We start from the raw sequence: 57,671 nt of genomic DNA on the forward strand, positions 1-57,671 counted from the left end.
CCGATGGGCGGCATGGGGATGTGCCGGCAGATCAAGGACGAGATCTTCAAGGCCCCGCCCGTGCTGCTCCTCATGGGCCGCCCGCAGGACGCCTGGCTGGCCACCTGGAGCCGCGCCGAGGCCGCGGTGACCCTGCCGGTCGAACCCGTGGAGTTCGCCTCCGCACTGGCCGCGCTGCTGCGTTCGCGCCTGTCCGTCGAGGCCTGACCGCCGCCCGATCTCCCTTGGCACAGAACGCACTTGAGCCCGTACGGACCTCCGTACGGGCTCACGTCATGTCACGCGTTAGGGTCACGTCCGACCCGGCCCCGCGTCACACGGACGGGCGCAGCCTGGCCTCGTCGTGGTGGGTCTGGCCCTCGCGCAGACCGGCGTTGACGACGCTGCCCTTCAGCCAGTCCTTCCACTCCATGTTCCAGTCACCGAGGCCGTTGCCGTACGCCGGCAGGTACTCGCCGTAGCTGTTGATGGTGCGCACGATGTCGCCGGGCTGCACGATCCCGTAGAACCAGGCGGCGTTGCCTGTGCTCATTCCCACACATCCGTGGCTGACGTTGGCGTAGCCGTGCGAGCCGGCCGACCAGGGCGCGGCGTGCACGTACTCGCCGGTGTCCGTGAGGCGGGTCGCGTAGTACACCTGCTTGTCGTAGAACTCGGCGGCGCCGATGGCGCGGCTGGTCATCCGCACCACGTACTCCTTGCCGAGCACGACCTTGGTGCCGTTGCGCGTCTCCCAGCCGGGCTTCCCGGTGGTGACCGGCACGGAGTTGATCTCCTCGCCGTTGCGGTAGACCGTCATGTAGTGCGCGCCGGCGTCCACGACGGCCTCGATCTTGCTGCCCGTGGTGAGCTTCAGGGGCTTGCCTTCGCCGCCCCACAGCTTGTCGTCGATCTTCACGCCCTCCAGGTGCGAGGAGACGGAGATCTTGGCGTTGGCGGGCCAGTAGTCCTTCGGGCGGTAGTGGAGCTTGTCGTCCTCGAACCAGTGCCAGGTGCCCTCCGTGGCGGGCTCCGAGCGGACCTCCAGGGAACGCTCGACGATCGCCCGGGCCTTCTTGTCCGTGACGGGCTTGCTCAGCTTGGCGGTGACGGGCATCCCGACGCCGTACTGGCCCGCCTCGGGGCCGAACTCGACGTCCAGGCGCCCCTTCCTGGCCGCGTCGCGGGTCTCGAACGTGAGGACCTTGCGGCCGGGCGAGCCCTCTTCGTCCTCGGTGCTCACCTTGACCGTGTAGGCGGCGCCGGCGGCGAGCGGCGACGTGGAGTGCCAGCGGCTGCCGTCGGCGGCGAGCTCACCGGCTACGTAACGGCCCAGCGAATCCGTGGCGGTGACGTCGGTGATCCGTCCGTCCTTGCCCTGTGCGGTGACTTCGAGGGGCTTGTCCGGGTCGGCCTTCTGGGAGCCCGCGGGCCCGTTGAAGGCGATCTGGCCGGCCGCGTCATAGGGCTTCGCCGAGAGCGGGTGGCCGTCGGAACCGCAGCCCGTGGCGCCCGCGGCAAGCGCGGCCACAAGAAGGGTGCAGCTCAATACCGTGCGCATTCGCGGTGAGTGGCTCATGCAGCACACGCTATGAAGGTTTGTCAGCGACGGCGCGCGGAGTGCTCCGTACGAGAAGCCCAAACTGCTGCAAAAGAGGGGCCCGGACGACTCCTGACGGAGTGTCCGGGCCCCTCTTTTCGATCAGCGTGCTAACGCGTCACTGGTTCTGGTTCTCACCGCGGTAGTACTCGAAGACCCAGCCCCACAGGCCGATCAGGATGATCGGGGCCGAGAAGTAGAGCAGCCACCAGCCGAAGACGACGCCCATGAAGGCGAGCGCGCCACCGACACCGAGCGCGAGCGGCTGCCAGCTGTGCGGGGAGAAGAACCCCACCTCGCCGGCCTCGTCCGCGACATCGGCCTCCTTGTTGTCCTGCGCCATGGCGTCCACGCGCCGGGCCGTGAAGGCCAGGTAGTAGCCGACCATGATGCACAGGCCGAAGGCCAGGAACAGAGCCGTGGTGCCGGCCGGCTCCTTGGACCACACGCCGTAGACGATCGCCATGCCGAGCACGAAGACGCTCAGCCAGATGAACATCTTGCCTTGGACCTTCACTTGCCTGCCTCCTTGCCGCCCGCGAGGGCCTTGTCACCGTGGCCGGAGGCGGCCAGCTGCTCCTGCTCCATCGCGACGATCTCCGGGTGGTGCAGATCGAACGCCGGGGATTCGGAGCGAATACGCGGCAGCGTGAGGAAGTTGTGCCGCGGCGGCGGGCAGGACGTGGCCCACTCGAGCGAGCGGCCGTAGCCCCACGGGTCGTCGACCTCGACCTTCTTGCCGTACTTCGCCGTCTTCCAGACGTTGTACATGAACGGCAGGATCGACATACCGAGCAGGAAGGACGCGATCGTCGAGATCGTGTTCAGGGCGGTGAAGCCGTCGGCCGCGAGGTAGTCCGCGTAACGACGCGGCATGCCCTCGGCACCGAGCCAGTGCTGCACCAGGAACGTGCCGTGGAAGCCCACGAACAGCGTCCAGAAGGTGATCTTGCCGAGGCGCTCGTCGAGCATCTTGCCGGTGAACTTCGGCCACCAGAAGTGGAAGCCGGCGAACATCGCGAAGACGACGGTGCCGAACACCACGTAGTGGAAGTGCGCCACCACGAAGTACGAGTCCGAGACGTGGAAGTCCATCGGGGGCGAGGCCAGGATGACACCGGTCAGACCACCGAAGGTGAAGGTGATCAGGAAGCCGATGGTCCAGAGCATCGGGGTCTCGAAACTCAAGGACCCCTTCCACATCGTTCCGATCCAGTTGAAGAACTTCACGCCTGTTGGCACGGCGATCAAGAACGTCATGAAGGAGAAGAACGGCAGCAGCACACCGCCGGTGACGTACATGTGGTGCGCCCACACCGTCACGGACAGACCCGCGATCGCGATCGTCGCGCCGATCAGACCGATGTAACCGAACATCGGCTTGCGCGAGAAGACCGGGATGATCTCGGAAATGATGCCGAAGAACGGCAGGGCGATGATGTACACCTCTGGGTGTCCGAAGAACCAGAAGAGGTGTTGCCATAGCAGCGCGCCGCCGTTGGCCGCGTCGAAGATATGGGCACCGAACTTGCGGTCCGCCTCCAGGGCGAACAGCGCGGCCGCGAGCACCGGGAAGGCGAGCAGGACCAGAACACCGGTCAGCAGCACGTTCCAGGTGAAGATCGGCATACGGAACATCGTCATGCCGGGCGCGCGCATGCAGATGATGGTGGTGATGAAGTTGACCGAACCGAGGATCGTGCCGAAGCCGGAGAAGGCCAGACCCATGATCCACATGTCGGCGCCGATGCCCGGCGAGCGGACGGCGTCCGACAGCGGGCTGTAGGCGAACCAGCCGAAGTCGGCCGCACCCTGCGGGGTGAGGAAGCCGCCGACGGCGATCAGCGAGCCGAACAGGTAGAGCCAGTAGGCGAACATGTTCAGCCGCGGGAACGCCACATCGGGAGCACCGATCTGCAGCGGCATGATCCAGTTCGCGAAGCCCGCGAACAGCGGCGTCGCGAACATCAGCAGCATGATCGTGCCGTGCATCGTGAACGCCTGGTTGAACTGCTCGTTCGACATGATCTGCGTGCCGGGACGGGCCAGTTCGGCGCGCATGAAGAGCGCCATCAGACCGCCGATGCAGAAGAACGCGAACGACGTGACCAGGTACAGCGTGCCGATCGTCTTGTGGTCGGTGGTGGTCAGCCACTTCACCACGACGTTGCCGGGCTGCCTGCGCCGGACCGGGATCTCGTTCTCATACGAGTCGTCGGATTCGGCGGCACCCTTTGGTTGCTCGTTGAGGATGCTCACAGTTGGGTCTTCTCCGAGTTCCTGGCATTGTCCGTCTGCTCAATGCCGGCCGGGACGTACCCGGTCTGGCCCTTCTTCGCGAGCTCTTCCAGGTGCTCCTGGTACCGCTCGGGAGAAACGACCTTCACGTTGAACAGCATTCGGGAATGGTCGACGCCGCAGAGCTCGGCGCACTTGCCCATGAAGGTGCCCTCCTTGTTGGGGGTCACCTCGAAGACGTTGGTGTGGCCCGGGATGACGTCCTGCTTCATCAGGAACGGCACGACCCAGAAGGAGTGGATGACATCGCGCGAGGTCAGCACGAAGCGGACCTTCTCGCCCTTCGGCAGCCACAGGGTCGGACCCGGGTTGTTGTTCTGCGGGTTCCGGGTGCCCGGGGTACCGATGTCGTAGACACCGCCGGCGTTCGCGGGGAACGCCTCGCGGTACTTGTCCGGGATGTCCTTGAGGTTCTTGTCCGTCTTGGCGTCACCGGTGACACCGGGCACGTCCTCGACGTAGTTGAAGCCCCAGCTCCACTGGAAGCCGACCACATTGATCGTGTGAGCAGGCTTCTCGGACTGAGCGAGAAGCTTCGTCTCGTCGCGTGCCGTGAAGTAGAAGAGCACCGAGACGATGATGAGCGGAACCACCGTGTACAGCGCCTCGATGGGCATGTTGTACCGGGTCTGCGCAGGAACCTCGACCTTGGTGCGGCTGCGCCTGTGGAAGATGACACTCCACAGGATCAGGCCCCAGACGAGCACGCCGGTGGCGAGCGCGGCCGCCCATGAGCCCTGCCAGAGGGAGAGGATCCGAGGAGCCTCCTCCGTCACAGGGGTGGGCATTCCAAGGCGGGGGAAATCCTCGTAGGTGCAACCGGTAGCGGTTGCAAGAATGAGGCCCGCAGTCAGCACCTGCGGCAGCTTCCGCCGCATCGGGCGCCGCGACGAGCGGTCGGAGCCGTTGGGACTCACGTAGCGCCTTCCCGAGAGTCTCGCCCGCTCGACCGGGCTCGTCCGTGATGCTTGGTCGGGCACCGGCCCGTGTACGGGCAGGGGTTTGGATGTTTATGCGGACCAAACCCTACTGGACGCTATTTGGGGTCGCGCGGGGAGGGTGCCCAACGCGCCGAGGCACGACCCGAAGGGATGGAAAACCGCCCTTGAACAGGCAACTGACGGTCCCTCGACTGATACCGACAGTAAGTCGGCGGACCCCTGGTCAGGCGCGGGGCTTGTGCAGCTGCAACCCCTCGTACGGACGTGCGGCGCAGGTAGCGTGAGGACGTGCCGTACTTCGATGCCGCTACCTCCGCTCCCCTGCACCCCGTCGCCAAGCAGGCCCTGCTCGCCGCGCTCGACGAGGGCTGGGCCGACCCCGCCCGGCTCTACCGCGAGGGCCGCAGGGCCCGGCTGCTGCTCGACGCGGCACGGGAGGCGGCGGCCGATGCGGTGGGCTGCCGGCCGGACGAGCTGGTGTTCACGGCCTCCGGTACGCAGGCGCTGCACACCGGGATGGCGGGGGTCCTTGCCGGACGGCGGCGCGCCGGGCGTCACTTGATCGTGTCCGCGGTGGAGCATTCCGCGGTGCTCCATTCGGCCGCCGTCCATGAGGGGCAGGGCGGTTCGGTGACGGAGATTCCCGTGGACCGCGGCGGTCGGGTCGACGCCTCCTTGTTCGTACGGGCGTTGCGCGAGGACACCGCCCTAGCGTGTCTGCAGTCCGCCAATCACGAGGTGGGGACGGTGCAGCCGGTCGCCGAGATCGCCGAGGTCTGCCGGGCCACGGGGGTGCCGCTGCTCGTGGACGCCGCCCAGTCCCTCGCCTGGGGTCCGGTGGAGGGCGACTGGTCGGTCCTGGCCGGCAGTGCGCACAAATGGGGCGGTCCCGCGGGTGTCGGTCTCCTGGCCGTACGCAAGGGAGTGCGCTTCTCCGTACAAGGTCCGGTGGACGAGCGGGAGTCGGGGCGCGCGCCCGGGTTCGAGAACCTGCCGGCGATCGTGGCGGCGGCGGCCTCGCTGCGGGCGGTGCGTACGGAGGCCGCTCAAGAGGCGGTGCGGCTACGGGAGTTGACGGCGCTGATCCGGGCGCGGGTGCCGGAGCTGGTGGCGGATGTGGAGGTCGTGGGCGATCCCGAGCGGCGGCTGCCCCATATCGTCACGTTCTCCTGCCTCTATGTCGACGGCGAGTCGCTCCTTCACGAGCTGGACCGTGCCGGGTTCTCGGTGTCGTCCGGCTCGTCGTGCACGAGCTCCACGCTGACGCCGAGCCATGTGCTCAAGGCGATGGGGGTGCTGAGCGAGGGCAATGTGCGCATCTCGCTGCCGCCGGGGACTTCGGGCGAGGACGTGGAGCGGTTTCTCGCGGTGCTGCCCGGCGCGGTCGCTTCCGTACGGGAGAAGCTCGGGGCGCCCGTCGGGCCGGCGGCGTCACCGGGGCTGAAGGAGCTGGTGCTCGACACGCTCGGGAAGCGGTGTCCGCTGCCGGTGATCGAGCTGGCAAAGGCGATCGGGCAGGTGGCGGTCGGCGGCACCGTGACCGTGCTCTCGGACGACGAGGTGGCCGAGCTGGACATCCGCGCGTGGTGCCATCTGCGCGGCCAGGAGTACGTGGGCGAGGAGCCGGCGGAACGAGGCTGGGCCTACGTGGTCCGCCGGCTCGTCTGAAACCCGTCCTTACGCGAGGTGCTCCTTGACCTCGGCGGCCGCGTCGAAGCCGTACGCCTTGGTGAAGCGGTCCATGAAGTGGGCGCGGCGCAGCGTGTACTCCTGGGTGCCGAGCGTCTCGATCACCAGGGTCGCGAGCATGCAGCCGATCTGGGCGGCGCGCTCGTGCGAGACGCCCCAGGACAGACCGGACAGGAAGCCGGCGCGGAACGCGTCGCCGACGCCGGTCGGGTCGACCTTGGCGTCCTCCTCCGGGCAGCCGACCTCGATGGGCTGGTCGCCGACGCGCTCGATGCGCACGCCGCGCGAGCCGAGCGTGGTGACGCGGTGGCCGACGCGGCCGAGGATCTCCTCGTCGCTCCAGCCGGTCTTGGACTCGATCAGACCCTTCTCGTACTCGTTGGAGAAGAGGTACGTGGCGCCGTCGAGCAGGGTGCGGATCTCGTCGCCGTTCATCCGCGCGATCTGCTGCGAGAAGTCGGCGGCGAAGGGGATCTCGCGGGAACGGCACTCCTCGGTGTGGCGGAGCATCGCCTCCGGGTCGTCCGCGCCGATCAGGACCAGGTCGAGGCCGCCGACGCGGTCGGCGACGGTCTTCAGCTCGATCAGCCGGGCCTCGCTCATCGCGCCCGTGTAGAAGGAGCCGATCTGGTTGTGGTCCTTGTCCGTGGTGCACACGAAACGGGCCGTGTGCAGGGTCTCGGAGATACGGACCGATGCGGTGTCGACGCCGTTCCGGTCGAGCCACGCGCGGTACTCGTCGAAGTCGGAGCCCGCGGCGCCGACGAGGATCGGGGCGGTGCCGAGCTGTCCCATGCCGAAGCAGATGTTCGCTCCGACGCCTCCCCGGCGGACGTCGAGGTTGTCGACGAGGAACGAGAGGGAGACCGTGTGCAGCTGGTCCGCGACCAACTGGTCGGCGAAACGGCCGGGGAAGGTCATCAGGTGGTCGGTGGCGATGGAGCCGGTGACTGCGATACGCACGACGTTGAGTCTCCTGCGCGTGGGCTGGGGTTGACACCTCACGCTACCGGGAAGTCCCCGTATCTCTGAACCGATCGACCGGAGAAGCTCCTGCCTGCGAAGACTTGCCGAAATTACCGGAAAGTAGGGGTTTTTCTGGTGGGCCCGCCGTGCGTACGGTGCGGATATGTCGAAGCACACGGCGCCCGCGCCGCTCCTCCCCGCCTCCCAGGACTTCACGCTGCAGCAGCTGCAGGGGGACTGCGCCCGGATGGTGCCGCACTGGGCAGCGCCCCAGGCCTCCCTCGCCTCTCCCGTGCCGCCCTCGCGGATCCATGGGATCGTCGTGCCACCGGCGTCCGCGCGGATGCTGGACGCGATGTCCGATTACGGGGACTGAGCGCCCGGTCCGGTTGTCCGCCAGGGAACCGAACACTCCCTCGGGCCGTCCCACTGTCGATCCCCCCTTGTGGGGAGTCGGCATACGGTTCGGGATGCCCGGCCCTGGTGAAGGAGTTACGTCGTGAGCACCGATGGCATAAGTGAGGAATCCGGCAGGCGGACGTCGCGCCTGGTGGTGGCCTCGGTCGCGGCGGCCGTGCTGCTCGCGGGCGGTGGCGGTGCGTATCTGGCGGCCAGTTCGTCCGAGGGCTCGCGTGGTGATGCCGGTGCGCCCGGCGGTGACGGCACTCCTCCCCCGCTGACCCTCGACGGCTATACGCCGGGCATCGCCCCGGGTGAGCCGGCGCCGGGCGGTGTGCGGTTCACCGCCGAGGGCGAGCTGCCGAAGGCGCCGGAGTCCGTGCCCGTGTACCGGGCTTCGGGCGAGGTGTCGAAGGAACAGGTGGCGGCGCTGGCCGACGCGTTGAAGGTGCCCGGCGAGGTGACCTCGCAGGGTGCCGAGTGGCGGGTCGGCACGGGCAAGAACGCTCCGCTGCTCACGGTGATCAAGCAGGCGCCGGGCACCTGGACGTATGCGCCGCTGGTGAACGACCCCGAGACCTGCCCCCGCGAGGGCGGCTGCGACAAGCCCATCGGGTCGTCCGGGCTCAGCGGGCTGCCGTCGGTCGACGAGAAGACGGCGAAGGCAGCGGCCGCTCCCGTGCTCAAGGCGATCGGGCAGGACGACGCGAAGCTGGACGCGCGGCAGACGATGGGTCCGGTACGGGTGGTCAACGCCGATCCGGTCGTGGGCGGGCTGCCCACGTACGGGATCTCGACCGGCATCCAGGTCGGGCCCGACGGTGAAGTAGCCGGTGCGAGCGGGCAGTTGGCGAAGCCGGTCAAGGGTGACGCGTATCCCGTGATCAGTGCCGAGGCCGCGCTGAAACAGCTCAACGCGGCACCGGCGGGTGTGGCACCCGGGAACATCGGAGGCTGCGCCAGCGCCGTACCGCATGAGGACGATCTCACCGTCGGCGAGCCGCAGCAGCCGTGCGATCCGGGCGCGCAGCCGAAGCCGCCCAAGCCGCAGCAGGTGACGGTGGGGTCCGCGGTGCTCGGGCTTGCCGCGTATCACGAGAAGGGGCGGCAGGTGCTCGTCCCGTCCTGGCTGTTCTCCGTGGCGCAGGCGGGTGCGGAGCCGGTGACCGTGACGCATCCGGCGGTCGAGAAGCGGTTCCTGCACTCCCCCGCGCCGGTGTCACCCGAGGAGCCGACGGGCACGGAGGCGCCGGCGACTCCGGAGCCGGAGCCTGAGCCGGACAAGCCCTCGGACGGGGCCACGCAGCCGCGGAGCGTGCGGGTCGAGTCGTACAGCGCATCGGACCGGACGCTGACGGTGCACTTCTGGGGCGGCGTCTGCAGTGACTACTCCGCCTCGGCGAAGGAGAGCGGCGGCAAGGTCGAGGTGACCGTGACCGAGACGCCGCAGGAGCCGGGCAAGTACTGCATCATGATCGCCAAGGAGCTCAAGGAGACCGTGCAGCTGGAGAAGCCGCTCGGCGGGCGCGAGGTGGTCGGGACCGACGGCGCGCGGATTCCGGCGAAGTAGTTCCCGGGCCTGGTCTTCGGATACGCGAAGGGCGGCATCCCGTACGTACGGGATGCCGCCCTTCGCGTTGCTGCTGGGGGTTCAGGATTAGCTGAACGAGTCGCCGCAGGCGCAGGAGCCCGTGGCGTTGGGGTTGTCGATCGTGAAGCCCTGCTTCTCGATGGTGTCGACGAAGTCGATCGAGGCGCCGCCCAGGTACGGGGCGCTCATGCGGTCGGTGACGACCTTCACGCCGTCGAAGTCCTTGACGACATCGCCGTCGAGGGAACGCTCGTCGAAGAACAGCTGGTAGCGCAGACCGGAGCAGCCACCGGGCTGGACCGCGACACGCAGCGCCAGGTCATCACGGCCTTCCTGGTCGAGCAGAGCCTTGACCTTGGAGGCGGCGGCGTCGGACAGGAGAATGCCGTCGCTCACGGTGGTCTTCTCGTCCTGAACGGACATCTACATCTCTCCCGGGTAGTACGGAGACTGCTTCCGCTTCGGCCAACCCCGGTGGGCGCCGAATCATTCCCCGCCCGAGGGGCGGATTTCCGGCGTGCGGCCGCGCGTGTCTCTTCATGCTCGCACACCGGGCGGGTGCGGGGCACGGGTCGGTCCGGAGGCCGGTCCCCGGGACATGAGGGGAATGCGTCACATCGACGACATCAGGCATCGTCAATCTGACGTGAAGCGGTTATGATAGATAGCGTCAATTCGACGAAAAGCAGGCCCGGACGGTGGGCTCTGCCCGCCGGAAGAAGAAAGGGTGCGTGACGTGACCACGGCCCAGGACCTTGCCCACAGCTTTGAGCCGCAGCCGACTCCGCTCGCCCTGCTGCTGCTCGGCCGCGAAGCCGACCCCAAGAGCGAGCGCGGTGTGGACTGCCCCGGCGACCTGCCCTCCCCGTCCGACCCGGACCTGGTCGAGCGTGCGCGCGTCGCCAAGGAGAAGCTCGGCGACAAGGTGTTCGTGCTCGGGCACCACTACCAGCGCGACGAGGTCATCCAGTTCGCCGATGTCACCGGTGACTCCTTCAAGCTCGCGCGTGACGCCGCGGCCAAGCCGGAGGCCGAGTACATCGTGTTCTGCGGTGTGCACTTCATGGCCGAGTCCGCCGACATCCTGACCGGCGACGACCAGAAGGTCGTGCTTCCCGACCTCGCCGCGGGCTGCTCGATGGCCGACATGGCCACCGCCGAGCAGGTCGCCGAGTGCTGGGACGTGCTGACCGAGGCCGGTATAGCCGAGCAGGTCGTGCCGGTCAGCTACATGAACTCCTCCGCCGACATCAAGGCCTTCACCGGCAAGCACGGCGGCACCATCTGCACCTCGTCCAACGCGAAGAAGGCCCTCGACTGGGCCTTCGAGCAGGGCGAGAAGGTGCTCTTCCTGCCGGACCAGCACCTCGGCCGCAACACTGCCGTACGCGACATGGGGATGTCCCTCGACGACTGTGTCGTCTACAACCCGCACAAGCCGAACGGCGGCCTGACCGCCGAAGAGCTGCGCGAGGCCAAGATGATCCTGTGGCGCGGGCACTGCTCGGTGCACGGCCGCTTCAGCCTCGACAGCGTGAACGACGTGCGCGAGCGCATCCCGGGCGTCAACGTCCTGGTGCACCCCGAGTGCAAGCACGAGGTCGTGGCCGCCGCGGACTTCGTGGGTTCGACGGAGTACATCATCAAGACCCTGGAGGCGGCGCCCGCCGGCTCCAAGTGGGCCATCGGCACCGAGCTCAACCTGGTGCGCCGCCTCGCCAACCGCTTCGCGGCCGAGGACAAGGAAGTGGTCTTCCTCGACAAGACGGTCTGCTTCTGCTCGACCATGAACCGGATCGACCTGCCGCACCTCGTCTGGGCGCTCGAGTCCCTCGCGGACGGCAAGCTCGTCAACCGGATCCAGGTCGACAAGGAGACGGAGAGCTTCGCGAAGCTCGCGCTCGAGCGGATGCTCGCGCTGCCGTAGCCGTTTCCGTCCCGCACGCGCGAAGGGCGCCCCGCAGATCTGCGGGGCGCCCTTGCTATGTCGTACGGATCAGATGTCCAGCGTGTCCAGGACGGCCGCGTCGGTGTCCGTGGGCTGCTGCGGGATGTCCTTGTCCCGCTGCGCGTCCTTGTCCTTCTTGGCGCGCTTGGCCGCCTTCTTCCCGGCCCGCCGTTCCTTGCGCAGCTCGAGCATCGCGTACAGCGTCGGCACGAGCAGCAGGGTCAGGAGCGTCGAGCTGAGCAGACCGCCGATCACCACGATGGCGAGCGGCTGGCCGATGAAGCCGCCCTCGCCGGTGACGCCCGCCGCCATCGGCAGCAGGGCGAAGATCGTGGCGAGCGCCGTCATCAGGATCGGGCGCAGCCGGTGCCGGCCGCCCTCGATGACCGACTCGACCACGCCCAGGCCCTGGGCCCGGTACTGGTTGATCAGGTCGATGAGGACGATCGCGTTGGTCACCACGATGCCGATGAGCATCAGCATGCCGATCAGGGCCGGGACACCCATCGGGGTGTCCGTGGCAATCAGCAGGCCGATCGCGCCGGTGGCCGCGAACGGGATGGAGACAAGCAGGATCAGCGGCTGGGCAAGGGACTTGAAGGTCGCCACCAGGAGCATGAAGACGATCGCGATCGCCGCGAGCATCGCCAGGCCGAGCGAGGCGAAGGCCTCGTCCTGGTCCTCGGAGACACCGCCGATGGCGACCGTGGCGCCGTCGGGGAGCTCCTTCTCCAGCTGGTTCAGCTTCGTCTGGAGCGAGGCGCTGACCGCACCCGTGTTGTCGCCGGTCGGCTTGGCCGTGATGGTGGCCGCGCGCGAGCCGTCGATACGGGTCATCGAGACGGGCCCGTCGACGACCTTCACCTCGGCGATGTCACCGAGCTTCACACGGCCGAGGTTCAGCTGCTTCAGCTCGTCCACGGTGGTCACGGGCTTGGCCGACTTCACCAGGACGTCGCGCTCGGTGTCGTCCAGGATCGCCTTGGTGCTCGGGGTGCCGCGGACGGACTGGGCGACGATCTGGCCGAGGGTGGCGTCGTCGAAACCGGCCGCCGCGGCCTTGTCGCCCGCCCGGACCGAGATCCGCGGGACGGACTGGGCCAGGTCGCTCTGGACGTCGGTGACGTCGTCGAGCTTCGCGACCTCGGCCCGCACCTGCTCGGCAGCCTGGTCGAGGACCTCCGCGTCGGCGGCCTTCACGACCACGCTCAGGTCCTGGTTCGCGAAGCCGTCGCCGGCCGCGATCCGGGTGTCGCCGATGCCGTCGAGGTCCGCGAGCCGCGCGTCGATCTTGTCGCGCGTCTCCTCGTACGAGGCGTCGTCGGTCAAAGTGACCTGGTACGAGGCCTGGTTGGTGTCCGTGCCGCCGCCGAAGGCCGCGAGCCAGCCGGAGGAACCGACCGTGACCTGGTGGTCCTTGACCTCGTCCACGCTGTCGAGGACCTGCTCGATCTTCTTCGTGGCCTCGTCGGTCGCGGCGAGGCTGGTGCCGGGCTCCAGCTCCTGCTTGATGGAGAGGACCTTCTGCTCGCCCTGGTCGAAGAAGTTGGTCTTCAGCATCGGGGCCAGGCCGAAGGTGCCGACCAGGACCACGATCGCGAGGAACACGCTGGTGAGCCGGCGGCGGGTCGCGAAGCGCAGGACCGGGACGTAGATCCGCTGCAGAACGCTCTTGGCCTCCTTCTCCTCGGCGGCGCGGCGGGCCTCCTCCGGGTCCGTGGACGTGCCCTTGGGCGCGCGCAGGAACCAGAACGACAGGACCGGCACGACCGTCAGGGAAACGACCAGGGACGCGAGCAGGGCCGCCGTGACCGTCAGCGAGAAGGAGCCGAACAGTTCGCCCACCATGCCGCCGACCAGGCCGATCGGCAGGAAGACCGCGACCGTGGTGAGCGTGGAGGAGGTGACGGCGCCCGAGACCTCGCGCACCGCGTTGAGGATGGCGTCCTTGCGCTCCTCGCCGTAGGTGAGATGGCGCTTGATGTTCTCCAGGACCACGATCGAGTCGTCCACGACGCGGCCGATGGCGATGGTGAGCGCGCCGAGCGTGAGCATGTTGAGCGAGAGGTCGCGCGTCCACAGGACGATCAGCGCGAGCACCACGGACAGCGGGATCGAGACCGCGGTGACCAGGGTGGAGCGCAGGGACGCGAGGAAGACCAGGATCACGACGACCGCGAAGGCGAGTCCGAGCGCGCCCTCGGTGGTGAGGCTGGAGATGGACTTCTCGACCGCCGGGCCCTGGTCGGAGACGACCGTCAGGTCCGCGCCCACGCCCAAGTCCTTGCGCAGGGACGGCAGTTCGTCCTCGACAGCCTTGGAGATCGCGACCGCGGAGCCGTCCTGGTCCATGGTGAGCACGATCGCGAGGCTCGGCTCACCGTTCGTACGGGTCAGGGAGTCGGCCTTGGCCTCGGTCTCCTCGACCTCGGCGACCTCCGCGAGACGTACGGGCTTCGGGGCCTTCTTGCCCGGCGCGGCCTGGGCCGGGTCGCCGGTGACCATCAGGTTCTCGATCTGCTCCAGGGAGGAGAAGCCGCCGCCGACCTGGACGGTGCGGTTCTTGCCGCCCTCGTCGAAGGAGCCGGCCGGCATCGTGGCGCCGCCCGCCTGCAGGGCCTTCACGAGCGAGGCCGAGGTCAGACCCGCCTTGGCCAGCTTCGCGTCGTCGGGTGTGACGGAGACCTCGAGGTCGCGGACGCCGTCGACGGCCACCTGGGCCACGCCGTCGATGCCTTCGAGGACCGGCACGACCGAGCGGTCGAGGTCGTCGGCGAGCGCCTGCTGGTCCTTGCCCTCGGCGGACGCGGCGAGCACCACGGTCGGGATGTCGTCGGTGGAACCGGCGACGACCTGCGGGTCGACATCGTCGGGCAGCTGGGCGCGGGCGCGGTTGACGGCCTGCTGGACATCGGCGACGAGCTGCTTGGAGCCGTCGCCGTAGTCGAAGGAGGCCATCAGGAGGGCGTTGCCCTCGCTGGCGGTGGACGTGACGGACTTGATGCCGTCGACGGCTTCGAGGGAGTCCTCGAGCGGCTCGACGACCTGCTTCTCGACCACATCGGGAGAGGCGCCCTGGTACGGGGCGATCACCGAGACCATCGGCAGTTCGATGGAGGGCAGGAGCTGCTGCTTCAACTGGGGAATGGCGATGGCGCCGAAGGCCAGCGCGACGATCGACACCAGGCCGATCAGGGCCCGTTGGGCAAGGCTGAATCTGGACAGCCAGGTCATGGGATGGGGACTTCCTTTGCTGGCGTATGCGGCAGGCGGGCGGGCACTCGGGGGTGCTGCCCGGGCGAGCACGCGTGGCCCTGTCGCCGGTTGCCGACCGGACGCAGGTGCTGCCCGCCTACACGATCAGCCATCGCGGGAGCCGATTCCTCGCCCCGCGGACCCGTTTCCTTATACGGCGCATACTGCGGGCGCAGTAGGGGCGCTCCGACCTCGGAGGTACGGGATCCGGATCGTCCCGGTTCGCCTGACCGTTCAGTCGACCTTCGGCCGGACAAGTCCGGATTCGTAGGCGATGACGACGAGTTGGGCGCGGTCGCGGGCGCCGAGCTTGGCCATCGCGCGGTTCACGTGGGTCTTCACGGTGAGCGGGCTGACGCTGAGCCGCTCGGCGATCTCGTCGTTGGACAGGCCGCCCGCGACCTGCACGAGCACTTCCCGCTCCCGGCTGGTGAGCTGTGCGAGACGCTCGGCGTGCGCACCGCCCTCGCTGCCGTCGTCGTCGGAACTGCCGCCCTGGGCAAGGAATTTGGCGATCAGGCCCTTGGTCGCGACCGGCGAGAGCAGCGCATCGCCGCCCGCGGCGACCCGGATCGCGTTGAGCAGCTCCTCGGGCTCGGAGCCCTTGCCGAGGAAGCCGGACGCGCCGGCCCGCAGGGACTGCACCACGTACTCGTCGACCTCGAAGGTGGTGAGCATCACCACGTGGACGTGGGTGAGTTCGGGGTCCTCGCTGATCGTCCGGGTCGCCGCGAGACCGTCCGTACCGGGCATCCGGATGTCCATCAGGACCACGTCGGCCCGCTCGGAGCGCGCGAGCGCCACGGCCTCGGCGCCGTCGGAGGCCTCGCCCACGACCTCCATATCGGGCTCGGAGTCGACAAGGACCTTGAACGCGCTGCGCAGCAGGGCCTGGTCGTCGGCGAGCAGGACACGGATGGTCATGAGGTCTCCCCCGTACGGGATCTTGCGTGGCACACCGCGGCGCTCACCCGCACGTGCGGGAACGCGCCTGGGTCTGGGCCCCGGTGCTCAGAGGCAGGATCGCATGGACGCGGAAACCGCCTCCGTAGCGGGGGCCGGTGGTGCAGGTGCCGCCGAGTGCGGAGACCCGCTCGCGCATCCCGATGAGGCCGTGGCCGCCTTCGGGCGTGGGGCTCGGCTTGTCGTCCTCGTCCACCGACGCGCCGGCACCGGTGTCCGCACCCCTCCCCGTACCGCCGTTGTCGAGCACGGTGATCTCCAGGTTGCGGCTCACGCGCAACACGCTGACCTCGGCCTTGGCGCCCATGCCCGCGTGCTTCTGCACATTGGTGAGGGCCTCCTGGATGATCCGGTACGCGGCCAGGTCGACGGCGGCCTGCAGCTGCTCGCCGTTGTCGTTGTGCACCAGTTCCACGGGGAGCCCGGCGGCGCGGAAGGTGTCGAGCAGATCGTCGAGCCGGGCCAGGCCCGGGGCCGGCTCGGTGGGTGCCTCGGGGTCGCCGGACTGCCGCAACAGGCCGACGGTGGCCCGCAGTTCGTTCAGCGCGGAGCGGCTGGCCTCGCGGACGTGGGCGAGGGCCTCCTTGGCCTGGTCGGGCCGCTTGTCCATGACGTGCGAGGCGACGCCGGCCTGCACATTGACCAGGGCGATGTGGTGGGCGACGACGTCATGGAGGTCGCGGGCGATACGGAGCCGCTCCTCGGCCACGCGGCGCAGGGCCTCCTGCTCGCGGGTGCGCTCGGCGCGCTCGGCCCGTTCCCTTATCGCGTCGATGAAGGCGCGCCGGCTGCGCAGCGCGTCACCGGCGGCGGCCGCGAGGCCGGACCAGGCGACGACGCCGAGGTTCTCCTGCGCGTACCAGGGCAGCTTGCTCGTGAGCATCGCCGCCGCCGTCATGACCGCCATGATGGGCAGCGCGAACCGCCAGGTCGTGGGGCGGTCCGTCATGGACGCCACGGTGAACAGGGCGATGACGACCGCCATCATCACGGGTGCGCGCTGATCGCCGGTGGTCAGCTCCACGAGCGTGGCGGCCACGGTGAGGATGAGCACGAGCAGCGGTGCGCGCCGCCGGAACACCAGGGCACCCGCGCTCGCCACCATCAGGACGACGCTGATCGCCTCCGGGGCGCGGCCGAAGTGCGGGCCGTGCACGCCGTAGGGCTCCACGAAGGACGCGGTGACCATGCAGGCGAGGACGGCGACGGCCAGTGCGGCGTCGAAGGCCAGCGGGTGGGCCATCAGCCAGTCTCGGATGCGGGCGAGGGAGGTCACTTCGGGAACGGTACCGGGTGTTCTCCGCCCGCGGATCCGTCACGGGCGACGGACCGCGGAGAGCTCCACCGTCGTATAGGCCATGGTGAACGAGCCGCCGAGCGCGTCGATCGCCGCGCCCACCCGGTCGAGGACGAGGGCCAGGCCTTGGGGCGCAAGACGGGCGGCCGCACCCGAGGTGGGGAACTCGTCGAGGTACTCGTCGCGGGTGCGGTCCCGTGACCAGCTGCAGGTCCACTCCACGGGGGTACCGAAGCCGCCCGCCTCCACAAGACCTTGGGAAACCTTCCCCAGAATTGGCGTATACGCGTCCGCCTGCTGACCCCCCAGGGCGCTCAGGTCGAAGGGCGCGTCCGGCAGCACCTCGCGGCAGGCCGCGACCAGGGCGTCGGCGACGGGGGCCGGCAGCCGGAAGACGTTCCAGAAGAGGGAGAGCCGGCCGCCGGGGCGCAGCACGCGCGCCGCCTTCGCCGCGCCCGCGACGGGGTCGATCCAGTGCCAGGCCTGGCCGGAGACGACCGCGTCGAAGGTACGGTCCGCGCTCTGCCAGTCCTCGAAGCGGGCCACTTCCACGTCGAGCCCGTACCGCTCGTGGGCGTAGGCGGCCATGCGGGCGTCCGGCTCGACACCGAGGACCGTGCAGCCCGCCGCCCGCAGCTGCCGGGCCGCGATCCCCGTGCCGCAGCCGACGTCGAGCAGGTCGGGGCCGGGGCCGAGGTCGACGATGCGGTCGATCAGCGCGTCCGGGTAGTGGGGGCGGGCGCGGTCGTAGCGGGCCGCATCCGTACCGAAGGACTCGGCCATCCGTCGTTGGCGATGGGGCTCACCGGCAGGGATAGTGGGCATGCGCCCACCTTAAGTGGGCGCATGCCCACTCGACAAGAATGCGAGCGGACCCCTACCGGAGAGGACTCACGCCCGTGCCAACCGGCGTCGCCATCAGGGACGTTCGCGAGCAGCTCTTCGCGGCCGCCGAGCGTGTACTGCTCCGGGACGGCCCCAGCGCCCTGACCAGCCGGGCCGTCACCACCGAGGCGGGGTGCGCCAAGGGTGTTCTGCACCGGCACTTCGCCGACTTCGACGAATTCCTCGCCGAGCTCGTACGGAACCGGATCGTGCGGGTGCGGCTGCAGGCGCACGAGCTGTGGGAGTCCGCGGGGACCGGCGGTGTCACGGCGAACCTGGCCGGGGCGCTCACCGAGGTGTTCGGGTCCGTGGCCGTCGCGCTGGTCGGGCTGATCACCTCGCGCGATGTGCTGCGGGCGCGGCTGCGCGCGTCGACGCCGAGCGGAGTGCCGCTCCTGAGCGAGGCGACGGAGATGATCGCCTCGTATCTCACGGCCGAGCAGGAGTACGGCCGGATCGCCGCCGAGGCCGATGTAAGCGTCCTCGCCCCCACCCTCGTCGGCGCCGGACATCTGATCTTCGCGGACCGCCACAGCGGGCAGCCCGCGGAGGGCGACGTGGCCCGGGTGGTGTCGACCGTGATCGGCCCAGTGGTGCGGTGGACCCCCTGAACGCACAGGTGCCCCGCACCCACCGCCGACACGGCGGAAGTACGGGGCACCTGTGACAGCAGTGCCTGGAGTGGCGGTCCGATCCGGGCTCAGCCCGGGATCAGGCCGTCGTCGCTGAGCATCTCGCGGACCTCTTCGAGGCTCGCGTCCGGCGGAGGCAGGATCAGCTCCGAGGGTTCGAGTGCGTCGTCAGGGAGCGGTTCGCCCAGTTCGCGCACCTTGTCGAGGAGGGCGTGCAGAGTACGGCGGAAGCCGGGGCCGTCGCCGTTCTCCATCTCCTCGAGCAGTTCGTCGTCCAGCTTGTTCAGCTCGGTGAAGTGGCTGTCGGCCAGCTTCACCTGCCCCTCCCCCATGATCCGTACGATCATGTCGCTCTCCTTCTGATCCCTGATCCTTCGAAGAGGTCCCGAGGCCTGGTGCTGAGGGCGGGGCTGTCTACTGCTTGTCGAAGCGCGGCGTGTCCTGGGGCTGCTGCGCCTGGGTCTGCGCACCATTGCCGCCCTCGATGGCCTGCTGCTGCGGCGTGCTGCCGCTGGCCAGCTCGGCCTTCATACGGGCGAGCTCCAGCTCCACGTCCGTACCGCCCGAGAGCCGGTCGAGCTCGGACTGGATGTCGTCGCGGGCCAGGCCCGAGGCGTCGTCCAGGGCGCCCGAGGCGAGCAGCTCGTCGATGGCGCCGGCGCGGGCCTGCAGCTGCGCGGTCTTGTCCTCGGCGCGCTGGATGGCGGTGCCGACATCGCTCATCTCCTCGGAGATGCCCGAGAAGGACTCAGCGATACGCGTCTGCGCCTGGGCCGCGGTGTAGGTGGCCTTGATGGTCTCCTTCTTCGTACGGAAGGCGTCCACCTTGGCCTGCAGACGCTGGGCGGCGAGCGTGAGCTTCTCCTCCTCGCCCTGCAGCGTCTGGTGCTGCGTCTCCAGGTCCGTGACCTGCTGCTGCAGCGCGGCACGGCGGGACAGGGCCTCGCGCGCCAGGTCCTCACGGCCGAGCGCGAGCGCCTTGCGTCCCTGGTCCTCCAGCTTGGAGGACTGCGACTGCAGCTGATTGAGCTGCAGTTCGAGGCGCTTGCGGCTGGTCGCCACATCGGCGACGCCGCGGCGCACCTTCTGCAGCAGCTCCAGCTGCTTCTGGTACGAGTAATCGAGGGTCTCGCGCGGGTCCTCGGCCCGGTCCAGGGCCTTGTTCGCCTTCGCGCGGAAGATCATCCCCATACGCTTCATGACACCGCTCATGGGCTTCGCGCGCCCCCTTCTTGACTGATCCAGCCGTTGTCCAGCTCCAGCACTGCGACAGGACCCAGCCTACGGGCCCTGCCTCCATTACCGCACTGTTCGTGTGCGGATGCGCTCCTCCCCAAGGACGAAGTACGGCCCGGCCCGCTCCGGCGTAGGGAGTAGGTGCCTCTCAGGGAAGCGCAAGGGACGCATCCTGGAACCGAACCCGCCACCGACGACGTCCTCCCCGGCCGCCCTGTGCGGTACGACCCTTACGTCCCTGTAGTGACGTCCGGCGTTGTCGGATCGTTCCCCGGCGGGCTGTGGTCCATGCGCGATACCCCGTACCCTTGGGTTTCGTGTTCGGTAGCCGCTCCAAGAATGAGAAGACCCCCGCCGCTCAGGCGCCGGTCGACTCCCAGACGCCCCGCGACCCGCAGGCTCCCAAGGGTCGCCCCACTCCCAAGCGCAGCGTGGCCCAGTCGCAGCGCCGCAGCGTGGCCAATACGCCGATGACCCGCAAGGAGGCGGCGAAGCGCACGCGCGACGCCCGCCGTGCGGACATGGCCAAGCAGCGTGAGGCGCTGGCCAGCGGCGACGAGCGCTACTTGCCGGCCCGCGACAAGGGTCCCGTGCGCAAGTTCGCCCGTGACTTCGTCGACTCGCGCTTCTGCATCGCCGAGTACTTCCTGCCGCTCGCCGTGATCATCCTGGTCCTGAGCATGCTGCGGAACCCGCAGCTGCAGAACATCGCGCTGCTGCTCTGGCTCGGTGTGATCATCCTGATCGTGATCGACTCGATCGGTATCGGCATCCGTCTGAAGAAGCAGCTCCGTGAGCGCTTCCCGGACGAGCCGAAGCGCGGCGCGGTCGCCTACGCCCTGATGCGTACTCTCCAGATGCGTCGCCTGCGCCTGCCGAAGCCGCAGGTCAAGCGCGGAGAGCGGCCCTGAGCGCGGAGTCGTTCACGGGGGGTGCGGAAAAGTGGCTCGAGCTCATGGGCGGACTGCGTGACGCGGTCCGCCAGGAGCTCGTGGCCCGTCAGCTCGACGAGCAGATAGCCCAGCACTTCGCCGTGGGCCGGCGCCTGCGCGTCCTCGACGTCGGCATGGGCCAGGGCACCCAGGCCCTGCGCCTGGCCCGGGCCGGTCACCAGGTGACCGGTCTGGAGTCCGATCCGGCGATGCTGGTCGCCGCCCGTACGGCGCTCGACGCGGAGCCCGCCGGGATCCGCGAGCGGGTCCGGCTGCTCCAGGGCGACGGCCGCGACACCGGGGTGCACTTCCTGCCGGGCGCGTTCGACGTGGTGCTCTGCCACGGCGTCCTGATGTACGTCGAGGAGCCCGACGCCCTGCTCGCCGGTCTCGGCCGCATGCTCGCGCCCGGCGGCCTGCTCTCGCTGCTCGTACGGAACGCGGACGCGCTCGCGATGCGGCCCGGCCTCGCAGGACAGTGGGACACCGCGCTCGCGGCCTTCGACTCCCCCGTGTACGAGAACCGGCTCGGCCTGACCGTACGGGCGGACCGCCTGGCCACCCTGACCTCGTCCCTCGCCGGCATCGGCGCGCCCCTGCACGCCTGGTACGGCGTACGGGTGTTCACGGACCAGGCCGCGGACGGCGCGGAACCTCCGACGGGCGAGGAATTCGAGCGGCTGCTGCTCGCCGAGGAGCGGGCGGGGCGCACGGATCCGTACCGGCAGGTGGCCTCCCTGATGCATTTGTGCGGTGTACGCGGCTGAGTGCGGCGTCCCCGTGCAGGGGAGGTGCTCCGTCGCTCCGCGACGGTGTGGTGTTGCCGGGGGGCTGACGCCCCCGGACCCCCGATGACGCTCCGTCGCTCCGCGACGGGTGAGTCTTCTTGGAGGCTGACGCCCCCAAGTCCCCCCATAGCAGGCAGGTGAACCAGCCCGTGCTGCGTCCTGTCGGGCGTGAGCGACCAAGTGAAGCAGAGCACGGAGAAACTGCCCGCCCGCGAGACCTGGCGCGCCCTCTACCGGCACTTCCGTCCGCACCGCTGGATCGTGGCGCTCGGCGCGCTGCTCACGCTCGTCGGCGCCGTGACCGGGCTCGCCCAGCCGCTGGCCGCCAAGGCGCTCGTGGACCGGCTCGGCGGTGACGAGTCGATCGTCGGGGTCCTGGTCCTGCTCACCGCCCTGGTCGTGGCCGGTACCGCCATCGAGTCCGTGGGCGCGTACGTCCTGGAGCGGACCGCCGAGTCGGTCGTGCTCGCCGCGCGGCGCACGCTCGTCGGCCGGATGCTGCGGCTGCGGATATCCGAGGTGGAGCGGACACAGCCGGGCGATCTGATGTCCCGGGTCACCTCCGACACCACCCTTCTGCGCGCCGTCACCACCCAGTCCGTGGTCTCCGCCGTCTCCGGCGGGCTCACCTCCGTCGCCACGATCGTGCTCATGGGCCTGATGGACCCCGTGCTGCTCGGCGTGACCGTCGGCGTCATCGTCCTGATCGGGGGCGCCGTCACCTTCGTGATGCCGAAGATCTCGCAGGCCACCGCACGGGCCCAGGAGGCGGTCGGCGCGATCTCCACCGCGCTTGAACGGGCCTTCGGCGCCTTCCGCACGGTCAAGGCCTCCGGCGCCGAGGAGCGCGAGTCGAAGGCCGTTGAGGAGGCCGCGCAGGAGGCCTGGCGGCACGGCGTGCGGTCCGCCAAGTGGCAGGCGGTGGCGTGGAGTTCGGTGGGCCTGGCCGTCCAGGTGTCGTTCCTCGCGGTGCTCGGGATCGGCGGCGCGCGGGTCGCGTCCGGGGCGATCTCCGTGTCGACGCTGGTGGCCTTCCTGCTCTTTCTCTTCTACTTGATCGATCCCGTCTCGCGGCTCGTCGAGGCCGCCACGCAGTACCAGGTGGGCGCGGCCGCGATCGCACGGATCGTGCAGGCCGAGCGGATGGAGACCGAGGAGACCGCCGGCTCCCCCGGGCCGCGCGACGCCGCCCCCGCCTCCGTCGCCTTCGAGGACGTGCGCTTCCGCTACCGCGAGGAGCTCCCGTACGTCCATCACGGCGTGAGCTTCGAGGTCCCCGGGCCGGGGATGACCGCCTTCGTCGGACCGTCCGGGGCGGGCAAGACCACCGTGTTCGGGCTGATCGAGCGGTTCCACGAGGCGAGCGGCGGGCGGATCCTCGTGGACGGCAGGGACGTGCGTTCCTGGCCGCTGGCCGATCTGCGCGCGCAGATCGGCTACGTGGAGCAGGACGCCCCGGTCCTCGCGGGCACCCTGCGCGAGAACCTGCTCTTCGGGGCGCCGGACGCGACCGACGGCGAGGTCCACGACGTCCTCGTACGAGCAAAGCTGGACGCCCTCGTGGAGCGGCTCCCCGACGGGCTCGACTCGCTCGTGGGACATCGCGGCTCGCAGCTGTCGGGCGGCGAGCGGCAGCGCGTGGCGATCGCGCGTGCGCTGCTCCGCAGGCCCCGGCTGCTGCTGCTCGACGAGGCCACCTCGCAGCTCGACGCGGTCAACGAGCTGGCGCTGCGCGATGTGGTCACCGAGATCTCCCGCGACGTGACCGTCCTGGTCGTGGCGCACCGCCTGTCGACGGTGACGCTCGCCGACCGGATCGTGGTGATGGACGCGGGCCGGGTGCGGGCGGTGGGGACGCATCAGGAGCTGGTGGCGTCCGATCCGCTGTACGGGGAGCTGGCGGCCACCCAGTTCCTGGCCTCGGCCGCGCCGGGGGCCACCTGATCGGCCCCGCACAGGAGGCCGAACGGGTGGTGCGATGCCGACAATCCGGATATGAACCGTACGCGTGCTTCTCGTGCCCTGCCCCGGATAGCCGTCCCTCTGACCGCGGCCGCCCTCCTCGCGGGCTGCTCCGGCTCGGGCTCCGATTCCGCCGAGACCGAATCGACCACACAGGCCGCCGCGGTGGCCCGTAAGGACGGGGCCGCTCTGCAGGACGACTACATCGAGGTGATCAAGGACGTGCTGCCCTCCGTCGTCCAGATCACCGCGGGCGACAGTCTCGGATCCGGTGTCGTCTACGACGACAAGGGCCATATCGTCACCAACGCGCATGTCGTGGGCGACAGCAGGACGTTCAAGGTCACCGCCGCGACCGGCGGCAAGGAGCTCGCGGCGAAGCTGGTCTCCAGCTATCCCGAGCAGGACCTCGCCGTGATCCAGCTGGAGAACCCGCCGAGCGGCCTCAAGCCCGCCAAGCTCGGGGACTCCTCGAAGGTCGAGGTCGGCCAGATCGTCCTGGCGATGGGCTCGCCGCTCGGGCTGTCCTCCAGCGTCACCCAGGGCATCGTGTCGGCGACCGGCCGTACTGTCAGCGAGCCGCGTTCCGGCGGCAGCCCGGGCGCCACCATCGGCAACATGGTGCAGACGTCCGCGGCGATCAACCCCGGCAACAGCGGCGGCGCCCTGGTGAACCTCGACGGCGAGGTCGTCGGCATCCCGACGCTCGCGGCCACCGACCCGGGGATGGGCGACAGCGCGGCGCCCGGCATCGGGTTCGCGATCCCGGCCTCGATGGTGCAGACCGTCGCCGAACAGATCGTCAAGGACGGCGAGGTCACCGACTCAGGACGGGCCGCCCTGGACATCGCGGGCCGCACGGTGCTCGGCGACGACTACAAGCCTGCGGGTGTCGCGGTGGTCGAGGCCGAGCCGGACGGTGCCGCGGCCGACGCGGGGATCGGAACGGGCGACATCATCACCCGCTTCGACGACGCGGACGTCACCACGATCACCTCGCTGTCGGAGGCGCTCGCGGCGAAGAAGCCGGGCGACAAGGTCTCCGTGACCTACGACCGGGACGGCGAGCGCAAGACGGCCGAGGTCACGCTCGGCGAGATGTAGCGGCGGACGGGTGCGGGGGCCTGGGCCCCCGCACCCGGGCTCACGCCTCCGCCTGCTCCGCGCCGGAGTCGGAGCCCGAGCCGCCGTCGGCTTCGGCACCCGTCTCGGCGTGCAGGCTCATCGGACCGTAGATCTTCGTCGTGTCCTCGAAGAGATGCACTTGGTCCGCACCGCCGGCCAGCAGGTCCTTCCAGTGCTCGCCGATCCAGGACTCCGCGTCGCCCTGTGTGGTGAACTCGTCGGGTGCCACCGCCGGTTCGACCTCGGTGCCGTCGGACTTCTCGAACCGCCACAACCAAGCGCTCATGTCAGCCTCCAAAGAACCGGTTCAGCATCCGACCGCAGGTGGCAGGGTGCCACCCAGCTGATGTGCAGCCTATCCGGGCGCGCACGACCCATACCGACGCGGGAGGATCGCCTTGTGGAACTGACTCTGCTCGGCACCGGCGCACCGGCCGGACTGCCCCGCCCCGACTGCCCCTGCGCGGCCTGCGCGAGCGCGCTCGGCCCGTACGCACGCTCGGCGACCGCGGTGCTCGTGGACGGCGTGCTGCTGCTCGATCTCACCCCGGGCGCCGCGTTCGCCGCGGCCCGCGCCGGGCATTCGCTCGCCGGTGTGCAGCAGGTGCTGCTCTCGCATCCGCACGACGGCCCGGCCGTGGAGCACCCGGCCGGACTGCCGCGTGCGGGCCGGGTGCCGGACGGCCGCGAACTGGCGCTGCTCGACGGGCACCGGGTGCGCGCGGTCGCCCTCGATCACCCCGGTACGGGGTACGAGGTCACCGCTCCCGACGGCGGTTCCCTGCTGTATCTGCCGCCGGGCGCCGCGCCCGCCGGCGAGGTCGAGCGGCCGGAGCCGTACGACATGGTCGTGGCCGATGTGGTGGGCCGCCCGGACGCCCTGGCGAAGCTGCGGGCCGGTGGCGCGGTGGCGGGGACCACGGATGTGCTCGCCGTCCATCTCGACCACGACGCCCCGCCCGGGCCCGAGTTGCACCGCCGGCTCGCCGCGGCGGGCGCCCGCGCGGTGCCGGACGGCACGACGCTGGTGGTCGGCGAGTACCACGCCGTACCCGACCTGCCGCGCCGCACGCTGGTGCTCGGCGGGGCGCGTTCGGGCAAGTCCGTGGAGGCCGAGCGGCGGCTCGAGTCCTTCCCCGAGGTCGTGTACGTGGCGACCGGCGGCGTACGCGACGGCGACTCCGACTGGGCCGACCGGATAAGGCTGCACCGCGAGCGCAGGCCGGGCTCCTGGCGGACCACGGAGACCTGCGATCTGGTCCCGCTCCTCGATGCCGACGGGCCGCCGCTGCTCATCGACTGTCTGTCGCTGTGGCTGACGGACGCGATGGACAAGGTCGAGGCCTGGGACGACGCGAAGTGGGCGGCCGGCGGCGACCGGGCGCTGCGCGAGCAGGTGGCCCAACTGGTCGGTGCGGTAAGGGAGTCGAGACGTACGGTCGTCGCGGTGTCGAACGAGGTGGGCTCGGGGGTTGTGCCCGCGACCGCTTCGGGCCGGCGTTTCCGCGACGAACTCGGCCGTCTGAACGCGGCGTTCGCGAGCGAGTGCGAGCATGTGCTGCTCGTGGTCGCGGGTCAGGCGCTGGTGCTCCGGGGCTGACTCTGGTGCTCCGCGGCTGATCCGGGCGGGTACGCCCGGGTGTCCCGCGTGAGTGTCGGCTTGCCACTCGCGCGCGGGTGGCGTGGCCTGTCGGGCATGACCGAGACCCTTGCACCGGAGACCGCCCGGGTACGTCCCGTACTCGACGGCGTGCCCGAGACCCTCCTGTGGACCCTGTGGAACCGGGCCTGCGAGGCCCGCCGTCCCGACGCCGTGCTGCACGACCCGCTCGCCATCCGCCTCGTCGACACCCTCGACTACCCCTTCGAGGAGAAGCTGGGCCCACCGCATCCGCTGTTCGCCCAGACCCAGGGCCTGCGCTCGCTGTGCTTCGACCGCTCGGTCGCCAACTACACGGCGCGCAGGCCCGACGCGACCGTCGTGGCGCTCGGCGAGGGCCTGGAGACCAGCTTCTGGCGCGTGGACAACGGGCGTCTGAACTGGCTGAGCGTGGAGCTGCCGGACGGCGCGGAGCTGCGGGAGCGGCTGCTGCCCGAGCACCCGCGGCACCGGATCATCGCCAAGTCGGTGACCGACCTGAGTTGGCTCGACGCGATCGAGGACCCCTCGCGCGGGGTGATCGTCACCGCGCAGGGCCTGCTGATGTATCTCAAGCCCGCGGAGGTACGGGAGATCCTCGCGGCGTGCGCGGAGCGGCTGCCGGGCGGGGTGATGATCCTCGACTCGATGCCGCGCTGGGTCACCAAGCTGACCCGCGAGGGGAAGCTCAAGGTCGGGAAGCTGACGATCCCGCCGATGCACTGGTCGATGGCGCCGGACGAGCGCCCCAAGCTGCACTCGGCCCACCCGTCGATCGCCGAGGTGCGCGCGGTGCGGCTGCCACCGGGACGCGGGGCGCTGGGCAGGCTGGTCCAGCACCAGTACCGCATCCCGGTGTACCGCTCGTTCGCACCGGCGGTGACGCTCGTCCGTTTCCGGTGACCTCTTCGGGTCCCGGGGTCAGTCCTTGCGGGCGATGACCCGGTAGGCGTTGGAGAAGCGGCTGCGGCTCGTGAGGGGGGCCAGCGCCTTGTCGAGGAAGTGCAGCACGGGCATCAGGGGCAGGCCGAGCGTGAACACCAGCTTGCACAGCCGGTTGCCCATCCGGCCCGGCGCCTTCGGCAGCCAGGGCTCGTTGCGGAACGGCAGCAGCCGCAGCAGGAAGAGCCCGAACGAGCCCAGGAAGTCGAACGGGATGTGCGGCTGCCTGCGGTCCACGGCCACGACGGTGAAGCCCATCTCGCGCAGGGCCCGGTTGAGATTGCCGAGGGTCACGAAGTGCAGGTGCTGGGGCTGGAACCACGGCACCCAGTACTTCCCGAAGATCCGTCCGAAGTACGACTCGGGGTCCGGCACCTCGATCATCAGATGGCCGCCGGGCCTGAGCACCTTGCGGGCGGACTCGAGTTCGGCGCGCTGGTCGACGGTGTGCTCCAGGACGTGGAACATGCTCACGGCGTCGTACTGCCCGGCGAGCGAGGCCGCGTGGTCGGGCAGGAAGCCCTGGTAGGCGCGCTCGATGCGGCCCTGCTCCTTGGCCTTGACGACGTTCACGCCGACGTCGAGACCGTCGAAGGACGTGTCGGGCAGGACCTTCTTGGCCTGGAAGCAGAACTCGCCGTGCGCGGTGCCGACATCGAGCCAGCGCTTGGGCCGCAGGTGCGTGAGCATCGCGCGGGCCCGGTCCGTGTGGCGCTCGTGGTCGTCGCCGTTGGCGCTGTCGAAGGCGGCGCCGAGCTCCTTCTCGAAGAGACCGTCGTAGAAGTCCCGGTAGTAGAAGTCGAGTCCGGGCTTGCTCAGGCTCGGGTTCTGGAAGATGTGCCGGCAGTCGCCGCACTGCTCGAGGACGAAGGTGCCGGGCTTGCCCTGCAGGAAGTCCTTCGTCTTCAGGCGCACCTTGAGCCGCTTCGACGCGCACCACGGGCAGGTGTCGCGCCGCTCCTCGAAGAGGCGGTCCATGCCCAGGGCCAGCTCGGCCTGGTAGGCGGGGCGCAGCGCCGCGACCCGCGCGTCGCGCCGGGCCCGGTGCTCCTCGATGCTCTCCGCATCCTGAACTGCCTCGGTGCTCTCGGTGGTTGCCATGTGGGTCTCCTAGGTTCCGCGTTCAGTGCCGGTCCACGGCGAACTTCTCCAGCTGGGTGGCCGCGGCCGCCGCTCCGCCTGCCGCGCGGAAGGAGGCCCCGATCCTCGAGGCCGCCTCCCGGTACTCCGCTTCTTCCAGTACGGCGTCGAGTGCGGCCCCGATCTGCCGGCGCCCGCTGCGCCCGAACCGCACCCGCACCCCCGCTCCCGCCGCGGTGACCTGCGCGGCGACCAGGGGCTGGTCGTCGCGGATGGGAGCGACGACCAGCGGGACGCCGTGCCACAGGGACTCGGCGACGGTGTTGTGCCCGGCGTGGCTGATGACCGCCGACGCCCTCTCCAGGAGGGCGAGTTGGGGGATGTGCGGCAGGACGAGCACATCGGTGTCGGACTCCGCGGTCAGGACGCCGCCCGGGTCCGCGATCACCGCCTGGACCCGCCTGCCCCGCTCCCGTACGGCCGCGGCGCACTCGGTGAGGAAGCGCGCGCCGACATCCGTATTGGCGGTGCCGAGCGAGACGAGGACGGTGGCGCGGTCGTCGTCGAGCCACTGCCAGGGGAAGTCCCCGGCGGGCCGGCGGGTGAGCGCGGGTCCGACGAAGCGCACCTCGTCGCCGTAGGCGCCCTCGCCCGCGAGCTCCGGTGTGGTGAAGGCGAGGACGAGGTCCGGCGAGAAGCGCGGGTCGTGGGTGCGGGCGGGATCACCGATACGGTCGCGTAGCTCCGCCACCAGCGAGGCCACCCACTCGCCGATCTTCGGCATGCCGTCGAGGGCGTCGCTGAACTCGGCGGAGGTGGTGGACGAGGTGGCGTACGGGATGCCGAGCCGTTCGGCGACCAGTGCGCCCGCCAGGGTCTGCTGGTCGCTGACGATCACATCGGGGCCGAACTCCCGTACCGCCTGCTCCACTCCGGGTGCCATGGCGTCGGCGAGCGGCACGAAGAACTCCTGCCACAGGAACTGCAGCGCGGCCGCGCCCCGCAGCTCGGTCGGCCGCTCCAGGAGCCCGGGGATCTCGCACGGGAACACCTCGGCCTCCGGGCCCGCCAGCTCCTCGACGAAGCGCGGCAGTCCGGCCCATGCCACCCGGTGGCCGCGCGCGGCGAGTTCGGCGGCGACGCTGACCGTGGGGTTGACGTGGCCGACGAGCGGCGGCACCACGAAGAGGAAGCGGCTCATGGCGTGGGCACCCTTGCTCCGAGCAGTTCCTTGTGGCCCTCGCGCACCCAGTCCAGGAGCAGCGGGCCGACCGTCTCGGGTGTGCCGACCAGGACCGAGTGGCCGTGGCCGTGCACGGTGTGGGTGCGGCAGCGCGGGAGCAGTCCGCGCAGCCAGTCCGCCATCTCGGCGAGGTCGGAGTTCGCCCCGTACACGGCGAGCACCGGCACGTCGAGCGCGCTCCAGGCCGCCTCGTCGGGGATGCGGCTGGCTGCGATGTCCTCGGCGATCGAGGTGCCGTGCAGGAGCCGCATCGACCAGCGCACCAGGCGCGCCTCGTGCCGGCCGTAGGTCTCCTCGATCCACGGCAGGGTGCGTTCGTCGTGCAGCTGGTACGCGGATCCGGCGAGCAGTCCGCTCATCTTCTGCGCCCAGGCGTCGGTGGGCGGTTCGGACTCGACCATGAGGACGCTGGCGACGCGGCCCGGGTGGTGCAGGGCGTAGTCGAGGGCGACGGTGCCGCCGAAGGAGTTGCCCACGAGGTGCACCGGTCCGGTGACGCCCAGCTCGTCGAGCAGCAGGGCGAGGTCGCCGGAGAAGTCCTCGATGCCGTAGCCGTGCGGCGGGCGTGTGGTGCGGCCGTGGCCGCGCTGGTCGTACATCACCACGTCGTAGCCGGCGGCGGCGAACTCGGGGGCGACGGTGAAGTAGTAGCTGGTGAGGTTGTCGGTGGCGATGCCGTGCACCAGCACCACGGTCTCGCGGCCGCCGGTGCCGTCGCCGAGCCGCTCGACGTTGAACCGCAGGCCGCCCGCGTCGAGCCGGGTCATCGCAGGCGCCCCACGATGTAGTCGGCGAGCTGTCCCACGGTCAGGCCGATGATCTCGGAGAGTTCGAGCGAGGCGAACCAGGCGGGGAAGTCGACCCGGTCGCCGTAGCGTTCGCGCAGCTCGGAGGTGAGGGTCACCAGGTCGATCGACTCCAGGTCGAGGTCCTCCACGAAGCGGGTCTCGCGGGTGATCGGCGCGTCCTCGAACTCCAGGTCGTCGAGTACGGCACGCAGTGCGCCGCCGATCTCGGCGAGTACGGCCTCTTCGTCGACGGTGGCGGGACTGGTCATGACGTGGGCTCCTCGGGGACGGGGACTTCGGTGGCTGCGGGCTCGGTCCAGGCGACGACATACGTGCGGGCGGGCAGGCCCGGCGGGTTGGACGCGGTGGTGAGGCGTACGCGGTGGGTGGCGCCCGAGGGGGTACGGACCCGCAGCGCGTCCGGGCCTTCGGCGGTGACCTCGAAGTCGCGGGGGCGGCCCTGGATGCCGGTGCCCTCCGCCTTCGAGGCGGCTTCCTTGGCGGCCCAGATCCGGGTGAGCGCTTCGGGGTGTGCGCCGAGTGCCCGGTACAGGTCGTGCTCGGTGGCGCCGAGCACCGCGTCGACGGTGGCCGGGGGCCGCTCGACGATCTCCTCGATGTCGATCCCGACGGGCCCCTGCGGCCGGACGAGCGCGACGGCCGCCTCCTGGCAGTGCGCCAACGAGACGTCCAGGCGCGGAAGTTGGCGTCCGTGCACCCCGTACGCGTACGGGCGTCCGCTGGGCTCGTTGGCGATGCGCACCTCGCCGGGGAAGACGGGGCCTTCGCCGTCGGACCACAGCAGGCGGCGCACCGCGTCCTTGGCGGCGATCCGGCCGAGCAGCCACTGGCGTTTGCCGCGCGGGGGGTGCTGGGCGAAGGCGGTGCGTTCGTCGCCCGCCAACTGGTTGCGCATCATCAGCTCGCGCGAGGCGGGGTCGGGCCAGCACTCGAAGACCAGCTGCCAGCCGCCGCCCTGCTCGGTGGACAGGGTGCTGCGCTCCGGGAACCGTTTGACCTGGTCGGTCTCGGGCGGCGAGTCGAAGCGGCGGTCCTGCCAGCCGTGGATCTCGGCCCAGACCGCGCCGCCGTGCAGCAGCTGGACGTCGGCTTCGAGGACGGTCTCGGTGAGCGCGGTGATCCGGATGTGGCAGTCGAGGTCGGTGCCCGGCTCGGGGTGGGGGCCGAAGAAGCGGGCCTCCTTGATGCCGACCGGGAAGACCACGGTCCGGTCGGTGTGCGTGGCCATCAGCCAGTAGCCGAGCAGCTGGCCGACGTTGTCGAGCAGGGCGCCGGGGGCGGGCGGTGTGGTCAGGACTCCGCGTACGTGCCGGTCGCCGAGCGCGGCGATGCGGGTGACGCCGCGGAAGAGCGGGCCGTGGAACATCCAGCGCTCGTCGTACATCTCCTGCGCGGAGGTGGTGGGGCTGCGCTCCGCAGCGGGCGCGGGCCAGGCGGCGGGCGGCTGCTGCGGTGTGCCGGTCTCCAGGGTGGCGCGTGCGTGCCGCCCGAAGGCGACGGCGTACCGGCCGGGCGCCTCCTCGACGGTTTCGATCACCACGTCCTGCGCGGGCTCGGCCACGGCCCACTCCAGGAACCGCACCTCGTGTACGGCGGTCAGCGCGGCACCCGTCCTCGGCAGCGCGTCCGCCATGAGGTGGATCAGGGTGGTGGCCGGCACGACGGGCCAACGGTCGGCCAGATCGGGCCAGTTGGCGCGCTGCCGGAAGAAGCAGTGATCGGTGAGGTACGGGAGGGTGGCGAGGGAGATGGTGAAGGGGGTGCGGGTGGTGGGCCTCGTGTCGGACTCGCCGTTCGCGGCGGGTGCGCCGGGCGCGTCGGGCCCTGACTGGTGGGGGCCGGTCGGCTGGGCGGGGGGCCGGGGGGTGTGCGGGGCGGGGGTCCGCGACGCGGGGGCCTCTGGAGTGGGCGCGCCCGTGGTGGAGACGCCTGAGGTGGAGGTGACCGATGCGGAGGCGCCCGACGTGGGCCCGCTCGCCGTGGACGCACCCGGCCCGGGCGCACCTGGCGCTGCGTAGGCGTGGCCGCGTACCGGAGCCGCCACCGCTGCCGCGAGCACCGCCGTCGCCGTCTCGGCGGACTCGTCGAGCAACGCCTGGAGGTCGCCGGCCAGGGCCGACTGGGCGAGGGCGGCGGGGAGATCGGGGCGAGCGGCCGGGGCCTCGGCACGGTCGCCAGGGCGCGGGGCGCCCGCTCCCGCGGCGCCGGCACCGACCGCTGAACCGGCTTCGTGGCCCTCCCTCGAACCGCCTTCCGCCAGGGCGCTCGCACTCGCCGCCTTGCGAAGCATCGCGCGCAGCCGGTCGCGCGTCGCCGTGTCCAGGGATACGAGGCCGGCGTTCAGGTCGAGGGGAACGGTGTGCGTGACTGCGGGCGTGCGGGCGGGCTCGTCGGCCCGGGTGGAGCCGGACGCCGCAAGGGCGTGTCCGGCAGGTACGGGGGTCGAGGCGGCCGTGCTCCCGGCCGGCTCGGCGCCGGACGTCACGGGCACGGCCGCCCCGGCCCCGAAGTTCGGGCCGACCGGAGCCGGAGTCTCCGCGACGCCGACGGACCCACGCGGACGGGCCCCGCCCGTCGAGCCGAGCAGCGCCCCGAAGTCCGGCTCCGCGCCGAACGCCCACATCCCCGCCGCCACCCGGACCAGCTGCGCCATCCCCTCGCTGCGAGGCGAGTTGGCGGATACGGCCAGGTGCGGGCGGCCGGACAAGGTGTCGCCGACGAGGGCGGGCAGCTGGCCCGCGCCGAGCTGGACGAACGCGCGGAACCCTGCCGCGTACAGCTCTTCGGTCAGCATCCGGAAGCGCACGGGTTCGAGCAGATGGCGCACGAAGAGTTCGCGTACCGCCGCTTCGTCCGGCGGGAACGGCGCCGCGGTCGTGCCCGACCACACCGGCACCGACGGACGCCGCAGGGTGAAGCCGCGGGCGGCCTGCTCGATGGGCGCGAGGTACGGCGCGAGCATCGGCGTGTGGAAGCCGGACTCGAACGGGAGGACCTGGCCGAGGACCCCGTCCGCCCGCAGCCGTGCCGCGAGCGCCTCGACCTGGGCGTGCGGACCGCAGGCGACGGACTGGCGCGGGGCGTTGTCGTGCGACAGCGCCACGCCGGGAAAGACGTCGAGCAGGGCCTCGACCTGGGCGGCCGGCGCACCGAACGCGGCGAAGGCGAGCCCCGGCACGCGGAGTGCGGAGGGGTCGAAGTCCCTGAGGAACGCGTCGACTTCGGCGGGGTCGTACATCCCGGCGACCGCCATCGCCGTCCACTCCCCCACGCTGTGCCCGGCGACCGCGTCCGCCGCGAGACCGGCCCGGCCGAGCGCTTCGGCGAGCAGCCGCCCGACGCCGAAGACCGCGGCGCCGTGCTCGGCGACATCGCCCACGCGGGCGTCGGCGAACTCCAGGGCGGGCAGCCCGAAGTGCCGGGCCACGTCGTCGATACGGGGGGTGAACTCGGCCTCGAGGCCGGGGAAGAGGAAGGCCGTACGGCCGCCGGCCGGGCCGAGCAGCGGCGCGGGCGCGCACCACACGTCGCTGCGCCCGCCCCATGCGCGTCCCTCGGCGACGGCCTTGCGGGCGAGCGCCAGCTGCCGGGGCGTGGGGTCGACCACGGCGACCCGCGCGTGCCCGGCCCCGGTCACCTCACCGGTGGCCGCCCGCTGCAGCGAGTCATCGTCGGCGTCCAGGAGCCGGGCAAGCTCGCCCGCGTTCGCGGCGGCCAGCCTCAACAGGCGTACGGGTTGGGTGACTTGCAGACCGGAGGAGGCGGGCAGGTCGGGCTGCTGGACCGCAGCGGTGTGGGACGCGCCGGCCCCCCGGACGGGAGCCGCACCCTGCCCTGCCGACACGGGCGCCTGCTCCAGAACCACATGCGCATTGATTCCGCCGAACCCGAAGGCGTTCACCGCGGCGCGCCGCAGCGGCCCCTCCCAAGGGCCTGCCTGCGCCATCGGCCGGAACCGGGTCTCGAGGAGCGCCGGATGCGGATCGTCGCAGTGCAGCGTCGGCAGCAGAACACCCCGGTGGACCGCGAGCGCCGCCTTGACCAGGCTCGCGACTCCGGCCGCGGGCATGGTGTGCCCGATCATCGACTTGACCGAGCCGATCACCGCGTCCGGTGCGAGGCCGCGCCCGAACACCTCGGCCAGCGTGGCCATTTCGGCCGCGTCGCCGTTCGGTGTGCCCGTGCCGTGCGCTTCGAGGAGGCCGAGCGAGCCGGGCGCGGCCGGGTCGAGTCCGGCGGCCGCCCAGGCGAGCCGTACCGCGCGGGCCTGCCCGCCCGGGTCGGGGTTGACCAGGGACGCGGCGCGTCCGTCGCCCGCGACGCCCACGCCCCGTACGACCGCGTAGACGCGGTCACCGTCGCGCAGCGCGTCGGCGAGCCGCTTGAGGACCACGACGCCCGTGCCCTCGCCGATCAGGACGCCGTCGGCCTCCCGGTGGAAGGGCCGGATGCGGCCGCTCGGGGACAGGGCGCGCAGCTGTGAGAAGACCGACCAGAGCGTGATGTCGTGGCAGTGGTGGACCCCGCCCGCGAGCATCACGTCGCAGCGTCCGGAGGCCAGTTCGGCGATGGCCTGGTCCAGGGCGACGAGCGAGGAGGCGCAGGCGGCGTCGACGGTGTACGAGGGTCCGCGCAGGTCGAGGCGGTTGGCGACGCGGGATGCGGCGAAGTTGGGGATGAGCCCGATCACGGACTCGGGCCCGGCGGGGCCGAGTGCTTCCTGGAAGGCGTCGCGCACCTCGCCGATCCGCTCCTCGCCGAGCTCGGGCATCAACTCCCGGAGCGTGCGGACGAGTTGGGCCGCGGTCCGCAGCCGCTGGTCGAGGCGGGCGAGGCCGGAGGTGAGGTAGCCGCCGCGGCCGAGCACGACACCGACGCGCGCCCGGTCCGCAGGAAGCGCGCTGCCCATGTCCGCGAGCGCGGCGCCCGCGGTGCGCAGGGCGATCAGCTGGTCGGGTTCGGTGCCGGCCACCGAGCCGGGCATGATCCCGAACGCGGTCGGGTCGAAGGCCGTTACCCCGTCCAGTCCGTCCACGAATCCGCCGCGCCGGCAGTACACCGCGTCGGGCCGCCCGCCCGCCGGGTCGAAGTACGCCTCGCTGTCCCAGCGCCCCGCGGGCACCTCGCTCAGGGCCTCCGTACCGTCGACGAGATTGCGCCAGTACGTCTCCAGATCACCGGCGCCCGGCAGGGTCACCGCCATCCCCACGATGGCGACGGGCTCTTGCTGTGTCATCGCGCCGCTCACCAGCCGGACGCGGTGTAGACGACCTCGTCGGTCCCGTTGTCGCCCCACGCGAGCTCGCGCAGCAGGGCGAGGACGCCTTCCTCGGGGTCGATCAGCTCGATGCCGCGCCGCGCGTACTCGCGGCCGAGCTCGGGTCCGACCATCCCGTCGTGCGCCCCGGTCGGCGCCCACGGGCCCCAGTGCACGGTCAGGGCGCGGGTGCCGGTGGCGTCCTGCCAGCGGCGGCCGATCCGGGCGAGCGCGTCGTTGGCGGCGGCGTAGTCGATCTGGCCGCGGTTGCCGAAGACGGCCGAGATGGAGCCGAACAGGACGGTGAAGCGCGGGAGTTGGGGCAGCCGGTGCAGGGCGGCGAGCAGGGTGCGGGCGCCGTCGACCTTGGTTCCGTACACCCGCCGGAAGGAGTCCGGGTCCTTCTCGGCGAGCAGTCTGTCCTCGATGACCCCGGCCGCGTGCACGACGCCGTCGATCCGCCCGTACGTCGCGTACGTCTCCTTGACCGCCTGCTGCACGGCCTCCGCGTCCCGCAGATCGACCGCGCGGTAGCCGGCCTGGCCGCCCGCGTCGTGGATCTCGGCGAGGGTGCTCGCGATCTCGCGCTGGGCGAGGATGCGGCTGACGGTCCGCTCGATCTCGGCGGGCTTGAGGCCGCCGCGGGCGATCAGCTCGGCGCGCAGAGCCGCCTTGTCGCGGGCGTCGCTGAACTCATCGGGCAGCTCCGGCAGTTCGGTCCGGCCGAGCAGTTCGATACGGCACCGGGACGCGGCCGCGAGTGCCACGGCGAACCGTGCCGTAATCCCGCGCCCTCCCCCGGCGAGCACGACCACCGAGTCGGGGCCGAGCCCGAGCACGGTCGCCTCGGCGACGCCCGTGCCGGCCGGTCCCGCGCCGGAGGTGGCGAGCAGTCCGAGGCTCAGCTCGCGCGGGGCGAGCCCGCGGCGGGTGCGGTCGGTGCGCAGCACGACCGGCTCGCGGTCGGGTGCGAGCAGCTCCTCGACGATCATCTCGGCCTGTTCGGCGGCGCCGCGCGTGGAGTCCACCTCGACGCTGCGGGCGACGGTGTCCGGGTACTCGCGGGCGACCGTACGGAAGAACCCGGCGAGCCCACTGGTGTCCTTGGCGTGGTGCGCGGCGATCAGCCACCGCGGGCCTCGCCGCAGGACGGCCTGGAACAGCGGGAAGGCCCCGGGCAGTACGGGTTCGCCGCTGTCGGCGAGCGCGCCGACGTGGATCAGTCCGTCGACGGCGCCCTGGTGCCCTTCGAGGTCGTCCCCGATACGGGAGGCGATGGCGCCGAGCACCGTGAGCCGCGTGACCAGCGCCTGCGCGACGGGCGTCCCGTCCCCGACGAGCACGAACCGCTTCCCGCGCAGATCCTGCGCGGCGACGGCGCCCGGGGCGGGGGCCGGGTCCAGGGGAGTGGGGGTGAGGAGATAGCGCTTGGGGGCGGCGATGGTGAGCACGGGCTCGGGCTCGGGTGCCGCAGGTGCGGGTTCCGGCGTCGGCTGGGGTTCGGCTGCCTGTACGGGGGCCGGCTCGGAATCCCGTACGGGGGTGGGGTCTTGCGGCCGTACGGGCGTGGCGTCCTGCGGCTGAGCGGGCGCGGTGGCGGCGCTCGTGGTCCCGTGCGGCGCGCGCAGCTCGGTGTCGGCCGGGAGGTGCGGGGTCGGAGCGTCCCAAGCCGTGACGGTGGGCTCCATGGGGGCCGGTCCGTTGGCGGCCGGGTCGGCGAGGGCGCCGGGGACCTGGCGTACCGCGTCCGCGTCGAGCGCGCGGCCGATCCAGGCGGGGTCGTCGGCGGGGTTTCCGGCGAGGAGGCCGGTGGCCGACTGGCCGGCCGTCTCACCCGCGTTACCCGTCAGGCCGGTTGCGGCGGCGTCCGCGCTCACGGCGATCGTGGCGGACTGGGCGTTCGCGGCGACCTCGGCGGTCGTAGCGGCCCGGGCGTTCATGGCGGCCTGGGCTCCAACAGCGGCGTCGGCGGCCTGCGCGGTCGTGGCCACCTGGGCGGGCACCGGCTCATCGGTCGCGGCGGCCCCACCCCTGCCCCGTACCGTCAGCCACTCCGCGATGCCCGCGGCCGTACGCGCGCGGGTCAGTTCCTCCAGCTCCGCATCCGGCAGCGACCGCAGATCCACACCCGACCCGAGCAGCTGACGCCCCAACTCCCCAGCAATCTCCGTCCGCTTGATCGAGTCCACACTCAGATCCGCTTCCAGATCCAGATCCGGCTCGATCATCTCCACCGGATAACCCGTCCGCTCAGCGATCACCGCAAGCACCGTGCCAAGGACGTCCACCTGAGAGGCGGGAGCAGCAGCCGCGGGCGCCGACGCGGCAGCCGGGACAGACCCCGCGGCCGAGGCGGAGACCCCAGCCGGGGCGGACACGGCGACCGGCGCGGACACTGCCGGCGCCACCGCATCCACGCGGGGCCGCAGCCACTCCGCAATCCCCGCGGCCGTACGCGCGCGGGTCAGTTCCTCCAGCTCCGCATCCGGCAGCGACCGCAGATCCACACCCGACCCGAGCAGCTGACGGCCCAACTCCCCAGCAATCTCCGTCCGCTTGATCGAATCGACACTCAGATCCGCTTCCAGATCCAGATCCGGCTCGATCATCTCCACCGGATAACCGGTCCGCTCAGCGATCACCGCAAGCACCGTGCCCAGCACATCCACCTGAGGCGCAGCAGGAGCCGCGGGCGCCGGGGCTGCGGCCGGAGCAGCAGCCTCCTCGACGACCGTCGCCTCGACGACCGCCGCGTCGACCACCGCCGCCTCCAGAACAGGCAGGTTCACCGGCGGGACCGTGGCCCCGGACGGCCCACCGAAATACGTAAGGAGCACATCCCGCTGCGCCGCCACCATCTCCCGGCTGTTGCGCAGGAACTCCCGCAGCATGGCCTCGCGCTCGTCCGTCATCCCGGCACCCCTCCACTCCGTGCTCATCCGCGTCTCCAGGGAAATCCGTCGGGCCGGCCGCAGCGCCCCCGGCAGCGGGCTGCCGTCGGCGGTACGGACCAGATGGCCGTCGACCGTCCAGCCGGGCCGCTTGGGTTCGGCTCCGCGTGCAGCGAGCACCGCGTCGCGTCCCGCGCACAGCGGCGTCGCCGTGACCTGCACCCCGGCCGCGAACAGCCGGGCGAGGGCTTCGAGATGACCGCGCAGACCGGCGTCGGGCCGCGGCTCGAACGGCACGGCCGTGTGCGGCCGGTCGCCGAGGATCTGGCCGACAAGCCCGGTGAGCACGGTGCCGGGCCCGGCCTCGACGAAGACCCGGGCCCCGGCGTCGTACATGGCCTCGATCTGCTCGGCGAAGCGGACCGGTGCGCCGATCTGCTCGGCGAGGTGGACCCGTACGTCGGCAGGCGAGGTGCCGTAGCGCGTGCCCGTGCGGTTGGCCCAGACCGGGAACTCGGGGGTGCGCACCGCGTATCCGGCGAGCGCGGACGAGAAGCGCGGGACGGCGCGGGCGACCAGCGGGCTGTGGAAGGCGCAGGCGACGGGCAGCTTGCGGGCGGTGAACCCGGCGGCGGTCAGCGCCTCGACGGCCTGGGCGACGGCGGCCGTGGGGCCCGAAATGACCGTCTGCTTGGGTGCGTTGTGGTTCGCGGCGACCACCTGGTCCGCGAGCCCGGCCTCGACGATGACGCGTCCGGCCTCCTCGGCGGAGGCCACGACGGCGGCCATGGTCCCGGGGTCGTCGCCGGTGGCGGCCAGGATCGCCTCGGCGCGGGCCCGGCTGAGCCCGGCGAGCGCGGTGGGGTCGATGCTGCCCGCGGCGCACAGGGCGACGAGTTCGCCGTACGAGTGCCCGGCGGCCATGTCGGGCCGTACGCCCGCGAGGGTCAGGACGTCGTACGCGGCGAGCGAGACGGCGCCGAGTGCGGGCTGCGCGTTGCGGGTGTCGGTGAGGCGGGCCCGCTGGGCGGTGCGCTCGGCGTCGCTGAACGCGGCGGGCGGGAAGATCACGGACGCCGGTGCGCCGGCCAGGTGCCGCTGGGTGCCGGGGAAGGCGGCGAACACCTCGGCGAGCATCCCGGGCCGCTGGCTGCCCTGCCCGGGGAAGAGGAAGGCGACCTTGCCGTCGCCCAGCTCCCCTTCGGCCGGGAAGACGCCGGCCGCGCGCTTGCCGTCCAGCAAGTCCCGTACGGAGGAGAGGAGTTGGCCGGTCGAGTCCGCGACCACCGCGCCGAAGGAGGTGCGGGCGCCGGTCTCCGCGCGGCGGGCCGCGGAGAGGGCCAGGTCGCGCAGGCGCCAGGCACCGGTCTCGGCGAGGGCGAGAAGCTCCTCGGCGGCCTCGCGGGTGCGGAAGACGAAGAGTTCGGCGGGCCACTGCGCGCTGCCCTGGCGGGGCGGGACCCCGCCCTCGTACGCCTGGAGCACGACGTGGAAGTTGGTGCCGCCGAAGCCGAACGCGCTGACGCCCGCGGCCCGGCGCGCGGGCGGCTCGGCCCAGGGCAGAGCCCGCCCGTGGAAGGCGAACGGGCTGTCCGCCTCGGACCAGGCGGGGTTGGGCTCGGTGACGTGCAGGGTGGGCGGGCGCACCCCGGTGTGCAGGGCGAGCGCGGTCTTGATGAGGCCGGCGAGTCCGGCGGCGCACTTGGTGTGCCCGATCTGCGATTTCACCGAGCCGACCACGCAGGCGCCGGGCTGTGCGCCCGCCTCGGCGAACATCTGGGACAGGACGGTGAGTTCGGTGCGGTCGCCGACGACCGTGCCGGTGCCGTGCGCCTCGACCAGACCGACGTCCGCGGGCGAGATACGGGCCTGGGCGTAGGCGCGTTCCAGGGCGGCGCGCTGGCCTTCGGGGCGGGGCGCGGTGAGGCCGAGGGAGCGGCCGTCGCTTGCGGCGCCGACGCCCTTGATGACGGCGTAGATCCGGTCGCCGTCCCGTTCGGCGTCCACGCGCCGCTTGAGCACCACGCAGGCCACGCCCTCACCGAGCGCGATGCCGTCCGCGTCGGCGGCGAAGGGCTTGCAGCGGCCGGTCCTGGACAGGGCGTGCACGGAGGAGAAGAGCAGGAAGTCGTTGATGCCGTTGTGCAGGTCCGCGCCGCCGCACAGTGCGACGTCGGCGGCGCCGGAGACGAGCTCCTTGCAGGCCACGTCGACGGCGGTGAGCGAGGAGGCGCAGGCCGCGTCGACGGTGAAGTTGGCGCCGCCGAGGTCGAGGCGGTTGGCGATACGGCCGGAGATGACGTTGGACAGAAGGCCCGGGAAGGAGTCCTCGGTCAGCTTCGGGAGCTGCTGCTCGATGCCCTCCGGGAGCCGCCCCAGGTAGGACGGCAGGACCGTACGCAGGGTGGTGGCGTTGGAGGTGTCGCTGCCGGCCTCCGCGCCGAAGACCACGCAGGTGCGTTCACGCGGGAAGTCCTTGCGGTCGAGCCCGGCGTCCTTCAGGGCCCGGCGCGCGGCTTCGAGCGCGAGCAGCTGGACCGGCTCGATGCTGGCGAGCGAAGCCGGCGGAATCCCGTACGCCAGCGGGTCGAAGGGGATCCGCGGCAGGAAGCCGCCCCACTTGGAGGCGGAGACGTCGTGCGCCTCGGCGTCCTCTCCGTAGTGCAGCGCGGGGTCCCAGCGGTCGGCGGGGACCTCGGTGACGGCGTCCTCGCCGGCGAGGATCTGCGCCCAGAAGGCGTCGAGGTCTCCGGCGCCGGGGAACATCGCGGACATGCCGACGACGGCGATGTCGAGGGCGTCGGGCACGGGCTCCCGCACGGACCGGGGAGGCGTACGCAGATCGGCGGCGCGCCTCGCGTAGAAGTCGGCCGCGCGGTCGGCGACCCCGTGGTGCAGTTCGGCGACCGTGGTGGTCGCGCCGCGCAGGACCGCGACCTCGCCGGCCATGAACATGCCGTCGGCGAGCTGGCGTTCCTCGTCCACGTCGACGAGTTCGTCGCCGATCCGCTCGATGCCCTTGCTGGCGATGCGAAGGCGGCCGACGTTGAGGCGCTCCAGCTCCTCCCAGGCCTGCCGGTCGGGCACCCCCTGCTCGCGGAGCTCGTCCTTGTACGACTGGTAGGCGGCCGTGAAGGCGCTGGGGACACAGCGGGTGGCGTGGCCGGGCGCCGTGTGCAGGAGCTCGGTGGACTCGGCGTCCAGGACGGCCTGCTGGAACAGCGGCCGGATCGCACCGCAGGCCACGGCCTCCTCGGTGAAGAGGTAGGCGGTGCCCATCAGGACCCCGGTGGCGACGCCCTTCGCGGTGAGCGGCGCGGCGAGCGCGGCCACCATCGCGGCGGAGCGCTCGTCGTGGATGCCGCCCGCGAACAGGACCTGCACCTCGGCCGGGTCCAGGTCGCCGCCGGCCAGGAAGTCCTCCAGGACGGCGAGTTGGGCCTCCCAGAGCGGGAAGCTGTTGCGCGGCCCGATGTGCCCGCCGCACTCGGCGCCCTCGAAGACGAAGCGCCGCGCGCCCGCCGCGAGGAACTGCCCGAGCAGTCCGGGCGAGGGCACATGCAGGAAGGTGACGATGCCGTCGGCTTCGAGCGCGGCGGCCTGCGAGGGGCGTCCGCCGGCGATGACGACATGGCTGGGGCGCAGTTCCCGTACGGCTTCGAGCTGGGCCGTACGTACTTCCTCGGGCGCGAAGCCGAGGATGCCGACGCCCCAGGAGCGGTCGCCGAGTGCGGCGCGGGTCTGCTCCAGCATGGTGCGGGTCTGCTCGCGGCCCGCGAGGGCGAGGGCGATGAACGGGAGGCCGCCGCCGTCCGCGACGGCCGCGGCGAACCGGGCCTGGTCGCTGACCCGGGTCATCGGACCCTGGGCGACAGGCAGCGGCGTGCCGAGCGCGCGGCACATCGCGGAGCCGCCGCGCAGGGCGTCGCCGTCGAGCGCGAGCGCCTCGTCGATGCCCTGGCCGAGGGCGTCCAGGGTGGCCCGGACCGTTCCGTACTTCTGGGCGAACCGGGCCGCGAGGAAGGCGTCCTGGCCGAGCGGGAGAAGGTCCGCGCGCAGCGCCTCGGGCAGTCCGGGGCGGCGCCGGTCGAGTACGCGGTGACCGGCGACGAGCACGGTCTCGGAGCCGTCCGCCGTGCGCAGGAACGCGCCGACCGCCGGCGGCAGCTCCCCCTCGCACTCTTCGAGGAGCGCGAGCTGGACGTCGAGCACCACGCCCTTGGCGCCCGCGAGGACGGCGGCGGCCGCGGTGTGCGGGCCGATGCCGCCGTAGGCCCAGACGGGCACGGTGTCTCCGACGACGGCGAGCACGCGCTGCAGCAGGACGAACGTCGACAACTCCCCGCAGGGACCGCCGCATTCACTGCCCCGTACGACCAGACCCGACGCACCGTCACGCACCGCGCGCTCGGCCTCGGCGGCGCTGCGCACCTCGACGAGGACGGTGGCCGCGGGGACCTGGCCGACCTCGAAGGGGGCATCGGGGGCGAGCAGGACGGTGTGCGGGCCCGCGGTGTCGCGCAGCTCGTCGGGGTCGAGGGCGCAGTCGGCGCCGATGCGGACGCCGAAGGCGCCGGGCGCCCACTGGCGGGCGAGCGTGAGGGCCTCGCGGGCCCTGCGCCCGCCGCTGCCGAGGTCCAGGACACCGAGTCCGCCGGCTCGGGAGACGGCGGCGGCGAGACGCGCGTTCGGCTCACCGAACGGGCTGACGCCGATGACGGTCTGCGTCACGGAAGCGGGCTCCTCTGGTACGGGGTCTTGTACGGGGCGCTGCTGTACGACAATCCGACTCAAACCGGAACGTAAGGGATCCCCCCTCTCTGCGCAATGACGCTCCGGAGTCAGTGCTTCACATGGCGTAACTATGCGTCCATTGGGGCTGACGAGGCGTCAGGCGGACGTGGCGGAGGTGTCGGCCCGGGCGCTCCCGCAACTCCCGGGCCACCCCTGGACCCCGCCTCGGCCCCCGGTAACGTTCAGCCTCATGAGCGCGCTGAATCTCGATGACTTCGCCGATCTGATCGAGCGCCCCGACGGGGGCGTGCGCCGGGACGCCGAAGAGCGTCGCGGCCGTCTCGCCCTGCCGCCCGGCGCGCTCGGCCGGCTCGACGAGCTCGGCGAGTGGCTCGCCGCGGCCCAGGGCTCCGTGCCGGTACGGCCCGTGCGGCAGCCGAAGGTGCTGCTGTTCGCGGGCGATCACGGCGTGGCCTCACTCGGCGTCTCCGCGCGGCCGGCCGGCAGCGCGCAGCAGCTCGTCCGCGCGGTGCTCGACGGTTCGAGCCCGGTCGCCGTGCTCGCGCGCCATGCCGAGGTGCCGGTGCGCGTGGTGGACATGGCGCTGGACTGCGACCCCGAGGAGCTGCCGGCGGAGGTCGGCGGCCACCGGGTGCGCCGCGGGTCGGGCCGTATCGACATCGAGGACGCGCTCACCGCCGAGGAGGCCGAGGTGGCCTTCCGTACCGGTATGGCGATCGCCGACGAAGAGGCCGACGCGGGTACGGATCTCGTGGTGCTCGGCGACCTCAGCGTGGGCGGCACGACCCCGGCCTCGGTCCTGGTCGCCGCCCTGTGCGGCACCGACGCCTCGGTGGTGACCGGGCGCGGCGGGCGCCCGATCGACGACCTGGCGTGGATGCGCAAGTGCGCCGCGATCCGTGACGCACTGCGCCGGGCGCGGCCCGTGCTCGGCGACCAGCTGGAGCTCCTGCGCACCGTCGGCGGCGCGGACCTCGCCGCGATCACCGGCTTCCTGCTGCAGAGCGCGGTCCGGCACACGCCCGTGATGCTCGACGGCGTGGTCTCGGCGGCCTGCGCCCTGGTCGCCCAGCGCATCGCGTTCCGCGCGCCGGACTGGTGGCTGGCCGGACAGACCAGCGGCGAGCCCGGCCAGGCCAAGGCCTTCGACCGGCTGGCCCTGGAGCCGCTGCTCGCGCACGGCGTGACGGCGGGCGAGGGCACGGGCGCGCTGCTCGCCCTGCCAATGGTCCGCGCGGCGGCGGCGCTGGCGGCGGAGCTGCCGGTGATCGACGAGAAGCCCGGCGACGACGGCCTCGAGGCGGCCGACGACGTCAACACCGATCCCGAGCCCGCCGCCTGAGGATCCGTCACCGCCACCACTACGGCACTTGCCGCACCTGAGCCGTATGGCGCTCCCTGACTCCGCATTGCCCGATTCGCCCCATAGGATCGGGTTTCATGGGAGAGGCCGGACGTGAGCAAGGAGCCGCCGCCGAACTGCGGGCGGCGGCACATCGCAGACGGGCGGCGGCCTTCGCCGTCTGGTACCTGCGGGGCATCGCGTTCCTGAACTTCCTCAGCGCCTTCTGGGTCTCGTTCGCCCAGGACCTGCGGCGGCACAACACCGCCGACTTCTTCACCCCGTATCTGCTGACCGCGGGCTTCGCCTCGGGTCTGTTCACGCTCTTCCTCGCGGTGACGATGCGGCGGCGCAAGCGCGCGGCGTGGATCCTCAACTCCGTGCTCAGCGGCTCGTTCCTGGTCCTTTTCGCCTTCGCGATGCTCTTCCCCGAGATCCGCCGCCATCCGCAGAACTGGGTCTCGCTCGGCCTGACCGCCACCTTCGTCGGCGCCCTCGTGATCGGCCGCAAGGAGTTCTACGCGAAGGGCGACCGCGCCAACCCGAAGCTCGCGGCGCTCGTCGGCGCGGGCGGGCTGCTCGTCACCTCGCTGCTCGCCGCGCTCCTGGTCACCGTCACCGACCAGGGCACCAAGGCCGGGTTCGCCGAGCGCTGGCGGTACGGCACCGTCCGCCTCGTCTCGCTCGCCGCCGATGAATCGCATCCGACGATCGCCACGCCCGGGTGGGTGGACGTCTCCATCAACGTCCTGAGCACGGGCCTGCTGCTCGCGGTCCTGTACGCCGCGTTCCGCTCGCGCCGCGCGGTGGACCCGCTGACCGAGGACGACGAGAAGCGGCTGCGCGAACTGCTCGACCGGCAGGGCGAACGCGACTCTCTCGGCTACTTCGCGCTGCGCCGCGACAAGAGCGTGGTGTGGTCCCCGAGCGGCAAGGCGGCGGTCACCTACCGCGTCGTCGGCGGGGTCTCGCTCGCCTCCGGCGATCCGCTCGGCGACCCCGAGGCCTGGCCGGGCGCGATCGAGCCGTGGCTCGCCGAGGCACGCGAACACGGCTGGGCGCCGGCCGTGATCGGGGCGAGCGAGGAGGGCGGCACGATCTATGCGCGGCACGGCCTGGACGCGCTGGAGCTGGGCGACGAGGCGCTCGTCGAAACCGACGAGTTCACGCTGGAGGGCCGCGCCATGCGGACCGTCCGCCAGGCCCACAACCGCGTCCAGCGCGCCGGCTACCGGGTCCGGATCCGGCGGCACGAGGACATTCCGGCCGAGGAGCTCACGTATCTGCTGCAACGAGCCGATGACTGGCGTGACGGCGCAACCGAGCGCGGCTTCTCGATGGCGCTCGGGCGGCTCGGTGATCCGCAGGACGGGTGGTGTGTGATGGTCGAATGCGCCGATGGCGAGGGCGAGTTGCGGGCCCTGCAGTCCTTCGTGCCCTGGGGTCCGACCGGCCTGTCCCTGGATCTGATGCGGCGTGACCGGGACGCGGACAACGGCCTGATGGAGTTCATGGTCATCGAACTGCTCAGGCGCTCGCGCGAGGTCGGCATCACGCAGGTCTCCCTGAACTTCGCGATGTTCCGCTCGGTCTTCGAGCGCGGCGCGCGGCTCGGCGCGGGGCCCGTACTGCGGCTGTGGCGTTCGCTGCTCAGCTTCTGCTCGCGCTGGTGGCAGATCGAGTCGCTCTACCGCGCGAACGCGAAGTACCGGCCGATCTGGGAGCCGCGGTTCCTGCTCTTCGAGAAGAGCGGCGACCTGCTGCGGATCGGGGTCGCGGCGGCCCGTGCGGAAGGGTTCCTCGAAGCACCCGGGCTGCCCAAGTGGGTGCACCGGCGCCACCTGGAGTCGCAGCGGTGAACCCGGTGAAGGCGGAGTGGGGTCCGCTGTACCGGGCCGTGCGCGACGGGATCGCCGAGAGGAAGTGGCGCGCGATCCCCGTGACGCTCACCGCGGTCTGCCTCACCGCGCTGATGCAGTACGTCCAGAACCAGGAGTGGGGCTACCAGTTCGTCCAGAACCTCGGCTCTGTGCGCGCCGAGGAGCCGCTGTGGCTCGCCCTGCTGCGCACTCCCCTCTCCCTATTCGTACCGGCGCTCGATCTGCCGGTCTGGGGCGCGCTCGGCCAGATCCTGCTGGTCTTCGGGATCGCCGAGATCACGCTCGGCTGGTGGCGGATGCTCGTCATCGGATACGTGGCCACGCTGGCCGGGACGCTGTACGCGCGGTTCGGGATCTGGCTCGGCGAGGACCGGCCGCTCGGGCTGCCCGCCTCGGACGCCCAGGTGGTCGACACCGGCCCCTCGGCGGCGGTGGTGGGGCTCGCTGTCTATGTGTGCTGGCGCTACCGGGCCTGGTTCACGATGGCCCTGGTGATCGGCGCGATGGTCGGCGAAACGGTGATCGACGACAACCTCGCGGGCCGTGAGCACCTCGCGGCGATCGTCGCGGTGCTGCTCCTGTGCGGCGTCTCCGCGCTGCGTCAGCGCCGCCGCTCGGGCAGGTGGTCCGGGCCGGGCGCGGGATCGGGATCGACCACCGAGCCGCGCCGCGGATCCGGGTCGAAACGGCCGCCGAGCAGCTCCTGAACCTTCCGCCGCGGCTTCGACCAGCGGCGGTCGTGGTGGTACGCACGCAGGCCGCCCTTCGAGCGGGCCCGCGGCCGGTTCTTGTAGAAGAGCTTCCACCAGGGCGAACCGGGGCGCGCGAGGCGTACACCGCCGAAGATCGCCACGAACGGCACCACGATCCCGAACAGCGCCATCCGCGGTTTTCCCTTGGCGAGTGCGATGAGGGCGAAGAAGAAGTTCGTGGCGGTGTTCATCACGACGAAGACCCGGCTGTGCCGCTCCTCGTCGGTGAGCTCGTTGACGCCGAACGGCAGGAAGCCGCCGAGCACCAGGGCCACGAGGGCCGCGGTCAGGACGACGATCTCGACGCTCTTGCGGCCCGCCTCGCTCCAGTACACGTCGTCGAGGTGCAGGATCAGCGCGAACTCGTCCAGGACCAGGCCCGCACCCAGGCCGAAGATGACGGCGGAGGCCAGTGAGCCGAAGCTGTGCCGGCCCGCCGCGACCGCGCCGAACCCACCGATGATCGTCAGGATGATGCCGGGCACGACGTGGTGGATGTGCAGATCGCCGGCCTTCACGTTCCCGAACGGGCCTTTGCCGGCCCGGATCATCCGCGTGATGATGCGCGTCACCAGGAACGACAGGACGAAGGAGAGCAGCGCGAGCAGCAGTGGCAGCTTCCCCGGTTCGAGAATGTTCCGGTACCACCAGTGACCCACGCCACGCCCTCCCTGACTGTCCCGATATGCGCCGCTTTCCAGACGTATGCGCAAATTTACGCGTACGGGCGGCGGTTAGCCTGCCGCGGTGACTCCACAGGACCCCGCCCGCTTCCCCGACGGCCTCCGCTTCGCGTTCGGCACCCTCACCGTGCTTCCCGTACGGGTCGGGCGCTGGGACCGGTCCGCCGCGCGCGCCGGAATGCTGTGCGCGCCGCTCGCGGGCCTGGTCGTCGGCCTGTGCTCGGCGGCGGCCGGCGCCCTGCTGTCCCTCCTGGGCGCGGGCCCGCTGCTCGCCGCCGTCGCGACCGCGGCCGTCCCCGCGCTGCTCACCCGGGCACTGCACCTGGACGGCCTCGCGGACACGGCGGACGGGCTCGGCAGCGGCAAGCCGGCCGACGAGGCGCTCACGATCATGAAGCGCTCGGACATCGGCCCGTTCGGCGTGGTGACGCTGCTCTTCGTCCTGCTCGCGCAGGTCGCGGTGTACTTCCAGCTGTACGAGGAGGGCGGCTGGGCCTACGGAGCGGTGGCCGCGGCCGTGGCCCATGTCGCGGGCCGCACGGCCCTGACCCTCGCCTCGCGCCCGTCCGTACCGGCGGCGCGGCCCGAGGGGCTCGGCGCGGCGGTCGCGGGGACCGTGCCGCTGCGCCCCGCGGTACCGCTGACCGCGGCCGTCATGTGCCTCGCGGGCTGGGCCGGCTACGGCACGGTCGGTGTGCTGCACGGTGTGTGCGCGGTGGCGGCCGCGCTGGTGGCGGGCGAGGTGCTGCTGCGCCGATGCGTGCGGCGGTTCGGCGGGATCACCGGGGATGTGTTCGGCGCGGTGGCCGAGACGGCCGTGACCGCGGCGCTGATCGCGTTCACGCTGGGCTGAGCGGTCCCCGTACCCGCGCGCAAGCGTAGGCTCGGCTCGGGACACACCCCAACAGACGCATATCGGAAGACGGAAGCGAGAACTCACCACAGTGACTGCTCTGACTCTCAGCACCGCCGCCGCGGCCGGCCTCAAGGCCGACGCGCTCGTCGTCGGAGTCGCCAAGGGCGACAAGGGCCCCGTCGTCGCCCCGGGCGCCGACGCCGTAGAGAAGGCCTTCGGCGGCAAGCTCGCCACCGTCCTCGAGACCCTCGGCGCCTCGGGCGGCGAGGGCGAGGTCACCAAGCTTCCCGCGCCCGACGGCGTGAAGGCCCCGCTCGTCCTGGCCGTCGGCCTCGGCGCGGTGCCGGAGAAGGACGAGTCCTTCGGCACGGAGGCGCTGCGCCGCGCGGCCGGCGCCGCCGCCCGCGCCCTGTCCGGCACGAAGAAGGCCGCGTTCGCGCTGCCCGTCGACAGCGCCGACGAGGTCCAGGCGATCGGCGAGGGCGTGCTGCTCGGCGCGTACTCCTTCGACGCGTACAAGGAGAACGGCAACGGCAAGGCCGCCAAGGCCAAGGACGCCAAGGGCCCCCTCGGCGACGCCGTGATCCTCGGCACGAAGCCGCGTGACAAGGCCGCCAAGGCCGCGATCGAGCGCGCCACCGCCGTGGCCGAGGAGCTCAACCGCGCCCGCGACCTGATCAACACCCCGCCGAACGACCTCAACCCGGAGGCCTTCGCCGCCGTCGCCCAGGCCGCGGCCAAGGAGCACGGCATCAAGGTGCAGGTGCTCGACGAGAAGGCGCTCACCAAGGGCGGCTACGGCGGCATCCTGGGCGTCGGCGCCGGTTCGCAGTCCCCGCCGCGCCTGGTGAAGCTCTCGTACTCGCACGCCAAGGCGAAGAAGCACCTGGCCTTCGTCGGCAAGGGCATCACGTACGACTCGGGCGGCATCTCCCTGAAGCCGGCCGGTCACAACGAGACGATGAAGTGCGACATGAGTGGCGCCGCCGCGGTCTTCGCCGCCGTCGTCGCCGCCGCGCGCCTGGGCCTCGAGGTAAACGTCACCGGCTGGCTGGCGCTCGCCGAGAACATGCCGTCCGGCTCGGCCACCCGCCCCGGCGACGTCCTGCGCATGTACTCGGGCAAGACCGTCGAGGTCCTGAACACCGACGCCGAGGGCCGGCTTGTCCTGGCCGACGCGATCGCCAAGGCCTCCGAGGACAAGCCCGACGCGATCGTCGACGTGGCGACGCTGACCGGCGCGATGATGGTCGCGCTCGGCTCGCGCACCTTCGGCATCATGGCCAACGACGACGCGTTCCGTACGTCCCTGTACGAGATCGCCGAGGCGTCCGGCGAGCCGGCCTGGCCGATGCCGCTGCCCGAGCACCTGGTCAAGGGCATGGACTCGTCGACCGCCGACATCGCCAACATGGGCGAGCGGATGGGCGGCGGCCTGGTGGCCGGCCTGTTCCTGCGCGAGTTCGTGGGCGAGGGCATCACCTGGGCGCACCTGGACATCGCGGGCCCGGCCTTCAACGAGGGCGCGCCGTTCGGCTACACCCCCAAGGGCGGCACGGGTACGGCGGTGCGCACCCTGGTCGCGCTGGCCGAGCGCACGGCCGCGGGCGACCTCGGCTGACGCTCCGTACGACGTGAGTGACCAACGGCCCCGGGCTCAGTGCCCGGGGCCGTTCGTATGGCCCGGGACCTCGATCCCGCGCACTCCGGGGATTTCGCCCTGGACGAAATCCGCGGCGGCATACGCTGCGGTGACCTTGCTCTGTGATCGATCAAACGTCTTGCACTGTGGCCCGACGTCCCACCGCCCGCCGACAAGTGCGAAGATGGCCTGTGGCAGGACAGGGCCCCCACCACAGGGCCGAAGGTACAAGCGGCCGAACACCAAGCCGCCGCGCGGTCAGTGAGGACCGGCGTACGGCGCACATGCATGGAGGACGTGACGTGGCGAACGACGCCAGCACCGTTTTCGACCTAGTGATCCTCGGCGGCGGTAGCGGCGGATACGCCGCGGCGCTGCGCGCCTCTCAGCTTGGTCTGGACGTCGCCCTGATCGAGAAGAACAAGCTCGGCGGCACCTGCCTGCACAACGGCTGCATCCCCACCAAGGCGCTGCTGCACGCCGGTGAGGTCGCGGACCAGACGCGCGAGAGCGCGCAGTTCGGTGTCAAGTCCACTTTCGAGGGCATCGACATCGCGGCCGTCCACAAGTACAAGGACGACGTGATCTCCGGCCTGTACAAGGGCCTGCAGGGTCTCGTCGCCTCCCGCAAGGTGACGTACATCGAGGGTGAGGGCCGCCTGTCGTCGCCCACCTCGGTGGACGTGAACGGCCAGCGCATCCAGGGCCGCCACATTCTTCTGGCGACCGGCTCCGTGCCGAAGTCGCTGCCGGGTCTGGAGATCGACGGCAACCGCATCATCTCCTCGGACCACGCGCTCGTGCTCGACCGCGTCCCGGAGTCCGCGATCATCCTGGGCGGCGGCGTCATCGGCGTCGAGTTCGCCTCGGCGTGGAAGTCCTTCGGCACCGACGTCACCGTGATCGAGGGCCTCAAGAACCTCGTCCCGGTCGAGGACGTGAACAGCTCCAAGATCCTGGAGCGCGCCTTCCGCAAGCGCGGCATCAAGTTCAACCTCGGCACCTTCTTCCAGTCGGCCGAGTACACCCAGAACGGCGTCAAGGTCACCCTCGCCGACGGCAAGACCTTCGAGGCCGAGGTCCTCCTGGTCGCCATCGGCCGCGGCCCGGTCTCGCAGGGCCTGGGGTACGAGGAGCAGGGCGTCGCGATGGACCGCGGCTACGTCCTCGTCGACGAGTACATGCAGACCAACGTGCCGACCATCTCGGCCGTCGGTGACCTCGTCCCGACCCTCCAGCTCGCGCACGTCGGCTTCGCCGAGGGCATCCTGGTGGCGGAGCGTCTTGCCGGGATGAAGGTCGTCCCGATCGACTACGACGGTGTGCCGCGCGTGACGTACTGCCACCCGGAGGTCGCTTCCGTCGGTATCACCGAGGCCAAGGCCAAGGAGATCTACGGCGCGGACAAGGTCGTCGCCCTCAAGTACAACCTGGCGGGCAACGGCAAGTCCAAGATCCTCAAGACCGCCGGTGAGATCAAGCTGGTCCAGGTCAAGGACGGTGCCGTCGTCGGTGTCCACATGGTCGGTGACCGTATGGGCGAGCAGGTCGGCGAAGCGCAGCTGATCTACAACTGGGAGGCCCTGCCGGCCGAGGTCGCGCAGCTGATCCACGCGCACCCGACGCAGAACGAGGCGCTCGGCGAGGCTCACCTGGCGCTGGCCGGCAAGCCGCTGCACTCCCACGACTAACAGCCCTCGGGGCTCCCCAAACTTCCGCAATTTCGTAAGGAGCAACAGAAACCATGGCGGTTTCCGTAACCCTTCCGGCGCTCGGCGAGAGCGTCACCGAGGGCACTGTCACCCGTTGGCTGAAGGCCGAGGGCGAGCGCGTCGAGGCCGACGAGCCGCTGCTCGAGGTGTCGACCGACAAGGTCGACACCGAGATCCCCTCGCCTGCCGCGGGCATCCTCGCGTCCATCAAGGTCGCCGAGGACGAGACGGTCGAGGTCGGCGCCGAGCTGGCCCTGATCGACGACGGCAGCGGCGCCCCCGCTGCCGCCCCCGCCCCGGCTCAGGCCGAGGCTCCCGCCGCGCCCGCCCCGGCCCAGGAGGCTCCGGCCCCGCAGGCCGAGGCCCCCGCCGCTCCGGCTCCGGCCGCTCCCGCCGCCGCGCCGGCCGGTGGCGCCACGGGCACCGACGTGACCCTGCCCGCCCTGGGCGAGTCGGTCACCGAGGGCACCGTGACCCGCTGGCTCAAGGAGGTCGGCGAGTCCGTCGAGGCCGACGAGCCACTGCTCGAGGTCTCCACGGACAAGGTCGACACCGAGATCCCGTCGCCGGTCGCCGGTGTGCTGCTCGAGATCACGGTCGGTGAGGACGAGACCGCCGAGGTCGGCGCCAAGCTCGCCGTCATCGGTGCACCGGGTGCCGCTCCGGCTGCCCCGGCCGCCCCCGCCGCCCCGGCTCCGGCGCCCGCCGCCCCGGCTCCGGCGCCCGCCGCTCCGGCTCCGGCTCCGGCTGCCGCCCCGGCTCCCGCTGCCCCGGCCCCGCAGGCCGCCGCCCCGGCTCCGGCCGCTCCGGCGCCCGCGCCCGTGGCTCCGGCCGCTCCGGCTCCGGCCGCGCCCGCCGCCGTCCAGCCCGCCGACGACGGTGCGTACGTCACCCCGCTGGTGCGCAAGCTCGCCTCCGAGAACGGTGTGGACCTCTCCTCGGTCAAGGGCACCGGCGTCGGCGGCCGTATCCGCAAGCAGGACGTCATCGCCGCCGCGGAGGCCGCGAAGGCCGCCGCTCCGGCCGCTGCCGCTCCCGCCGCCGCTGCTCCGGCCGCCGCGAAGGCTCCGGCCATCCAGGCCTCCGAGCTGCGTGGTCAGACCGTCAAGATGACCCGCATGCGCAAGGTCATCGGCGACAACATGATGAAGGCGCTGCACGGCCAGGCCCAGCTGTCCTCCGTGATCGAGGTGGATGTCACCAAGATCATGAAGCTGCGCGCCGCGGCCAAGGACTCCTTCGCCGCCCGTGAGGGCGTCAAGCTGTCCCCGATGCCGTTCTTCGTCAAGGCCGCTGCCCAGGCGCTGAAGGCCCACGCGGTCGTCAACGCCCGGATCAACGAGGACGAGGGCACCATCACCTACTTCGACACCGAGAACATCGGTATCGCGGTGGACTCCGAGAAGGGTCTGATGACTCCGGTCATCAAGGGTGCGGGCGACCTCAACCTGGCCGGTATCTCCAAGGCCACGGCCGACCTCGCCGGCAAGGTCCGCGCGTCGAAGATCACCCCGGACGAGCTGTCCGGTGCGACCTTCACCATCTCCAACACCGGTTCGCGCGGCGCCCTGTTCGACACGATCATCGTGCCCCCGAACCAGGTCGGCATCCTCGGCATCGGCGCCACCGTCAAGCGTCCCGTGGTCATCAACCACCCGGACCTCGGCGAGACGATCGCCATCCGCGACATGGTCTTCCTGACCCTGTCGTACGACCACCGTCTGGTGGACGGCGCGGACGCCGCCCGCTACCTGACCACGGTCAAGCAGATCCTCGAGGCCGGCGAGTTCGAGGTCGAGCTCGGCCTGTGATCGGCTCATTTCGGGTGACCGCCGTGTAAGGCTCGTCACTCAGTGCCATCTGTGCCCCCGTCCGGAGGTTTCCGGGCGGGGGCGCAGCCGTATTGTTTGGGAGTCGAGCCCGCGCACGCAGGGTTCGCGCCCTCGCAGAAGGAGCCACCGCATGACCGCGCCTGTCGTCCAATCGCTGCGCGAGCAGATCCGCGAGCACATCGTGGAAGGCATCGTGAGCGGTCGCTGGCAGCCCGGCGAGCGGATCGTGGAGCGCCGCATCGCCGTCGAGCTGGAGGTCAGCCAGACGCCCGTACGCGAGGCGCTGCGCGAGCTGGAGTCCCTGCGCCTGATCGAGTCGGCGCCCAACAAGGGTGTCCGCGTGCGGAATCTCTCAGCCGCCGATCTGGAGGAGTCCTACCCCGTACGCGCGGGTCTGGAGCAGATCGCCGCGGAGCTCGCGGCCGAGAAGCTGGCGGCGGACTGCTCGGCCCTGGAGCCTCATGTGGCCGCCCTGTACGTGGCCGACCGCGAGGCGGACGGGACGGGGCAGGTGCGGCACACCGTGGCCTTCCACCGGGAGATGGTGCGGGCCGCCGGGAACTCGGTGCTGCTGCACACCTGGGAGGGCCTCGGGATCGAGGTCTTCACAGCCCTGTCGATCCGGTGGCTCGGGACCGTGCAGCAGTCGTACGCGGAGGAGCACCAGGCGCTCGTCGAGGCGTTCAAGAACCGGGACCCGGACATCGGGGTGCTGGTCAAGCAGCACGTCCTGGGATGCGCTCCGGCGCCTGCCACCGAGTGAGCCGCCGCGCACGAGATACGACCTGACCTGCTCAACTGCGCCTGAGCGCCCCCAAAGTAGCGCCCCGGATGTCCCATATGCCCGGCACGGCGTGCCCGTCAAGCTGACACCCCGTGCCGACTTCTCGTTATCGAGAAGTTTTTGCCTTCAACGCTTTGATCGATCATCGATCAGGCGCTTACTCTCGACGGCGGACTGCACACAGTCCTCGCCCTGTCCTGCCAGTCAGGGCCCATCAACACCCCGTCTCTCCTGACGCGCGGCCGACCACCGGCCGCGCGGACAGGAGGAGATCCTGTCCGGAAGGCGGCGAACATGACCGACCCCGTAGGCAAGCTCCCGAGCCAGCTCGACCAGCTGCCGGACCGCGACCCCGAGGAGACCGCCGAGTGGGCGGCTTCCCTGGACGCGGTGAGCGAGCACGCCGGTGCGCACCGCGCCGAGTACCTGATGCGCCGCACCCTCCAGCACGCCGAGGAGGCGGGCCTCGCCCTCCCCCGTCTGCTGGAGACGGATTACGTCAACACCATCCCCACCTCCGCCGAGCCCTCTGTGGACGGCGACGAGGAGATGGAGCGCAGGATCACCGCGTGGAACCGCTGGAACGCGGCCGCGATGGTGACCCGGGGCAGCAAGTACGGCGTCGGCGGCCACATCGCGACCTTCGCGTCCGCGGCCTGGCTGTACGAGACCGGCTTCAACCACTTCTTCCGGGGCAAGGAGCAGGACGGCTCCGGCGACCAGATCTACGTCCAGGGTCACGCGTCGCCCGGCATCTACGCCCGCGCGTTCCTCGACGGCCGGCTCGACGAGTCGCATCTCGACCACTTCCGCCAGGAGGCCGGCGGCAAGGGCCTCCCGTCGTACCCGCACCCGCGCCGTCTGCCGTGGCTGTGGGAGTTCCCGACGGTCTCCATGGGTCTCGGCCCGCTCTCCGCGATCTACCAGGCGCGCTTCAACCGCTACCTGACCAACCGCGGCATCAAGGACGTCTCGCAGTCGCACGTGTGGGCGTTCCTCGGTGACGGCGAGATGGACGAGCCCGAGTCGACCGCGGCACTCGCACTCGCGAGCCGCGAGGGTCTGGACAACCTGACCTTCGTCATCAACTGCAACCTGCAGCGCCTCGACGGCCCGGTGCGCGCCAACTTCAAGATCGTGCAGGAGCTGGAGGCCCAGTTCCGCGGCGCCGGCTGGAACGTCGTGAAGTCCCTGTGGGGCAACGCCTGGGACGAGCTCTTCCAGCTCGACACCACGGGCGCCCTGGTCCGGCGCATCCGCGAGGTGCCGGACGCCCAGGTGCAGACGTACCAGACCCGTGACGCCGCGTACATCCGCGAGGACTTCTTCGGCAAGGACCCGGCGCTCGTCGAGATGGCGAAGCTGCTCTCCGACGACAAGATCCTCGAGTGCTTCCACCTCTCGCGTGGCGGCCACGAGCCGCGCAAGGTCTACGCCGCGTACAAGGCCGCGCTCGCCCACAAGGGCGCGCCGACCGTGATCCTGGCGCAGACCGTCAAGGGCTTCACCCTCGGTGAGGGCTTCGCGTCGAAGAACGCGAACCACCAGATGAAGAAGCTCACGAACGACGAGTTCAAGAACATGCGTGACCTTCTCGAACTGCCCATCAGCGACAGCCAGTTCGCCGACGGCCAGGTGCCCTACGGCCACCCGGGCGCCGACTCCCCCGAGGTCCGCTACCTGCACGAGCGCCGCGCCGCGCTCGGCGGTCCGGCCCCGACCCGTCGTATGCACGCCGTCGGTGCGCTGCCCGCCCAGTCCGAGAAGGCCTTCACGTCCTTCGACAAGGGCTCCGGCTCGCAGTCGGTGGCCACGACCATGGCGTTCGTGCGCCTGGTCAAGGACCTGATGCGGGACAAGGAGACCGGCAAGCGCTGGGTGCCGATCGTCCCGGACGAGGCCCGTACCTTCGGTATGGAGTCGCTCTTCCCGTCGCTCGGCATCTACTCGCCCAAGGGCCAGACGTACGAGCCGGTCGACCGCGACCAGCTGATGTACTACCGCGAGGCCAAGGACGGCCAGATCCTCAACGAGGGGATCACCGAGGCCGGTTCGATGGCCGACTTCATCGCCGCGTCCACCGCGTACTCCACGCACGGCGAGACGATGATCCCGTTCTACATCTTCTACTCGATGTTCGGCTGGCAGCGCACGGCCGACCAGATGTGGCAGCTCGCCGACCAGCTCGGCAAGGGCTTCCTCATCGGTGCCACCGCCGGTCGTACGACCCTGACCGGTGAGGGCCTGCAGCACGCCGACGGCCACTCGCCGATGATCGCGGCCACCAACCCGGCGGCGCTCACCTACGATCCGGCGTTCGCGTACGAGGTCTCGGCGATCGTCAAGGACGGTCTGAAGAGGATGTACGGGGAGAACCCCGAGGACGTCTTCTACTACCTGACCGTCTACAACGAGCCGATGCCGCAGCCCGCGAAGCCCTCGGGCGTCGACGAGGGCATCGTGCGCGGCCTGTACCGCTTCAACACCGCCGAGTCGGCCGGTGTGAACGTCCCCGCGAACGCGCCCGGCATCCAGCTGCTCGGCGCCGGTACGGCCATCCACTGGACCCTCAAGGCCCAGAAGATGCTCGCCGAGGAGTGGGGCGTGGCCGCGGACGTCTGGTCGGCCACCTCGTGGACCGAGCTGCGCCGTGACGCCCTGGAGGCGGACGCCGCCATCCTGCGCGGCGAGGAGCGCACCCCGTACCTGCGCAAGGCGCTCGACGGCATCAGCACCCCGGTGCTCGCGGTCAGCGACTACATGCGCCAAGTCCCGGACCAGATCGCGCAGTGGGTCGAGCAGGACTACACCTCGCTCGGCGCCGACGGCTTCGGCCTCTCGGACACGCGTGACGCGGCCCGTCGCCACTTCGGCATCGACGCCGAGTCCATCGTGGTCGCCGCCCTGGCCCAGCTCGCCCGCCGCGGCGAGGTGCCGGCCTCCGCGGTCAAGGAAGCGCGGGAGCGTTACGGGCTCTGAGCCCGCTGACCGACGGCCTCTGAGCCCGCTCGACGCCCGACGGCGGCCCGCATCCCTCCCTGGAGAGGGGTGCGGGCCGCCGCCTTTGGTCACGACTGCTGCTGTAC

The 57,671-nt window shown here is 71.3% G+C and carries 42 protein-coding genes (2 of these 42 cut by a window edge); 21 read left to right on the top strand and 21 right to left on the bottom strand.

What is annotated here, in order from left to right; translation table 11 throughout:
- Positions 1–207, top strand: the 3' portion of a protein-coding gene (locus tag H9Y04_RS06900; RefSeq protein ID WP_187812767.1) for a response regulator. The gene continues 195 nt to the left of window position 1, outside the view; only the last 207 of its 402 coding nucleotides appear in the window; its start codon lies off the left edge, out of view; the stop codon is at positions 205–207.
- Positions 208–313: 106 nt separating this feature from the next.
- Here the strand turns inward: H9Y04_RS06900 and H9Y04_RS06905 are convergent, their stop codons facing one another.
- From H9Y04_RS06905 to ctaC, 4 genes are all read right to left on the bottom strand, one after another.
- Complete coding sequence (locus H9Y04_RS06905; RefSeq protein WP_187812768.1) at positions 314–1,558, bottom strand: L,D-transpeptidase; 1,245 nt, start codon at positions 1,556–1,558, stop codon at positions 314–316.
- Between the two features lie 139 nt (positions 1,559–1,697).
- Positions 1,698–2,096: a cytochrome c oxidase subunit 4 gene (locus H9Y04_RS06910; RefSeq protein WP_187812769.1), complete on the bottom strand. Its 399-nt coding sequence runs from the start codon at positions 2,094–2,096 to the stop codon at positions 1,698–1,700.
- A complete protein-coding gene (gene ctaD, locus H9Y04_RS06915; RefSeq protein ID WP_187812770.1) occupies positions 2,093–3,838 on the bottom strand; it encodes an aa3-type cytochrome oxidase subunit I in 1,746 nt (581 codons plus the stop codon). The genes H9Y04_RS06910 and ctaD overlap by 4 nt, the downstream gene beginning before the upstream one ends.
- Positions 3,835–4,794, bottom strand: coding sequence for an aa3-type cytochrome oxidase subunit II (ctaC, locus tag H9Y04_RS06920; RefSeq protein WP_187812771.1), 960 nt, complete (start codon positions 4,792–4,794; stop codon positions 3,835–3,837). The genes ctaD and ctaC overlap by 4 nt, the downstream gene beginning before the upstream one ends.
- A 312-nt stretch (positions 4,795–5,106) precedes the next feature.
- Here ctaC and H9Y04_RS06925 point away from each other — a divergent pair, with 312 nt between their 5' ends.
- Positions 5,107–6,486, top strand: coding sequence for a cysteine desulfurase/sulfurtransferase TusA family protein (locus tag H9Y04_RS06925; RefSeq protein ID WP_187812772.1), 1,380 nt, complete (start codon positions 5,107–5,109; stop codon positions 6,484–6,486).
- A 9-nt stretch (positions 6,487–6,495) separates the two neighbouring features.
- On the opposite strand, the gene H9Y04_RS06930 is transcribed toward H9Y04_RS06925, so the two are convergent.
- Positions 6,496–7,470 carry a carbohydrate kinase family protein gene (locus tag H9Y04_RS06930; protein ID WP_187812773.1) on the bottom strand — a complete coding sequence of 325 codons (975 nt, stop codon included), beginning with the start codon at positions 7,468–7,470 and terminating at the stop codon, positions 6,496–6,498.
- A gap of 166 nt (positions 7,471–7,636) precedes the next feature.
- Between H9Y04_RS06930 and H9Y04_RS06935 the strand changes: the two genes are divergently transcribed.
- Both H9Y04_RS06935 and H9Y04_RS06940 read left to right on the top strand, forming a co-directional pair.
- Positions 7,637–7,849, top strand: coding sequence for a hypothetical protein (locus H9Y04_RS06935; RefSeq protein ID WP_187813118.1), 213 nt, complete (start codon positions 7,637–7,639; stop codon positions 7,847–7,849).
- Between the two features lie 123 nt (positions 7,850–7,972).
- Positions 7,973–9,442: a hypothetical protein gene (locus H9Y04_RS06940; protein WP_187812774.1), complete on the top strand. Its 1,470-nt coding sequence runs from the start codon at positions 7,973–7,975 to the stop codon at positions 9,440–9,442.
- An 87-nt stretch (positions 9,443–9,529) separates the two neighbouring features.
- Here H9Y04_RS06940 and H9Y04_RS06945 read toward each other — a convergent pair whose 3' ends face one another.
- The gene (locus H9Y04_RS06945; RefSeq protein WP_187812775.1) at positions 9,530–9,886 is read right to left on the bottom strand and encodes a HesB/IscA family protein; all 357 of its coding nucleotides are present in this window, start codon (positions 9,884–9,886) and stop codon (positions 9,530–9,532) included.
- 304 nt (positions 9,887–10,190) lie between these two features.
- On the opposite strand from H9Y04_RS06945, the gene nadA reads away from it, so the two are divergent.
- The gene (nadA, locus tag H9Y04_RS06950; RefSeq protein ID WP_438818077.1) at positions 10,191–11,390 is read left to right on the top strand and encodes a quinolinate synthase NadA; all 1,200 of its coding nucleotides are present in this window, start codon (positions 10,191–10,193) and stop codon (positions 11,388–11,390) included.
- A 69-nt stretch (positions 11,391–11,459) separates the two neighbouring features.
- On the opposite strand, the gene H9Y04_RS06955 is transcribed toward nadA, so the two are convergent.
- From H9Y04_RS06955 to H9Y04_RS06970, 4 genes are all read right to left on the bottom strand, one after another.
- Entirely contained in the window at positions 11,460–14,645 is a 3,186-nt protein-coding gene (locus H9Y04_RS06955; protein ID WP_187812777.1) for an efflux RND transporter permease subunit, read from the bottom strand.
- Positions 14,646–14,900: 255 nt separating this feature from the next.
- The gene (locus tag H9Y04_RS06960) at positions 14,901–15,590 is read right to left on the bottom strand and encodes a response regulator (protein WP_187812778.1); all 690 of its coding nucleotides are present in this window, start codon (positions 15,588–15,590) and stop codon (positions 14,901–14,903) included.
- Between the two features lie 43 nt (positions 15,591–15,633).
- A complete protein-coding gene (locus H9Y04_RS06965; RefSeq protein ID WP_308800878.1) occupies positions 15,634–16,905 on the bottom strand; it encodes a sensor histidine kinase in 1,272 nt (423 codons plus the stop codon).
- Between the two features lie 39 nt (positions 16,906–16,944).
- Complete coding sequence (locus H9Y04_RS06970; protein ID WP_187812779.1) at positions 16,945–17,751, bottom strand: class I SAM-dependent methyltransferase; 807 nt, start codon at positions 17,749–17,751, stop codon at positions 16,945–16,947.
- A 74-nt stretch (positions 17,752–17,825) separates the two neighbouring features.
- Here H9Y04_RS06970 and H9Y04_RS06975 point away from each other — a divergent pair, with 74 nt between their 5' ends.
- Positions 17,826–18,422 (top strand): TetR/AcrR family transcriptional regulator, encoded by a 597-nt coding sequence (locus H9Y04_RS06975; RefSeq protein WP_187812780.1) that lies wholly within the window; start codon positions 17,826–17,828, stop codon positions 18,420–18,422.
- 89 nt (positions 18,423–18,511) lie between these two features.
- Here the strand turns inward: H9Y04_RS06975 and pspAA are convergent, their stop codons facing one another.
- Entirely contained in the window at positions 18,512–18,790 is a 279-nt protein-coding gene (gene pspAA, locus H9Y04_RS06980; RefSeq protein WP_165335458.1) for a PspA-associated protein PspAA, read from the bottom strand.
- A gap of 67 nt (positions 18,791–18,857) precedes the next feature.
- On the bottom strand, positions 18,858–19,655 hold the full coding sequence (locus H9Y04_RS06985) for a PspA/IM30 family protein (RefSeq protein ID WP_187812781.1): 798 nt from the start codon (positions 19,653–19,655) through the stop codon (positions 18,858–18,860).
- A gap of 341 nt (positions 19,656–19,996) precedes the next feature.
- Here H9Y04_RS06985 and H9Y04_RS06990 point away from each other — a divergent pair, with 341 nt between their 5' ends.
- From H9Y04_RS06990 to H9Y04_RS07005, 4 genes are all read left to right on the top strand, one after another.
- Positions 19,997–20,590, top strand: a complete 594-nt coding sequence (locus H9Y04_RS06990; protein WP_308800880.1) for a DUF3043 domain-containing protein — start codon at positions 19,997–19,999, stop codon at positions 20,588–20,590.
- Positions 20,591–20,670: 80 nt separating this feature from the next.
- Positions 20,671–21,378: a class I SAM-dependent methyltransferase gene (locus tag H9Y04_RS06995; RefSeq protein ID WP_308800909.1), complete on the top strand. Its 708-nt coding sequence runs from the start codon at positions 20,671–20,673 to the stop codon at positions 21,376–21,378.
- A gap of 189 nt (positions 21,379–21,567) precedes the next feature.
- Positions 21,568–23,343: an ABC transporter ATP-binding protein gene (locus tag H9Y04_RS07000; RefSeq protein WP_308800881.1), complete on the top strand. Its 1,776-nt coding sequence runs from the start codon at positions 21,568–21,570 to the stop codon at positions 23,341–23,343.
- 51 nt (positions 23,344–23,394) lie between these two features.
- Entirely contained in the window at positions 23,395–24,465 is a 1,071-nt protein-coding gene (locus H9Y04_RS07005) for a S1C family serine protease (RefSeq protein WP_187812784.1), read from the top strand.
- Positions 24,466–24,505: 40 nt separating this feature from the next.
- Here the strand turns inward: H9Y04_RS07005 and H9Y04_RS07010 are convergent, their stop codons facing one another.
- On the bottom strand, positions 24,506–24,772 hold the full coding sequence (locus H9Y04_RS07010) for a hypothetical protein (RefSeq protein WP_187812785.1): 267 nt from the start codon (positions 24,770–24,772) through the stop codon (positions 24,506–24,508).
- A 114-nt stretch (positions 24,773–24,886) separates the two neighbouring features.
- Here H9Y04_RS07010 and H9Y04_RS07015 point away from each other — a divergent pair, with 114 nt between their 5' ends.
- Both H9Y04_RS07015 and H9Y04_RS07020 read left to right on the top strand, forming a co-directional pair.
- On the top strand, positions 24,887–26,086 hold the full coding sequence (locus tag H9Y04_RS07015) for a bifunctional adenosylcobinamide kinase/adenosylcobinamide-phosphate guanylyltransferase (RefSeq protein WP_187812786.1): 1,200 nt from the start codon (positions 24,887–24,889) through the stop codon (positions 26,084–26,086).
- Between the two features lie 96 nt (positions 26,087–26,182).
- On the top strand, positions 26,183–27,028 hold the full coding sequence (locus H9Y04_RS07020) for a class I SAM-dependent methyltransferase (protein ID WP_187812787.1): 846 nt from the start codon (positions 26,183–26,185) through the stop codon (positions 27,026–27,028).
- An 18-nt stretch (positions 27,029–27,046) separates the two neighbouring features.
- Here the strand turns inward: H9Y04_RS07020 and H9Y04_RS07025 are convergent, their stop codons facing one another.
- From H9Y04_RS07025 to H9Y04_RS07055, 6 genes are read right to left on the bottom strand one after another with little or no spacing between them, the layout of a single operon-like run.
- Positions 27,047–28,168 carry a class I SAM-dependent methyltransferase gene (locus tag H9Y04_RS07025; protein WP_187812788.1) on the bottom strand — a complete coding sequence of 374 codons (1,122 nt, stop codon included), beginning with the start codon at positions 28,166–28,168 and terminating at the stop codon, positions 27,047–27,049.
- Between the two features lie 22 nt (positions 28,169–28,190).
- On the bottom strand, positions 28,191–29,348 hold the full coding sequence (locus H9Y04_RS07030) for a glycosyltransferase (protein ID WP_187812789.1): 1,158 nt from the start codon (positions 29,346–29,348) through the stop codon (positions 28,191–28,193).
- The gene (locus tag H9Y04_RS07035) at positions 29,345–30,157 is read right to left on the bottom strand and encodes an alpha/beta fold hydrolase (RefSeq protein ID WP_187812790.1); all 813 of its coding nucleotides are present in this window, start codon (positions 30,155–30,157) and stop codon (positions 29,345–29,347) included. The genes H9Y04_RS07030 and H9Y04_RS07035 overlap by 4 nt, the downstream gene beginning before the upstream one ends.
- Positions 30,154–30,447, bottom strand: coding sequence for an acyl carrier protein (locus H9Y04_RS07040; protein ID WP_187812791.1), 294 nt, complete (start codon positions 30,445–30,447; stop codon positions 30,154–30,156). Before H9Y04_RS07040 ends, H9Y04_RS07035 begins: the two co-directional genes overlap by 4 nt.
- The gene (locus tag H9Y04_RS07045; protein ID WP_187812792.1) at positions 30,444–35,435 is read right to left on the bottom strand and encodes a type I polyketide synthase; all 4,992 of its coding nucleotides are present in this window, start codon (positions 35,433–35,435) and stop codon (positions 30,444–30,446) included. Before H9Y04_RS07045 ends, H9Y04_RS07040 begins: the two co-directional genes overlap by 4 nt.
- An 8-nt stretch (positions 35,436–35,443) precedes the next feature.
- Positions 35,444–43,078, bottom strand: a complete 7,635-nt coding sequence (locus H9Y04_RS07055; RefSeq protein WP_308800882.1) for an SDR family NAD(P)-dependent oxidoreductase — start codon at positions 43,076–43,078, stop codon at positions 35,444–35,446.
- A gap of 253 nt (positions 43,079–43,331) precedes the next feature.
- Between H9Y04_RS07055 and cobT the strand changes: the two genes are divergently transcribed.
- From cobT to H9Y04_RS07070, 3 genes are all read left to right on the top strand, one after another.
- Positions 43,332–44,444 carry a nicotinate-nucleotide--dimethylbenzimidazole phosphoribosyltransferase gene (gene cobT / locus H9Y04_RS07060; RefSeq protein WP_187812793.1) on the top strand — a complete coding sequence of 371 codons (1,113 nt, stop codon included), beginning with the start codon at positions 43,332–43,334 and terminating at the stop codon, positions 44,442–44,444.
- A gap of 98 nt (positions 44,445–44,542) precedes the next feature.
- The gene (locus H9Y04_RS07065; protein WP_187812794.1) at positions 44,543–46,303 is read left to right on the top strand and encodes a phosphatidylglycerol lysyltransferase domain-containing protein; all 1,761 of its coding nucleotides are present in this window, start codon (positions 44,543–44,545) and stop codon (positions 46,301–46,303) included.
- Positions 46,300–47,031 carry a hypothetical protein gene (locus H9Y04_RS07070; RefSeq protein ID WP_187812795.1) on the top strand — a complete coding sequence of 244 codons (732 nt, stop codon included), beginning with the start codon at positions 46,300–46,302 and terminating at the stop codon, positions 47,029–47,031. Before H9Y04_RS07065 ends, H9Y04_RS07070 begins: the two co-directional genes overlap by 4 nt.
- Here H9Y04_RS07070 and H9Y04_RS07075 read toward each other — a convergent pair.
- Entirely contained in the window at positions 46,926–47,735 is an 810-nt protein-coding gene (locus tag H9Y04_RS07075; RefSeq protein ID WP_308800883.1) for a hypothetical protein, read from the bottom strand. The genes H9Y04_RS07070 and H9Y04_RS07075 overlap by 106 nt on opposite strands.
- An 88-nt stretch (positions 47,736–47,823) precedes the next feature.
- Between H9Y04_RS07075 and cobS the strand changes: the two genes are divergently transcribed.
- From cobS to aceE, 6 genes are all read left to right on the top strand, one after another.
- Positions 47,824–48,612 carry an adenosylcobinamide-GDP ribazoletransferase gene (gene cobS / locus H9Y04_RS07080; RefSeq protein WP_187812796.1) on the top strand — a complete coding sequence of 263 codons (789 nt, stop codon included), beginning with the start codon at positions 47,824–47,826 and terminating at the stop codon, positions 48,610–48,612.
- Between the two features lie 91 nt (positions 48,613–48,703).
- Complete coding sequence (locus tag H9Y04_RS07085; RefSeq protein WP_187812797.1) at positions 48,704–50,236, top strand: leucyl aminopeptidase; 1,533 nt, start codon at positions 48,704–48,706, stop codon at positions 50,234–50,236.
- 323 nt (positions 50,237–50,559) lie between these two features.
- A complete protein-coding gene (gene lpdA / locus H9Y04_RS07090; RefSeq protein WP_187812798.1) occupies positions 50,560–51,948 on the top strand; it encodes a dihydrolipoyl dehydrogenase in 1,389 nt (462 codons plus the stop codon).
- Positions 51,949–52,001: 53 nt separating this feature from the next.
- The gene (gene sucB / locus H9Y04_RS07095; protein ID WP_187812799.1) at positions 52,002–53,780 is read left to right on the top strand and encodes a 2-oxoglutarate dehydrogenase, E2 component, dihydrolipoamide succinyltransferase; all 1,779 of its coding nucleotides are present in this window, start codon (positions 52,002–52,004) and stop codon (positions 53,778–53,780) included.
- Between the two features lie 151 nt (positions 53,781–53,931).
- The gene (locus H9Y04_RS07100; protein ID WP_187812800.1) at positions 53,932–54,564 is read left to right on the top strand and encodes a GntR family transcriptional regulator; all 633 of its coding nucleotides are present in this window, start codon (positions 53,932–53,934) and stop codon (positions 54,562–54,564) included.
- 315 nt (positions 54,565–54,879) lie between these two features.
- Positions 54,880–57,564, top strand: coding sequence for a pyruvate dehydrogenase (acetyl-transferring), homodimeric type (gene aceE, locus H9Y04_RS07105; RefSeq protein ID WP_187812801.1), 2,685 nt, complete (start codon positions 54,880–54,882; stop codon positions 57,562–57,564).
- An 89-nt stretch (positions 57,565–57,653) separates the two neighbouring features.
- Here aceE and H9Y04_RS07110 read toward each other — a convergent pair whose 3' ends face one another.
- Positions 57,654–57,671, bottom strand: the 3' portion of a protein-coding gene (locus tag H9Y04_RS07110) for a protein kinase domain-containing protein (RefSeq protein WP_187812802.1). It continues 777 nt past the right edge of the window; 18 of the gene's 795 nt are visible here — the last part of the coding sequence; its start codon lies beyond the right edge, outside the window; the stop codon is at positions 57,654–57,656.

The sequence above is a fragment of the Streptomyces polyasparticus genome, from assembly GCF_014493765.1.
Classification (GTDB): domain Bacteria; phylum Actinomycetota; class Actinomycetes; order Streptomycetales; family Streptomycetaceae; genus Streptomyces; species Streptomyces polyasparticus.

What these genes read in the sequence shown, in the direction of transcription:
- H9Y04_RS06970 (WP_187812779.1), bottom strand. Translation starts at nt 17,751, where the DNA reads ATGCCCACTATCCCTGCCGGTGAGCCCCATCGCCAACGACGGATGGCC.
- H9Y04_RS06955 (WP_187812777.1), bottom strand. Translation starts at nt 14,645, where the DNA reads ATGACCTGGCTGTCCAGATTCAGCCTTGCCCAACGGGCCCTGATCGGC.
- H9Y04_RS06905 (WP_187812768.1), bottom strand. Translation starts at nt 1,558, where the DNA reads ATGAGCCACTCACCGCGAATGCGCACGGTATTGAGCTGCACCCTTCTT.
- aceE (WP_187812801.1), top strand. Translation starts at nt 54,880, where the DNA reads ATGACCGACCCCGTAGGCAAGCTCCCGAGCCAGCTCGACCAGCTGCCG.
- H9Y04_RS07010 (WP_187812785.1), bottom strand. Translation starts at nt 24,772, where the DNA reads ATGAGCGCTTGGTTGTGGCGGTTCGAGAAGTCCGACGGCACCGAGGTC.
- H9Y04_RS06945 (WP_187812775.1), bottom strand. Translation starts at nt 9,886, where the DNA reads ATGTCCGTTCAGGACGAGAAGACCACCGTGAGCGACGGCATTCTCCTG.
- H9Y04_RS06960 (WP_187812778.1), bottom strand. Translation starts at nt 15,590, where the DNA reads ATGACCATCCGTGTCCTGCTCGCCGACGACCAGGCCCTGCTGCGCAGC.
- pspAA (WP_165335458.1), bottom strand. Translation starts at nt 18,790, where the DNA reads ATGATCGTACGGATCATGGGGGAGGGGCAGGTGAAGCTGGCCGACAGC.
- H9Y04_RS07030 (WP_187812789.1), bottom strand. Translation starts at nt 29,348, where the DNA reads ATGAGCCGCTTCCTCTTCGTGGTGCCGCCGCTCGTCGGCCACGTCAAC.
- H9Y04_RS07045 (WP_187812792.1), bottom strand. Translation starts at nt 35,435, where the DNA reads ATGACACAGCAAGAGCCCGTCGCCATCGTGGGGATGGCGGTGACCCTG.
- H9Y04_RS07040 (WP_187812791.1), bottom strand. Translation starts at nt 30,447, where the DNA reads ATGACCAGTCCCGCCACCGTCGACGAAGAGGCCGTACTCGCCGAGATC.
- cobT (WP_187812793.1), top strand. Translation starts at nt 43,332, where the DNA reads ATGAGCGCGCTGAATCTCGATGACTTCGCCGATCTGATCGAGCGCCCC.
- H9Y04_RS06935 (WP_187813118.1), top strand. Translation starts at nt 7,637, where the DNA reads ATGTCGAAGCACACGGCGCCCGCGCCGCTCCTCCCCGCCTCCCAGGAC.
- H9Y04_RS06985 (WP_187812781.1), bottom strand. Translation starts at nt 19,655, where the DNA reads ATGAGCGGTGTCATGAAGCGTATGGGGATGATCTTCCGCGCGAAGGCG.
- H9Y04_RS07100 (WP_187812800.1), top strand. Translation starts at nt 53,932, where the DNA reads ATGACCGCGCCTGTCGTCCAATCGCTGCGCGAGCAGATCCGCGAGCAC.
- H9Y04_RS07005 (WP_187812784.1), top strand. Translation starts at nt 23,395, where the DNA reads ATGAACCGTACGCGTGCTTCTCGTGCCCTGCCCCGGATAGCCGTCCCT.
- H9Y04_RS07020 (WP_187812787.1), top strand. Translation starts at nt 26,183, where the DNA reads ATGACCGAGACCCTTGCACCGGAGACCGCCCGGGTACGTCCCGTACTC.
- H9Y04_RS07035 (WP_187812790.1), bottom strand. Translation starts at nt 30,157, where the DNA reads ATGACCCGGCTCGACGCGGGCGGCCTGCGGTTCAACGTCGAGCGGCTC.
- H9Y04_RS07065 (WP_187812794.1), top strand. Translation starts at nt 44,543, where the DNA reads ATGGGAGAGGCCGGACGTGAGCAAGGAGCCGCCGCCGAACTGCGGGCG.
- H9Y04_RS07025 (WP_187812788.1), bottom strand. Translation starts at nt 28,168, where the DNA reads ATGGCAACCACCGAGAGCACCGAGGCAGTTCAGGATGCGGAGAGCATC.
- sucB (WP_187812799.1), top strand. Translation starts at nt 52,002, where the DNA reads ATGGCGGTTTCCGTAACCCTTCCGGCGCTCGGCGAGAGCGTCACCGAG.